49 protein-coding genes, 2 pseudogenes and 1 riboswitch (2 of these 52 only partly in view) are annotated in these 57,671 nt (G+C 47.3%); of the genes and pseudogenes, 11 read left to right on the top strand and 40 right to left on the bottom strand.

All coding sequences use genetic code 11. The annotated features are described in order from the left end of the window. The 5 genes from C0Q44_RS10170 to C0Q44_RS10150 all read right to left on the bottom strand — a co-directional run. Positions 1-3,200 carry the 5' portion of a response regulator gene (locus C0Q44_RS10170; protein WP_105407131.1) on the bottom strand. 526 nt of this gene lie to the left of the window's left edge, so only the first 3,200 of its 3,726 coding nucleotides appear in the window; its start codon is at positions 3,198-3,200; its stop codon lies beyond the left edge, outside the window. Continuing rightward, positions 3,197-4,366, bottom strand: coding sequence for a PP2C family protein-serine/threonine phosphatase (locus tag C0Q44_RS10165; RefSeq protein WP_105407130.1), 1,170 nt, complete (start codon positions 4,364-4,366; stop codon positions 3,197-3,199). The genes C0Q44_RS10170 and C0Q44_RS10165 overlap by 4 nt, the downstream gene beginning before the upstream one ends. A 350-nt stretch (positions 4,367-4,716) precedes the next feature. After that, a complete protein-coding gene (locus C0Q44_RS10160) occupies positions 4,717-5,061 on the bottom strand; it encodes a YflT domain-containing protein (RefSeq protein WP_105407129.1) in 345 nt (114 codons plus the stop codon). Between the two features lie 95 nt (positions 5,062-5,156). Next, a complete protein-coding gene (locus C0Q44_RS10155; RefSeq protein ID WP_105407128.1) occupies positions 5,157-5,693 on the bottom strand; it encodes a hypothetical protein in 537 nt (178 codons plus the stop codon). A 67-nt stretch (positions 5,694-5,760) separates the two neighbouring features. Then, complete coding sequence (locus C0Q44_RS10150; RefSeq protein WP_105407127.1) at positions 5,761-6,270, bottom strand: DUF948 domain-containing protein; 510 nt, start codon at positions 6,268-6,270, stop codon at positions 5,761-5,763. 221 nt (positions 6,271-6,491) lie between these two features. Here C0Q44_RS10150 and C0Q44_RS10145 point away from each other — a divergent pair, with 221 nt between their 5' ends. Both C0Q44_RS10145 and C0Q44_RS10140 read left to right on the top strand, forming a co-directional pair. Then, positions 6,492-6,656 (top strand): DUF1328 domain-containing protein, encoded by a 165-nt coding sequence (locus tag C0Q44_RS10145; RefSeq protein ID WP_105407126.1) that lies wholly within the window; start codon positions 6,492-6,494, stop codon positions 6,654-6,656. A gap of 365 nt (positions 6,657-7,021) precedes the next feature. Next, a complete protein-coding gene (locus C0Q44_RS10140) occupies positions 7,022-7,525 on the top strand; it encodes a hypothetical protein (protein WP_105407125.1) in 504 nt (167 codons plus the stop codon). Positions 7,526-7,616: 91 nt separating this feature from the next. On the opposite strand, the gene C0Q44_RS10135 is transcribed toward C0Q44_RS10140, so the two are convergent. Continuing rightward, the gene (locus tag C0Q44_RS10135) at positions 7,617-8,504 is read right to left on the bottom strand and encodes a cation diffusion facilitator family transporter (protein WP_105407124.1); all 888 of its coding nucleotides are present in this window, start codon (positions 8,502-8,504) and stop codon (positions 7,617-7,619) included. A gap of 292 nt (positions 8,505-8,796) precedes the next feature. Here C0Q44_RS10135 and C0Q44_RS10130 point away from each other — a divergent pair, with 292 nt between their 5' ends. Beyond that, complete coding sequence (locus C0Q44_RS10130; RefSeq protein WP_105407123.1) at positions 8,797-8,985, top strand: hypothetical protein; 189 nt, start codon at positions 8,797-8,799, stop codon at positions 8,983-8,985. Between the two features lie 114 nt (positions 8,986-9,099). Here C0Q44_RS10130 and C0Q44_RS10125 read toward each other — a convergent pair whose 3' ends face one another. The 6 genes from C0Q44_RS10125 to C0Q44_RS10105 all read right to left on the bottom strand — a co-directional run bounded on the left by C0Q44_RS10125 (position 9,100) and on the right by C0Q44_RS10105 (position 17,782). After that, positions 9,100-10,725: an ABC-F family ATP-binding cassette domain-containing protein gene (locus C0Q44_RS10125; RefSeq protein WP_105407122.1), complete on the bottom strand. Its 1,626-nt coding sequence runs from the start codon at positions 10,723-10,725 to the stop codon at positions 9,100-9,102. Between the two features lie 205 nt (positions 10,726-10,930). Beyond that, positions 10,931-11,977, bottom strand: a complete 1,047-nt coding sequence (locus tag C0Q44_RS10120; RefSeq protein WP_105407121.1) for an MBL fold metallo-hydrolase — start codon at positions 11,975-11,977, stop codon at positions 10,931-10,933. Between the two features lie 70 nt (positions 11,978-12,047). Then, positions 12,048-12,203: a hypothetical protein gene (locus C0Q44_RS30120; protein WP_181150988.1), complete on the bottom strand. Its 156-nt coding sequence runs from the start codon at positions 12,201-12,203 to the stop codon at positions 12,048-12,050. An 8-nt stretch (positions 12,204-12,211) separates the two neighbouring features. Beyond that, positions 12,212-13,246 (bottom strand): cytochrome d ubiquinol oxidase subunit II, encoded by a 1,035-nt coding sequence (locus C0Q44_RS10115; RefSeq protein WP_105407120.1) that lies wholly within the window; start codon positions 13,244-13,246, stop codon positions 12,212-12,214. Further along, the gene (locus tag C0Q44_RS10110) at positions 13,243-14,589 is read right to left on the bottom strand and encodes a cytochrome ubiquinol oxidase subunit I (protein WP_105407119.1); all 1,347 of its coding nucleotides are present in this window, start codon (positions 14,587-14,589) and stop codon (positions 13,243-13,245) included. Before C0Q44_RS10110 ends, C0Q44_RS10115 begins: the two co-directional genes overlap by 4 nt. Positions 14,590-14,959: 370 nt before the next feature. Continuing rightward, on the bottom strand, positions 14,960-17,782 hold the full coding sequence (locus tag C0Q44_RS10105; RefSeq protein ID WP_181150923.1) for a PAS domain-containing sensor histidine kinase: 2,823 nt from the start codon (positions 17,780-17,782) through the stop codon (positions 14,960-14,962). Positions 17,783-18,151: 369 nt separating this feature from the next. Here C0Q44_RS10105 and C0Q44_RS10100 point away from each other — a divergent pair. Further along, positions 18,152-18,849 (top strand): annotated as a pseudogene (locus C0Q44_RS10100) (response regulator transcription factor). A 48-nt stretch (positions 18,850-18,897) separates the two neighbouring features. Here the strand turns inward: C0Q44_RS10100 and C0Q44_RS10095 are convergent. Next, positions 18,898-19,314, bottom strand: coding sequence for a hypothetical protein (locus C0Q44_RS10095; protein ID WP_105407117.1), 417 nt, complete (start codon positions 19,312-19,314; stop codon positions 18,898-18,900). A gap of 243 nt (positions 19,315-19,557) precedes the next feature. Here C0Q44_RS10095 and C0Q44_RS10090 point away from each other — a divergent pair, with 243 nt between their 5' ends. Beyond that, positions 19,558-20,700 (top strand): virulence factor, encoded by a 1,143-nt coding sequence (locus C0Q44_RS10090; RefSeq protein WP_105407116.1) that lies wholly within the window; start codon positions 19,558-19,560, stop codon positions 20,698-20,700. 146 nt (positions 20,701-20,846) lie between these two features. Beyond that, positions 20,847-21,062: riboswitch (Lysine riboswitch) on the top strand. A 116-nt stretch (positions 21,063-21,178) separates the two neighbouring features. Further along, on the top strand, positions 21,179-22,663 hold the full coding sequence (locus tag C0Q44_RS10080) for an amino acid permease (RefSeq protein ID WP_105407114.1): 1,485 nt from the start codon (positions 21,179-21,181) through the stop codon (positions 22,661-22,663). 52 nt (positions 22,664-22,715) lie between these two features. Here C0Q44_RS10080 and C0Q44_RS10075 read toward each other — a convergent pair whose 3' ends face one another. The 10 genes from C0Q44_RS10075 to xylA form a co-directional block, all read right to left on the bottom strand. Further along, the gene (locus C0Q44_RS10075) at positions 22,716-22,961 is read right to left on the bottom strand and encodes a hypothetical protein (RefSeq protein ID WP_105407113.1); all 246 of its coding nucleotides are present in this window, start codon (positions 22,959-22,961) and stop codon (positions 22,716-22,718) included. A gap of 82 nt (positions 22,962-23,043) precedes the next feature. Continuing rightward, on the bottom strand, positions 23,044-24,171 hold the full coding sequence (locus C0Q44_RS10070; protein WP_105407112.1) for a transglutaminase domain-containing protein: 1,128 nt from the start codon (positions 24,169-24,171) through the stop codon (positions 23,044-23,046). A gap of 202 nt (positions 24,172-24,373) precedes the next feature. Further along, positions 24,374-26,761, bottom strand: coding sequence for an S-layer homology domain-containing protein (locus C0Q44_RS10065; protein WP_105407111.1), 2,388 nt, complete (start codon positions 26,759-26,761; stop codon positions 24,374-24,376). A gap of 365 nt (positions 26,762-27,126) precedes the next feature. Beyond that, entirely contained in the window at positions 27,127-27,915 is a 789-nt protein-coding gene (locus C0Q44_RS10060; RefSeq protein WP_181150922.1) for an alpha/beta hydrolase, read from the bottom strand. A gap of 156 nt (positions 27,916-28,071) precedes the next feature. Further along, positions 28,072-28,698 carry a bifunctional 4-hydroxy-2-oxoglutarate aldolase/2-dehydro-3-deoxy-phosphogluconate aldolase gene (locus C0Q44_RS10055; protein WP_105407109.1) on the bottom strand — a complete coding sequence of 209 codons (627 nt, stop codon included), beginning with the start codon at positions 28,696-28,698 and terminating at the stop codon, positions 28,072-28,074. A gap of 152 nt (positions 28,699-28,850) precedes the next feature. Then, positions 28,851-30,002 carry an MFS transporter gene (locus tag C0Q44_RS10050; RefSeq protein ID WP_105407108.1) on the bottom strand — a complete coding sequence of 384 codons (1,152 nt, stop codon included), beginning with the start codon at positions 30,000-30,002 and terminating at the stop codon, positions 28,851-28,853. Between the two features lie 374 nt (positions 30,003-30,376). Continuing rightward, the gene (locus tag C0Q44_RS31750) at positions 30,377-31,447 is read right to left on the bottom strand and encodes a glycosyltransferase family 2 protein (RefSeq protein WP_105407671.1); all 1,071 of its coding nucleotides are present in this window, start codon (positions 31,445-31,447) and stop codon (positions 30,377-30,379) included. 1,082 nt (positions 31,448-32,529) lie between these two features. Continuing rightward, entirely contained in the window at positions 32,530-33,246 is a 717-nt protein-coding gene (locus tag C0Q44_RS10040) for a glycosyltransferase family 2 protein (RefSeq protein WP_258166229.1), read from the bottom strand. 240 nt (positions 33,247-33,486) lie between these two features. Beyond that, entirely contained in the window at positions 33,487-34,980 is a 1,494-nt protein-coding gene (gene xylB, locus C0Q44_RS10035) for a xylulokinase (RefSeq protein WP_105407107.1), read from the bottom strand. A gap of 448 nt (positions 34,981-35,428) precedes the next feature. After that, on the bottom strand, positions 35,429-36,745 hold the full coding sequence (xylA, locus tag C0Q44_RS10030) for a xylose isomerase (protein ID WP_105407106.1): 1,317 nt from the start codon (positions 36,743-36,745) through the stop codon (positions 35,429-35,431). 197 nt (positions 36,746-36,942) lie between these two features. On the opposite strand from xylA, the gene C0Q44_RS10025 reads away from it, so the two are divergent. Further along, the gene (locus tag C0Q44_RS10025) at positions 36,943-38,109 is read left to right on the top strand and encodes an ROK family transcriptional regulator (protein WP_105407105.1); all 1,167 of its coding nucleotides are present in this window, start codon (positions 36,943-36,945) and stop codon (positions 38,107-38,109) included. A gap of 145 nt (positions 38,110-38,254) precedes the next feature. Continuing rightward, the gene (locus C0Q44_RS10020) at positions 38,255-38,452 is read left to right on the top strand and encodes a hypothetical protein (RefSeq protein ID WP_017692236.1); all 198 of its coding nucleotides are present in this window, start codon (positions 38,255-38,257) and stop codon (positions 38,450-38,452) included. Between the two features lie 164 nt (positions 38,453-38,616). On the opposite strand, the gene C0Q44_RS10015 is transcribed toward C0Q44_RS10020, so the two are convergent. Beyond that, a complete protein-coding gene (locus tag C0Q44_RS10015; RefSeq protein ID WP_105407104.1) occupies positions 38,617-38,847 on the bottom strand; it encodes a glutaredoxin family protein in 231 nt (76 codons plus the stop codon). Positions 38,848-38,933: 86 nt separating this feature from the next. Continuing rightward, complete coding sequence (gene trxB / locus C0Q44_RS10010; RefSeq protein WP_105407103.1) at positions 38,934-39,875, bottom strand: thioredoxin-disulfide reductase; 942 nt, start codon at positions 39,873-39,875, stop codon at positions 38,934-38,936. 256 nt (positions 39,876-40,131) lie between these two features. On the opposite strand from trxB, the gene C0Q44_RS10005 reads away from it, so the two are divergent. Beyond that, a complete protein-coding gene (locus tag C0Q44_RS10005; protein ID WP_105407102.1) occupies positions 40,132-40,863 on the top strand; it encodes a ZIP family metal transporter in 732 nt (243 codons plus the stop codon). A 179-nt stretch (positions 40,864-41,042) separates the two neighbouring features. Here C0Q44_RS10005 and C0Q44_RS10000 read toward each other — a convergent pair whose 3' ends face one another. Continuing rightward, on the bottom strand, positions 41,043-41,852 hold the full coding sequence (locus tag C0Q44_RS10000) for an alpha/beta fold hydrolase (RefSeq protein WP_105407101.1): 810 nt from the start codon (positions 41,850-41,852) through the stop codon (positions 41,043-41,045). A 156-nt stretch (positions 41,853-42,008) separates the two neighbouring features. After that, the gene (locus C0Q44_RS09995) at positions 42,009-44,039 is read right to left on the bottom strand and encodes a heavy metal translocating P-type ATPase (RefSeq protein WP_105407100.1); all 2,031 of its coding nucleotides are present in this window, start codon (positions 44,037-44,039) and stop codon (positions 42,009-42,011) included. 38 nt (positions 44,040-44,077) lie between these two features. Between C0Q44_RS09995 and C0Q44_RS30860 the strand changes: the two genes are divergently transcribed. After that, entirely contained in the window at positions 44,078-44,206 is a 129-nt protein-coding gene (locus C0Q44_RS30860; protein ID WP_258166227.1) for a hypothetical protein, read from the top strand. Between the two features lie 202 nt (positions 44,207-44,408). Here C0Q44_RS30860 and C0Q44_RS09990 read toward each other — a convergent pair whose 3' ends face one another. The 5 genes from C0Q44_RS09990 to kduI all read right to left on the bottom strand — a co-directional run bounded on the left by C0Q44_RS09990 (position 44,409) and on the right by kduI (position 49,413). Continuing rightward, a complete protein-coding gene (locus tag C0Q44_RS09990; protein WP_105407099.1) occupies positions 44,409-45,716 on the bottom strand; it encodes a homocysteine synthase in 1,308 nt (435 codons plus the stop codon). A gap of 298 nt (positions 45,717-46,014) precedes the next feature. Next, on the bottom strand, positions 46,015-46,860 hold the full coding sequence (locus C0Q44_RS09985) for a sugar phosphate isomerase/epimerase family protein (protein WP_105407098.1): 846 nt from the start codon (positions 46,858-46,860) through the stop codon (positions 46,015-46,017). Between the two features lie 36 nt (positions 46,861-46,896). After that, positions 46,897-47,649, bottom strand: coding sequence for a 2-dehydro-3-deoxy-D-gluconate 5-dehydrogenase KduD (gene kduD, locus C0Q44_RS09980; RefSeq protein ID WP_105407097.1), 753 nt, complete (start codon positions 47,647-47,649; stop codon positions 46,897-46,899). A gap of 78 nt (positions 47,650-47,727) precedes the next feature. Beyond that, on the bottom strand, positions 47,728-48,486 hold the full coding sequence (locus C0Q44_RS09975; RefSeq protein ID WP_105407096.1) for a DeoR/GlpR family DNA-binding transcription regulator: 759 nt from the start codon (positions 48,484-48,486) through the stop codon (positions 47,728-47,730). An 87-nt stretch (positions 48,487-48,573) separates the two neighbouring features. Next, entirely contained in the window at positions 48,574-49,413 is an 840-nt protein-coding gene (gene kduI / locus C0Q44_RS09970) for a 5-dehydro-4-deoxy-D-glucuronate isomerase (RefSeq protein ID WP_105407095.1), read from the bottom strand. A 197-nt stretch (positions 49,414-49,610) separates the two neighbouring features. Between kduI and C0Q44_RS09965 the strand changes: the two genes are divergently transcribed. After that, complete coding sequence (locus C0Q44_RS09965; RefSeq protein ID WP_181150921.1) at positions 49,611-50,504, top strand: MaoC family dehydratase; 894 nt, start codon at positions 49,611-49,613, stop codon at positions 50,502-50,504. Here C0Q44_RS09965 and C0Q44_RS09960 read toward each other — a convergent pair. The 8 genes and pseudogenes from C0Q44_RS09960 to C0Q44_RS09925 form a co-directional block, all read right to left on the bottom strand. Beyond that, positions 50,501-51,669: pseudogene (locus C0Q44_RS09960) on the bottom strand (acyl-CoA dehydrogenase family protein). The gene C0Q44_RS09965 and the pseudogene C0Q44_RS09960 overlap by 4 nt on opposite strands. A 54-nt stretch (positions 51,670-51,723) precedes the next feature. Next, a complete protein-coding gene (locus tag C0Q44_RS09955) occupies positions 51,724-52,209 on the bottom strand; it encodes a hypothetical protein (RefSeq protein ID WP_105407093.1) in 486 nt (161 codons plus the stop codon). Continuing rightward, positions 52,206-52,859 carry a glycosyltransferase family 2 protein gene (locus C0Q44_RS09950; protein WP_181150920.1) on the bottom strand — a complete coding sequence of 218 codons (654 nt, stop codon included), beginning with the start codon at positions 52,857-52,859 and terminating at the stop codon, positions 52,206-52,208. The genes C0Q44_RS09955 and C0Q44_RS09950 overlap by 4 nt, the downstream gene beginning before the upstream one ends. Further along, on the bottom strand, positions 52,849-54,081 hold the full coding sequence (locus tag C0Q44_RS09945; protein ID WP_105407091.1) for a sugar efflux transporter: 1,233 nt from the start codon (positions 54,079-54,081) through the stop codon (positions 52,849-52,851). The genes C0Q44_RS09950 and C0Q44_RS09945 overlap by 11 nt, the downstream gene beginning before the upstream one ends. A gap of 18 nt (positions 54,082-54,099) precedes the next feature. Continuing rightward, complete coding sequence (locus C0Q44_RS09940; protein ID WP_181150919.1) at positions 54,100-55,308, bottom strand: glycosyltransferase; 1,209 nt, start codon at positions 55,306-55,308, stop codon at positions 54,100-54,102. 40 nt (positions 55,309-55,348) lie between these two features. Next, positions 55,349-56,206, bottom strand: coding sequence for an SDR family NAD(P)-dependent oxidoreductase (locus C0Q44_RS09935; RefSeq protein WP_105407089.1), 858 nt, complete (start codon positions 56,204-56,206; stop codon positions 55,349-55,351). A 12-nt stretch (positions 56,207-56,218) separates the two neighbouring features. Then, a complete protein-coding gene (locus C0Q44_RS09930) occupies positions 56,219-57,397 on the bottom strand; it encodes a thiolase family protein (protein ID WP_105407088.1) in 1,179 nt (392 codons plus the stop codon). Continuing rightward, positions 57,394-57,671, bottom strand: the end of a protein-coding gene (locus tag C0Q44_RS09925; RefSeq protein ID WP_181150918.1) for an AMP-binding protein. Its footprint extends 1,201 nt past the window's final position; the window shows 278 of its 1,479 coding nt (coding positions 1,202-1,479); the start codon falls outside the window, past its right edge — the gene reads right to left on this strand; the stop codon is at positions 57,394-57,396. Before C0Q44_RS09925 ends, C0Q44_RS09930 begins: the two co-directional genes overlap by 4 nt.

The raw sequence follows: 57,671 nt of genomic DNA, 5'->3' as shown, positions 1-57,671 counted from the left end.
AGCTTCATCTCTTCCTTGGAATCCAGTTCTTTGCCTGTATAGATTATAATCGGCAGATCGTTCAGATATTCGTCATCCCGAATCTGGTCGAGCAACTCGAACCCGGTCATATCCGTTAACATCAGATCCAATACCATGCAGTCATAACGCTGGCTGTGTAATTCATTCAGCGCCTCACTACCTGTAGATACAGCCGTGATTGCAACATCGTCATGACCAATCAATTCAATGATTGCTTTACGCTGATTCTCATCATCTTCCACAATCAACAATCGTTTCAACTGATTCTCGGTATAGGATTCGATATGTGAGAAAGCTTTATCCAGTGAATCCTTGCTGGAAGGTTTTTTCAGGTAAGCAATGGCGCCCATCATCAAACCTTGCTTCATATCATCAACTACCGAAATCACATGTACAGGGATGTGGCGTGTTACCGAACTGCTCTTCAGCTCGCCCAGAATGGTCCAACCGTCCATAACCGGCAATTGTATATCCAGGATGATGGCATCCGGCAGATATTGACGTGCCATTTCAAGCCCTTTGTCACCTTGAAGGGAAACAAGTGCTTTGAAACCTCTGCTTCTCGCCATATCCATCAGAATATGTGCAAAGTTCACATCATCCTCAATAATGAGAAGGATTTTGTCACCTTCAATAAGGCTCTCCATATCATCTTCGAACTGGGTGACTTGTGGAGAATTTGTAGGTGATATATCCCTCACAAGATTCTGTTCCGGATCAGGCGAGAGTATGGTTTGATGACTCGAAAGCATGGTCCGTGTCTCTGTTGCCTGTTCATAGAGTCCCTCCGAAGATACAGCCGCTTCTCTCGAAGCTTCTTCCTTCGCCAAAGCTTCCTCTCCATGATTATCCGGCAGGAACAACGTGAAGTTGCTGCCTTCCCCTTCGGATGATTCTACCTGTATTGCACCACCAAGCAATCGTGCCAGTTCCCGGCTGATGGATAAGCCCAGACCCGTTCCGCCATATTTTCGACTCGTTGTCCCGTCCACTTGCTGGAACGCTTCAAAGATCAGATCTGTTTTGTCCGATGGAATACCAATGCCTGTATCCTTCACTGTGAATCCGAGATATTCCTGATTGGTATTCATGTATCCCGGCAGTTCTTCCGGTTTCATCCGCCGTCCAATCAGACTAACAGAACCACGATTGGTGAACTTGAATGCATTCGATAACAGATTCCGCAAAATTTGTTTGATGCGATGACTGTCGGTGTATACCCATTCCGGTAAATCACTGTCGAACTCGATGTTCAAGTTAAGCTCTTTTTTATTCGCCATCGGGCCAAAGTTTTGTTTAACAAAGCTAGTCAGTTCTTCCATTCGAACCGTCTCATAATTGATATCCATCTTACCTGCATCCACTTTGGACAGATCCAGAATCTCATCAATCATTTTCAGCAGATCCGCACCCGACATATAGATGGTTTGCGCATATTCCTGCTGCTTGTCACTCAGATTCCCACCTTTGTTCTCCGACAATAACTGGGACAGAATGAGCAGACTGTTCAGCGGTGTACGAAGTTCATGCGACATATTCGCCAAAAATTCAGATTTGTACTTGCTTGTCATCGACAGCTGCATTGCTTGCTGTTCCAACTGTGTCTTCGTTTTCTCAATTTCGTCATTCTTCTCTTCGACTTCGCGTACCTGCTCTTCAAGCGCCCGTGTCTTGGTAATCAATTCGGTGTTGAAATGCTCCAGTTCTTCCTGCTGTCGCTGCAACAATTCCTCGGAACGTTTAAGTGCGTGTGTCTGATCCTCCAAATTCTCATTGGAACGACGAAGTTCTTCTTGCTGTGTCTGTAACTCTTCGGATTGAACCTGAAGCTCCTCTGTCAGTGCCTGGGATTCGCGAAGCAGTTCCTCCACGCGCAAACGGCGTCGAACATTATTAAGAATAACTCCCAGGTTCATGATCAGCTGACTAAACAGTTGTCTATGCAGTTCATTGAAACCTTCAAAGGAAGCTAGCTCCACCACACCAATCAGCTCATCTTCAAACACGACAGGATAGATCATAATACCCGCAGCTCGTGTAGAACCTGAAGCTGAACCAATATGCACGTAATCCTGAGGTGTATTCTCCAGAATAATCGGCGTCATATCCAGTGCAGCCTGACCAATCAAGCCTTCACCGATGCGATACATTTCTTTGCCGACGTCTTCGTTCTCTTCAAAGGCATACGCTCCGTAACGTCTCAGTTCGTCTGGATGTTTCTCCTCATCAATCAGATACACAACGCCTAACTGTGCTCCAAGTACAGGTGTGAACTCACTGATAAACATCTGTGAAATCTGACGAATGGACCCGATTCCTCGAAGCAATTCCGGGACTCTTGCGATATTGGAACTCATCCAGTTCTGATCCTGCTGAGCTTGTACATAAGCCTTCTCGACCTTTAGTTTCTCTTCCAGATCGTTGGACACATCTTTGAACACATTAGCGATCTGCCCAATCTCATCCGTGGACTTGATCTGAATGCGTCGAATGGTCCGGTAACGGCCTTGGCCAAAACTGGTGATCATCATGGATACGGTATTCAGACCACGAGTAATACTTGGTAATACCCACAAGATGACACCCAGTGCAAGTAGCAATCCGGCAATCATAATGCTTATCGTAATCTGCACTGCTCTTGTATATGCTGCGTTAGCATCCTTGATCTCGCTATCAATCTCCTGGTCCTGATAACGGGAAAGGGCATTCAGACTATCCACTGCTTCTTTTTGTACCACGAGTCCGGTTGAATTACGGTAGTTATTCGCATCTTCCACCCGGTTTTGGGACATCAGGCTAATCTGTCTCGTGGCATAAGTGGTATAGGCATTCCACGCCTCATTCACCCGATCTACCAGCTGATGTTCAGGCGCGCTGTCTGCCCGATTTCTCACTTCTTGGAGGTTAAGGTCACCCCGATCCTTCATCGCCTTCAGGTCCCCATCTGCTGCACCAGTAGAATTACCTGGATTCAACAACAAGTTAGCCAGCACTTTGGCGATATCATTCACTTCTCCCCGTGCAGCAGAGGTGAACCTTACTTTGAGATAACGATCCTGATACATCTGATCGATCTGTTGATTGCTGCTGTTCAGCCGCTCATAACTCACAAACGTGAGTACGATCAAAATGGCCATCAACGAGGTAAAGCCAATCAGTAATTTATTCCTGATCTTCATTCAGCTTCCGCCCCTTTATCCAAAGTAATCCAGACCAGGCATTTATCATCATCCCGCTCTTGCTGAATTTCATCGTCAAAAAACAGAGCCTGCATAGCAGCTTCATTCCATTGATGTGAGCCGGTTAATTGGTCTTTGAGGAATCCAAGCTGTTCATCCGGCCCGCCTTGGACAGCTTCCAGCAATCCATCCGTATAGAGCACAATATGTCCGTCACCCTCGTAATGGATCGTTTGAGGCTCAATGTCCATCTTGTCAAACAAACCTACAGGACAGCACACGCTGTCAAATGTAGTCATACTGCCGTCGTTTCGGAAAAATAACGCCGGCGGATGCCCTGCATTAACATAATCAATGCGCTTCATGCGTGTATCGACAACCATATAGATGGCTGTGAAATAGTATTGTACCAGCTGTTTCCCCAGATGTAGCTGATTAAAGCGACGGTTCAGTTCCTGAATAACCTTCTCTGGATCAACATACGTAGTCACCGTATCTTTCAGCACCGAGGCGATAAACATCGTAAACAGGGATGAAGATATACCATGTCCCATCATATCCAGCAACAATACCCCGTAACGTCCTTCACCCAGCGGATACCATGAGTACAGATCACCTGCAAGCTCAAATGAAGGTTTATATATGGCGTGCACTTGAAACAACGGGTCCCGAAGCGCTGGACTTAATACCGCATTCTGAACCATCGCTGCAAGCTTCAGCTCATCTTGAATACGTTGATCGCGTTCCTTATGCCAATCTTTCTCCTGTTTCAAACGAAGCGCGAGTCGAATTCTGGCCATCAATTCGACTTTATTAATGGGTTTGGTTACGTAATCGGATGCACCTGCATCCAATGCTTCGGCAAGTTTCTTGGAATCGCCGATCGCTGTCACCATTATAATCGGAATATCTTTCAGATTTTCGAATTTCTGCACGATACTGCAGGCTTCGATACCATCCATCTCCGGCATCATCATATCTAGCAAAATCAGGTCAATATCCGACGGCTTGGGACGAAGTTCATGGTTTTCCTCTCCGATTCCCAAAACTTCAAACATTTCCATGGCTGAACTTGCCGTTACAATGTCACGATAGTTTTCTTTTTTCAGAATTTCTCGAATGATAATGACATTCGTCGGATTGTCGTCAACAATAAGTATTCTCATTTCTATCTCCTTATCTGTGGCGTCCGGGTTTGTCGATTCTTATCAGGTCATCTAGCAACCTTAATTATACAAATTTTGCATACAAAACGGCAGTAGACATAATAATTCCTAGTATAACTATAATCTCAAAAGTGCAAAACTTCTATCAGTAGATGGCACCATTGCAGGGGAATTGCCCCGCTTTTTACCCTGTTTTTGCAGCGTTCTGATCCCGCTTCCAAACTTGCAAAAACATAGATAAGGAATGGGGCTTTCCCCATTCCTTATCTATGTTTTTGATGAAGCATTTTGCTGGGTAATATAGAGAAGCTTGTCCATGTTCAGCAAGCTTGAGCTTGCAACGATATGAATTAGTCTTTCCTTTTAGCAATAACAAGTACTTTACCTTTATCCAGTTCACTCTCGTAGAACTCGGCTTCGGCTTCGGTAAAGCCCATCGAAACAATTTTGGCCCGGAGTTCGTCACCACGTGAGCGGAACAGATTCGCCATGGAATCAAATATGCCTTCTTCTTTGATACCAATTTCTTTGGCATCTGCCGTCTCAGCAATTCGGTCCGTACGATCCTTCTCATGCGCAAGAACAAAGATATGATCAGCAAGGTATCCGGTAATCTGCAATTCTTTCACCGCTTCTACCGCCTGGACTCCGTTTTCTACCACTTTTGCATAAGCTTGCTCATTGGTTGAATTCATCGTTTCCACTCTCCTCTGATTTATCTTCTATATCGAGCTACATTTAATATATAACCATACTATATGGGTTTGAAACGACTCTCTGCTAACCAATCCTAGGAAACCGTTTCATCAAAAAGATCAATGCCTTCAATCTGACGAGAGCCTGACTTCATATATACCTTCAGCGCATGATCTCCACGAAGAAACACTTCTCCGTCCTCAGCTACATAATAAGGTTCGCCGAGAGCTTGGTGGATCGACTCAATATCCATCTCGATTCTCTCTCCGTTTAATATCAAGTCATTCTCGGATGCATCGATATGCACATAATGTATGGCACCCGTATCCACACACACACCCACCTTCACATCACGAAAATGAAATTCAGGACACCCCAGATAAGGATCTTCCTGTTTATGAACCGGCTGGCCCTTCTTAGTCGACAACTCGCTCATGGTATCATCCAGGGAAATGCCATTCAGAGTCCGAAAATGCTGGAAAGTCTCGGAATGATCAACAGCCAGAGTCACCTCTGACGCCTTCTCTTCCATTGCCGTCCATTGCATATCATGAGCAGCAGGTACCGCTGCCGGTTGAACGGAAAAGGGAGAAATTACGCTAAACATCGTCACTAGCAATAGTTTCATCATGATTCTCACCCTTTCATCAAGTTCATCACCGCTCTGAAGGCTTCTTATGGATTACAAAGCGGTCATGTTATTTGCGCATCCGTTGCCATACATTCGCTGCAACATCAACATACTTCATCCAATTTCCTCCGCCCTTAGCTCCATCCTTATATGTAGCTTCGTAGGATTGTAGGGTACGGTCCGTTGGTGTTGCAGGTGGTGCCGTTACATGAACGCTTTCAGATGGTTTGGTCTGTTCAGCATGGTTTCGTTTGGTCTGAAATTTGGCCATCAGCGTAGTGGATACTTGTTTGGCTGCTGCCGTCACTTCATTCAACACTTCTCCCAGATTCTCAACGGATTCCATCACAGGATCAATTTTTTTCATCTTCTGCTGCACGTCAACGGTAATGTCATTGGCATGCCTTACCGTCTGCTTCACTTCATAACTAAGTTCATCAATCGTCTTCTGGACCTCTTGTAATGTCGTTGAGACATTGTCCAGTGAACTCTGAGCAGATTTCAAGGTACGAATCAAAAAGAAAACAAGTACTGCAAATGCTACTGCAATAAGGGCCACGCTAATTTGATAGATCATAGAAGAACCTCACTTTCCGTATATGCATCAATTTCGTTATGGCTATAGTTACCCGAGCATTTCCCTGACGAAACAATAAAACATATCCCTTCATATATGCCCGCGGTTTGAAAAAAACACCATGTTTCAACACGATAAGCCCCGGTTAAAGTTAGACTACACAGGGCGGTGAGGTGAAAACACTTCACTGCACAATTCAGAAATTGAAAGGATGAATACTCATGTTGAAATGGTCTGTATTATTTCTAATTATTGCACTGGTAGCAGGTATTTTTGGATTCTTCGGTATTGTTGAGGCAGCAGCTTCAATTGCCAAAGTACTCTTCTTCCTCTTCGTTGTACTGTTCGTAATCTCCCTCATTACGGGACGTAGCCGAATGCGATAACTCGCTGTACCGAATAAACATTAACGGATACATACAAAAGCCGATCGTGCTACCAAGCCGATTGGCTTTTGTGCGTTCAGGCACAAGCCAACTTTTCTATATTATGTATTGCACTCCCTCCTGCTTTATTCCAATTCGCTCTCCCACTGAATCCATAAAAACAGGACTTTTTTTAGATAGCCAACCCGATTATATCCCACCGAAGTATGATATTTACAGGCCTGCTATATACCCACATATGCGCCAGTTGACACTGGAGAATGCAAGAAAATATTGTTATAATTTGTGATTCATAAGGTAGCTCGCTTGGTTACTTTTAACACAGGACAACAAATTACATACCTAAAACCGAGGAGGAAATACAAATGAAAAAAATCGTAAGTTTTGCTGCTGCTTTAACGTTGATGGGTTCGATGGCTGCCGCTGCAGGTGCTGAGGAAGCGGTTACTGGAACGGTGACTCCAGAAACAGGAACTGAGGCTACAACGACAACAACTCCAGCTGTTGAAGTGAACAAACCTGTCGTAGAGACTGTAGAAGGTACTGCTGAGACTGTAACAGGTACAACAGTAGACACTACAGGTACAGAAGGCACTTCAACTACGACTGAAACTCCAGCGACTACAGATGACAAAATGTTTGAAGAACCGCTTGTAAAACCAGGTGATGAAGTACTGGTACCGACAATGTTATTGAACCTTCTGGAGCGCACTTGGTTCTATGATGCGCCTAACGGTAAACCAATTGGTGCACTGGGTTCCCAAATTATCGATACAACTGGTGAAGTGGTAGACGGATTCGATGGCGGCGAATGGGTACAGGTATACACTTGGAAAGGCAAAGCGTGGATTCACGTTGCCATTCAATAATATCGTATAATCGTTCTACCGATAAGTAAAGAGGACAGCGCGCATAATCGCGGCTGTCCTCTTTACTTATTCCAACATGTTCACTCCCTGTTCAAGAGTTTCCAGAGACCTCTTCCATCTTCGGTTCCACATGTACATGAACATGCAAGATGTTATGTGATCGCTTTAACCGCTCTTCCACTCTGTCACAGATCTGATGGCCTTCAATCAGGCTCAGCCCTCCGTCCACTTCAATCACCACATCCACAAGTACATGACTGCCATGCACACGTGCCTTTACATCCTTGATCATCTCAACGCCGGGAACCCGAGCCACGGAGGATCTGAGATCCGTCAATTCTTTCTGATCAAATCCATCGGTAAGACGATGTGTAGAATCCCGGAAGATCTCCCAAGCTGTCTTACAGATCAATACACCTACAGCGATAGCAGCTACTTTATCCAGCCAGGGAAGTCCAAATTGCGCACCTATGATTCCAACTGCTGCTCCTATGCTGACCCAAGCATCGGAGCGATTATCTTTTGCCGCAGCCATCAAGGCCTGACTGTTAATTTGTTTCGCCAGACGGAAATTATAGCGGTATACACCCAGCATCACCACAGCACAGACTACAGCAACCGCTGCCGCCCACAGATTAGGTGCAGTAAAGGCTCCTTCATACCATGAACGAACGGCTTCAACCAACACTTGCAACCCAACCATGGCCATAATAAATGAAGCCACCAGAGCTGCTACGGTTTCCGCTCTGAAATGCCCGTAAGCATGATCGGAATCAGGAGGCTTCTGTGAAATTCGAAGTCCAATCAACACAGCAACGGATGCCACAATATCCGTCAGGTTATTAAAACCATCCGCCAGCAACGCGCTGGAAGCAAATACATATCCACAGATGAGCTTAAAGGCAGACAAGACGAGATAGGCTATGATACTAACCCAAGCCCCTCGCTCCCCTTTTCGTATTTCTTCATAAGCGTTCAAACCGGGCGACACTCCTTTTTACGTTTCGTATTACGGTTTTTCCATGTTACCAAATGCGGAGCGTGTGGGTCTACAGAAACAGTGTTGCCAGGCTGCATTGCTGTAGGCAAGCCGAAACAAAGTTGCCAGAAGGCAGGGCTGTGGGTAATGAGAAAGAATGTTGGCCCGGGTAAAACTCCATGGATTTGAGCATTTTATCAGGTTGCCCTTGTGGGGCTTTTGTAAAACGTATAAAATGAATACATCCCGTCCAATCTGGACGGCTTACTGTAAGACCGGGAGGGAAATAACGATGAGCGAAAATAACGAACCGAAAAAGGTCAGTTTGCAGGATGCTATACGCGAGAAGCTGGCGCAAAAGAAAGAACAAGCAAATTCCGGTAACCAATCCAGCGCCTACTTTGAAGGCGGACCTAAAGCAATGAAGAGTCAAAACAACAAGAAGCCTAACAACCAACGTCGCCGTACTGGCGGATCTTAGGTTCAAGGTAGCAGAGACACCTAATGGAACACCAAAAGAACCGCAAGCCCTGTGAAGAAGGCTTGCGGTTCTTTTGTGTCTATATCCATAACGTGCCCGTAGATGATGCTTGGTTTAAGCCTCTACCGGATACATTTTATTGCGCAGTTCTTTAATTTCATCACTTTCCAGATATTCGTCATAGCTCATTTGGCGATCGATGATGCCTGTTGGCGTAATTTCGATAATCCGGTTAGCAATCGTTTGGATGAACTGATGGTCATGGGATGTAAACAGCATTGTGCCGTCAAAGTCAATCATACCGTTGTTCAGTGCTGTGATGGATTCAAGATCCAAGTGGTTCGTTGGCTCATCCAGAATCAGTGCGTTTGCACCTGTCTGCATCATTTTTGCGAGCATACAACGAACCTTCTCTCCCCCGGAGAGTACGCTAGCCTTCTTCTGGGACTCCTCACCGGAGAACAGCATACGGCCCAAGAATCCACGCAGATACGTTTCATCCTGATCTTTCGAATATTGACGGAGCCAATCCACGAGAGTCATGTCTACACCCTCAAAATACTGAGAGTTGTCTTTCGGGAAATAAGCCTGAGTCGTCGTTACGCCCCAAGTATATTCGCCGCTGTCTGCTTCGGTTTCACCCATAAGAATATCAAATAACAGTGATTTGGCATTTCCGTTCGGACCAACAAATGCAATTTTGTCACCTTTGTTCACCACAAAGTTCACATCATTTAACATTTTCACACCATCGATGGATTTGTCAATACGATCTACCGTCAGCAATTGTTTACCTGCTTCACGTTCAGGCTTGAAGTTGATAAACGGGTATTTACGGTTGGATGGACGAAGGTCATCCAATGTGATTTTGTCGAGTGTTTTCTTCCGGGAAGTCGCCTGTTTGGACTTCGAAGCGTTCGCAGAGAAACGTTGAATAAAGGCTTGCAGCTCTTTAATCTTCTCTTCTTTTTTCTTGTTGGCATCCCGCTGCAGAGCAAGTGCCAATTGGCTGGACTCATACCAGAAGTCATAGTTACCTACGTACATCTGGATTTTACCGAAGTCAATATCTGCGATATGCGTACATACCTTGTTCAGGAAGTGACGGTCATGGGATACGACAATAACGGTACCTTCATAATCCATCAGGAAGTTCTCCAGCCATTGAATGGATTCGAGATCCAAGTGGTTGGTAGGCTCATCGAGCAACAGGTTGTTTGGACGGCCAAACAACGCTTGTGCCAGCAATACACGGACTTTTTCGTTTCCGCTCAGCTCTATCATTTTTTTGTCATGCATGTCACGAACAATGCCAAGACCGATCAGGAGCGCCGCTGCATCTGGTTCAGCATCCCAGCCGTTCTGCTCAGCGAATTCCCCTTCAAGCTCACCTGCACGCAAACCGTCTTCTTCTGTAAAGTCTGCCTTCGCATACAAAGCATCCTTCTCTTTCATGATGGAATACAGACGAGCGTGACCCATAATGACCGTTTCGAGAACCGGATACTCATCATATTCAAAGTGGTTTTGCTTCAAAACGGCCATACGTTCGCCCGGGGTGATGTGCACCTCTCCCGAGTTGGCTTCAATCTCACCAGACAAAATTTTCAAGAATGTTGATTTGCCGGCTCCGTTGGCGCCGATCAGGCCGTAACAGTTCCCTGGCGTAAATTTGATATTTACATCTTCAAAAAGTGCACGTTTTCCGTAGCGGAGCGTGATGCCGCTTGTACTAATCATTAAGCATACCATCCTTTATTGGTTAATCTGCATACAGCATGAACTAAAATCATGGATTCAATATCCCGATGCCTATTCTGGCACCATATTATAACACAAAAAAACGGCAAATTCGAAAATTGGCCGCTTTTTACTTATTAACAATTTGATAAATGTACTGTTCATGCAGGCATATCCCTACATTAACATATTTGACTTGGTTTTGTTAGTCCTGTTTACCTTTCTCGTGCCGGATACGAAGCGTTTCGCCATGACCAAGCACCCGAATCCGCTCTTTGCCAATGCCTAAACGTTCACGTTCGACTTCCAGCCGATCCAGTGCTTCCTTGGGTGTATCATCCGCCAGCTTGAATGTGCCGTAATGCATGGGCACCATGAGCTGGGAACCGGATTCAACGAATCCCTGCAGCGCTTCTTCAGGTGTCACATGCTGGGAAGTCATGAACCACTCCGGGTCGTAGGCACCGATGGGCATCAAGGTCACCCCGATGTCAAAGCGCTCTCCAATGGTTTTGAACCCCTGGAAGTATCCTGTATCCCCCACAAAATACAACACAGGCGGACCGCTTGATGACTCGGATGCTTCATTCTTCCGGGATTCCGTGGATGATCCATCCTTATCGCTCGTGGTTGCAGCACTTTCTGCTGCCGAAGTCGTCACCGAATGATTCGTTTCCAGCACGTAACCGCCCCAATGGGACGTATTGGTATCGAACAACGTTCGGCGCGTCCAGTGCTGCGCAGGGACAAAGGTTATTTTGACGCCACCCAGTGTCATATGATCCCACCACTTCATCTCTTGGCATCGATGGAATCCTTTACGAATCATCTTGCGCTTCAGACCATCGGGTACAATCAGCAACGTCTTGGCGGTAATCAGCTTACGCAAGGAAGCCAAATGTAGATGGTCGTAGTGGGAATGGGATATCAGAATGATATCCAAAGGTGGAATATCCTGAATCGGAATGCCGGGGGCACCGAGCCTTCGTTGAAATCCCATTTTTTCGGCCCACACCGGGTCAGTCACGATGTTCAAACCATAGTATTGAATGAAAAACGTGGAGTGACCGATCCAGGTAATACTGGTATCATCCCGATTGGCATGCAGATAGTCCAGTTCAGGCGGGTGTTTGGGCACGGTGTAGGAATAGTCCTTCACTTTGCTGCGCCGCTGTTCCCTCCATTGCTTGAATTCCTTCAGCGTTTTGTCCGTACTTACATTATCAATATTGTTATAACGGATTTTCGGCATGAAAGGGCCCTCCTCCCTTCCTATTTCTTAACAACAGATTACCCCAAATGGGAATAGACGTACCAGCGAATCAATCCTTAGGATTTTTGCACACCGCCAGATATACAAACAGAAACGCTATGGCAGCCATAATAATCAGGGGTGGGGCGTACATGATGGTAAATGTCTCAAAAAAACTCAATCCGGTTATACCGGGTATTCCCGTGACTCCCTCAGTAGGGACCATGAACGGACTCATCCTTTCTTTTTACCAGAATTACCGCGCACATAGTTGGCATCAAACAGGAACAGCTTCATAATCAGCACCAGTGAAGGAATGAGCACAAGCAACCCCAGACTGAACGCCGTAATAAGCGCGATTCCCATCGTGCGATTCGTAAAGCTGTCGTAAATATTAATATAGGGATACAGGATATACGGAAGATGGGAACGCCCATAACCGTACCAGGCAAAGGCAAACTGAAGCATGACAGCAATAAAGCACCAGCCCAGATATCTACGTTTCCACACCAGTGATAGCGCAATAACAAAAAAAACAAATGAAGCAATGAACATCCATGAGATATTCACCATCTGCTCAAAGTGTGCGGGATTCTGTTTGTTAATCTGCAGAAAGGCCAGAAAACTCGCAAAAATGGTGGGCAAGCTCCAGAGCAGCGCATACTCCCGGAGCACTTCAAATGCCGGCTCATCCCCTGCTCGCTTGGCATAGTAGGATAGAAACATCGCGGAGATATATAGCACACTGACCAGTGCAAGCAACACAACCGACCAGGTATAGGGATTCGTCAAAAATTCACGCCAGCGAAAGAACACCTGATCGCCCACCTGCTCAATAATCCCGCCTTCGGATATCGCCAAAATGGTGGAGAACACTGCGGGAATCAGCAATCCCGTCGCTCCATACAGTGCCATGTAGATCCGGCTGTTCTGCCCATGATTTCCATAGGTATTATAGGCATAGTACACGCCCCTGATTGCCAGCAGCACAATCGCCAGAGAACCCGGAACCAACAAAGCCGTCCCATAATAAAAGGCGCTGTCCGGATAAAATCCGACCAGCCCGACCACAAAAAAGATCAGGAACACATTGGTCACTTCCCATACGGGGGACAGGTAACGCTGAATGATGTTATGAATCTTGTTCTCGTGTCCGGTCAATATGCTGTAAAAGCTGAAAAAACCAGCGCCAAAATCAATCGAAGCGACGATCAGATATCCGAACAAAAACGTCCACAATATCGCAATACCTACAATTTCGAAACTCAATGCACGATCCCTCCTTCAAGCCCCAGGGAGTCCAGTTCCTTCTCCGCTTCCTTGTTACGGAACAGCTTGCTGAGTACCCGAATACACGAGAAACACAGGATTAGATACAGCAAGATGAACAACACCAGCATCCAGCCCACCGAGGTTGAGGTTGTTGCAGCTTCCGATACCTTCATGTATCCACGCAAGATCCAGGGTTGCCTGCCCACCTCGGCGAACATCCAGCCCAGCTCGATCGCAATCATGGCGAGCGGGCCGAGGAAAACAATGCCGAGCAGTAACCATTTCGGATAAGGTATGCGTCCCGGCAACCAGCGCCGGAATACATATAGCACAGGGATCAGCAAGATGATAACTCCGGTTGTGACCTTCAGATCGAACATGTAATGAATGGACAACGGTGGCCTCAGATCGGCCGGAAATTCTTCGAGCCCCTTCACTTCGGTATCTGGACGATTCCCCGCCAAAATGCTAAGGGCATATGGAATCTCAATGGCGTATTTCACCTCATTGTTCTCATCCAGAATACCGCCATAGACGAGTGGTGCTTCCTTCATCGTTTTGAAGTGCCATTCAGCGGCTGCCAGCTTCTCCGGCTGGTACTTCGCCAGAAATTTACCGGAGGAGTCGCCGATCATGACGGTACTGATCGCAAATACAAGCGCAGACACCGTCGTAAGTTTGAGTGCTTTTTTGTAATACACATGGTCCCGTCCCCGGAGCAAACTAAATGCGGCTATACCCGCGAGGATACCTGCACTCAGGGTATATGATGAGGCGAGTACATGTGACACCTTGGTTGGCGTCGCCGGATTCAGCATGGCAGCAAGCGGATGAATGTCCTTCATGATGCCATTAATCAGGGTGAATCCCTGCGGCTGGTTCATGAAAGAATTCACCGTCGTAATGAAGATCGCGGAGGCGGATGATCCCAGCGCTACTGGAATCAGCAGCAGCATATGCGTATATTTCTTTTTGAAACGATCCCACGTGTAGAGGTAAATTCCCAGAAAGATCGCTTCTATGAAAAAGGCGAACGTCTCCATAAACAGTGGCAAGGCAATCGCCTGACCCGCTACGCGCATAAACATCGGCCACAGCAGACTGAGCTGTAATCCGATCGACGTGCCTGTAACGACGCCAACCGCAACGGTGATGACAAAACCTCGCGCCCACCTGCGTGCAAGCAGGGTGTAATGAATATCATTGGTTCGTAGCCCTCGCCACTCGGCCAAGGCAATCATGAGTGGAACACCTACACCAATAGAAGCAAAAATGATATGCACAAACAAGGTAAGACCGGTCAGTATCCGACTGAGCAGAACAGGGTCCAGGGATGACATGGTTACACTCCTCTTTCACATAATCGTTATGTACGACAGCAGACTACTCTGCTTGAACGTGTGTCTTAATAACTCATGATCCGGATGATACTTTTCACAACGGCATACAGCACAACCACTGCTGCGACCAGACAGACGATGATGAGCGTTTTCTCTTGTTTACGGAACATATACTGGCCGTCCTCCTTTTGCATGGGATGCAAATTATGGCTCTATATACAGTGTGCAAAAGAATAGGGTTTTTTATCCGAAATCATGAAAAACAAAAAAAGCCTTTACCTCTATGACGCTTGCGCGGCGAAAGGTAAAAGCTCTGTCTACATTCATAACCATAAATCATACGAAGTGAAATGAATACCTGAATCATTGTCTACAGTAATACATCCTGTTTTGGCAGTCGAACCTTGAATGTGCTCCCTTTGTCCGTTGCAGATATGAAGGTCAGCGTACCCTTGTGATCCTCCACAATTTTGCGGGAAATGTACAAGCCGAGTCCCGTGCCACCAATCTGCCGATGACCCGAATTATCCACACGATAGAATTTGTTGAACAACCTTTCCTTCTCTTGCTCCGCGATACCGATTCCGTAATCACGCACATCGATACATAACCATTCCTCTTCTTCCCATAATGTAACATCAATTCGATCTGCCCCCGGAGAGTATTTCACCGCATTACCCACCAGATTATGCAGAACCTGAACCATTCTGTTCTGATCCGCATAAGCGAAGAAGTCTCCATTAAAGGTATGAACATAGATGCGCTGGACAGACTTCATATTCCACTGATCGGCGACCCCTTCTACCAATTCAACCAGCGGTACATACGTCATATGGTAAGTCATGCCTTCGTTGTCGAGGCGCTGAATATCGAGTACATCGTCCAGCAGACTACTCAGCCGCATGCCCTCTGAGGAGATGGTCTGCATAAATTCCTGGCGTTGGGTTGCGGGAAGATCATACATCATCATTAACTCCACATACCCCATGATCGTAGCCACAGGTGTTCGAAGCTCATGGGATACCACGCTGATCAGCTCATTCTTCATGCGATCCAGCCGTTCTTCCCCTGTACGGTCACGGAATACCAGTAGAAACCCATGGTTTTTACCTGGGACATCCATCTGTTTCATGTAAAGGGAAAATAAACTTTTCTCCACATTATTAAAAATGAATTCTGTCTCAATAAAAGCGGTTTCCCCATCCAGAAATGCTCTCGTCTGATCCAGCAGATTGAAGTTCTCGGTCAATACCATGGTGTCAATTGCCTGAGCCAAGTCTTTAATGGATCTGCCCAGGAAATCACCCAGACCAAACATCTCTTCTACCCTCTGGTTGACAATGGTTATCGTGCCTGATCGATCTGACATGACGAGCCCTTCCCGCACGGATTCTATAAATTGCTCACTGATGTCCCGCTGTTCCTGAATGGCGATCTTTTCATTAAACAACTCCGAGTTTAGCTTCTCCAGTGCAAGGGCATGACGTACACGATCTTCTTCTGCTCTTGTTCGCTCCGTAATATCTTTAATAAACAGATTATATAATGTTTCGTTCTTGCCCAACTGGATTTCCACAATCTTGTACTCAATCGGAAAGACGGAACCGTCCCGGTGAATACCTGAGATTTCTTCAACTGTGGTATGCCTTTTGCCTTCAAAAAATTCAAATTGCTGCAGCATTTTCTTGATCTCCACGCAACTGGTTCCTTGAAAAAGAGACGGCGCGTTCTTGTAGAGAACCACTTCTTCCCGCTGCAATCCAAACATTCTCTCAGCCTCCGGATTAAACTCAATAATCACTCCATTGGAGTCTACAGCGATAATGGCATCAATGGATGATTCAATAATTGCACGTTTCACCTCCTCACTATTCTTGAGTTCCTTGGTACGTGCTATAACCCTGTCCTCCAGCGTTAACTTGTCCTGACGAATCTGTTCGAATTGTTCCAGCAGCACATCGGCCATCTTCCGAAGATTACCAATCAGGATCTGCACTTCGGTTACATGACTGGTGGGCCACTCCATCTTTCCATTCCGAAACAGCAATCTCGGAAGAGAACCTGTCATCCGCGTTAACCTTAACAATGGGCTGACTACCTTGCTGCTGAGCGGAGCCGCCACGATCATGGAAGCAACGATAATGATAAACAGGGATTGCAACGTAGTGAGGTATATCGACTCTATACGAGAATAATAATTAGCCGAGTTAGTCTCAACCAATACCCGGTAAGGTGTTATAACTGACATATCCGCTTCATAGATGAAAGAGACCTTCTCCCAGTGAGCCAGAACATCGCTGTAATGAGCACTTCGGGAATTTAACAGGATGAGGCTGCCTACGGAGTTGAGCAGGCGATAATGGTTCATGTCCATGTAGTCACCCGCCTGGAGTGTGTACAATCCCGAAGCGACAACTACATCATTCCGATTCAGCAGAATCACATTCACACCCAGAAGATGGTGATAACGCTTCATATTTTGAACCATATTCTTCGAGGTCACATACTGTTCATCCAGATCCTGAACAACTGCACTCGCAGCATGTTTCATATCACGTATTATTGCTTCATGCATCTGGTTCAACTGTCTGCGGCTATCCGCTGATAACAACATAAGAGAAGCAAATACCACGAAGGCCACCACATATTTAAATGCAATTCTGGTCAGTGGAATAGTAGCTGTTCGCTTCGATTTGTCTTCACCCATCGTGATCCAGAAATCGACCACAATTCCCGCAATCAGTGCATTAACCATACTGATTACAGCAATATACATATACTCATACTTCACATCTTCCATACTTAGGCCCAGCATAAAACGTCCGTAAAAAATAACCGGTAACAACATAACCACCCAAAAGACAGCGTTGGCTTTGATCAAACTACCGTTCTTCCAACGAATCTGCCATCCGATCATCCAGATCAGTTCAATGTAGTGCGCAATCATCAGATTTACGTTATTAGGGTCCAACCCTTCTACGATGATATACATCAGATGGATGGCTGTAATGGTGATGAATCCGTAGATGGCCCCATGCAAACGAAGCGAAACAAGTGCAGCAGCACTGCCGACCATTAACTGTACACCATAAAATAAAGTGATCGGATACATCGTTCCCAGGAACCCAAGAGAGATTAGAACCAAGGTCCCTAGCCATGGAATCCTTAACTTCAATACTATCCAATTCAGCATTCGCCTTGCCCTTATAAGTTCCATAAGCAACTGCCCTCACAGCTGGATTTCCGTTCTTTATTCAACAACAACGTAGGTTCCTCCTATAAAAATCAGCGGATACAATCCACTTTTTTCCCCTCAAATCGTTCTGATCCATTATACTGTAATTAGTACCTGATGAATCTCTGGGAAATTCTGATTGATCGTAAAATAATCTGCATTCATGTTAAAATATTGAAGTTCATCAAAAAGCCAACTTCCCGTCTACATATACTTCCTATATTCTGGGATAGAAACATTAAAAAATTTGCAGTATTTATTAACAAATCACAATATTTTTTTAGTATTTTCTTAACAAAACATTATTTTCACCAGGAGTGTGACTTTATGACTATCAAAGTACTTCTTATAGAAGATGAGAAAAATCTAGCCGACATGATTGCTTTTTTTCTTGAGGAGGAAGGATACATAACGGAACGGGTCCATCATGCCCGCGAGGCGCTTCAATTGTTCCCCCAATTCCAGCCGGATATTGTTGTAACGGACCTGATGCTACCCGAAACGGATGGGAATGGTCTCGTAGATGCATTTCGCCAGCACTCCACAGTACCCATTCTGATGATCTCGGCCAGCACAATGCTAAATGATCGTCTTCGGGCATTGCATAATGGTGCGGATGATTTTCTCTGCAAGCCATTCAGCCTGAAAGAACTGGATGCCAGAATCAAGGCATTATTGCGCAGATCGACTATTTCCTATCCTGATAAGCCGGTGAAGGAAGACAAACAGACAGAAGTTATAGGACATGTGAATGTCAATGAGTACAGAAGGACTCTGTTTGTGGATGGGGTTGAAATTGAGGTCACTCATATTGAGTTTGAAATTATGAAGGAATTGTACCGGAATCCGGGCAAAGTATTCACCCGCAATGAGCTTATGGATCGCATCAAAGGTTCCGAACGAGCTTATCTGGATCGTACCATTGATGTACATATCTCCAGCCTGCGCAAAAAAATTGAGCCTGATCCCAAGAACCCCGTTATATCAAAACGGTTTGGGGAACAGGCTATAAATATGTGATCTAGTCTCATACAATGATTGAAGTTAGAATATTACAGGCCACATCTCCGATCTTATCGCATGGATAAGATCGGAGATGTGGCTATTTGTGTTGGGTACAGCGAGGAATGCAGATACTGCTCCATGTCCTTAATCAGATGATCCGGATCTTGTTCGTTCCAGAGAATCATCTTCATCTCCCCTGTACCTGTAATCTGTTGCAGGTGCCGTTTGCGAATGAGCGATTTGAAATCGGTAATGACCAGTAACGGAATCTGGGGCATAAACGCCCGAATGGCATTGGCTGCTGACACGGCTTCTTCAGCAACCTGATAATCAACAATACAAAAGCGGGAGTTTTCCCAACCTCCCCGATCTGTCTCCGACGACAAACCTGCAGGAGCTTCAGCGATCCATTCCCTGAGCAGTTGAATCATATTTTCATATGCAATACGACGTTTTCCATCCGAAAGCACGGTAATGGGTTCCATAGGTATAACCTCCAGTTGGTTCTTCCCCTTATTGTGTCAACTTTCGTTTAAAAATGTTTGTGCGTGAACATGAAAGAAGTGTTAACAATTTTCGCACTTCTTCACATGAAAGGTTTTGTTACATCTGCGTGGCCCCAGGATGATTTCGCAGTTTCACCACATTCATGTAAAATAGAGGAATACCTGCGTGATTTAATATACGGGAAATCACGGATGAATATGGTATCTTAGGAGGTTACACCAATGAATATTGTTTCCATTGAACCAACACCGAGTCCAAATACGATGATGCTGCATCTCGATGAACGTCTGGAGGACGGGATTCGTAGAACATATACACTGGACAACGAACGATCCGCCCCCGCGTTCATTCGCCAGATGCTTCACATCCCCGGAGTAAAGAGTGTATTCCACACGACAGACTTCGTGGCGCTCGACCGTAAAGGTAATGCAGAGTGGTCCGTCATTCTGGGCGAAGTCCAGAACCGCCTTGGACAACAAGGCATAGACCTGGACTGGATCGAATCCGAAGATGGCTCAGGCGAGCACTTCGGAGAAGCGCAGGTATTCGTTCAGTTCTTCAGAGGCGTTCCCATGCAAATCAGGGTCAAAGCCGGTGCCAAGGAAGAACGAATTTCGCTGTCGGACCGTTTTGTCAAAGCCGTTACTGAAGTTGCCAGTGCAACGATGATCAAAGAACGCAAGCTAAGTGATTACGGCGTTCGATATGGCGAATTACCGGACATCGCCCGTGAAGTGGAACAGGAATTGGAAGCTGCCTACCCTCCGGAACGACTGGAGCAGGTCATCCAACAGGCGATTGAACATGGCACCAAATCAGAAGAGTTCGTAGAGCGCCGTCGCCAATTGCATGGAGCCGAGCTTGAAGAGGCTTTGCGGAGCGAGGACTGGAATGTACGCTACGCGGCATTTGACGGCATGGAGCCAACGGCAGAAAGACTGTCCCTCGTAGCCCATGCCCTGCAAGACAACAAAATGCAAATTCGCCGCTTGGCGGTGGTATATCTGGGCGACATTCGTACACCGGAAGCGATGGAACTGCTGTATGCAGCGCTCCAAGACAGTTCTCCTGCGGTACGCCGTACTGCCGGGGATACGTTGTCAGATATCGGTGACCCTGCCGCCACTCCAGCCATGACAGCAACATTATCCGATAAAAGTAAACTTGTACGCTGGCGTGCTGCACGTTTTCTATATGAGGTCGGAACGGAAGAAGCTGAGCAAGCATTACGAGTTGCTGCAGATGATCCCGAATTTGAAGTCAGTCTACAGGCCAAGATGGCTCTGGAGCGGATCGAATCGGGTGAACAGGCTGCTGGAACCGTATGGCAGCAGATGGCTGGGCGTAACAAGAAAGAGGAGTAGTCGTTCTTCAGACTTCACACCCAACAATTGGCATTGCACTGGAAAAGCATGAGCGTTATACTGATTGTCTGTTTACTAAACAGGACACACTGTGTTAAGTTGTGTTGTCATAATTTCATAGACAATAGATACACCTCATCCATTAATGGTGAGGTAGAGGTCGCGGGTGCGATCAGTACGCTGATGGAGGCGCTAAGGAGCCGTCTACGATATCAGCCGAAAGGTGTACCCGCCGAAGCACACTGGACGTTCCTCTATACGGTCCGGTGGGCTGGGGCTGCTGTCGAAAGGCGCAGAACTGTCACGGAAGTACATATTCTTTGATGAAGGTATGATTTCTTCTGTGTTGAGCTATCTTAATCATCTGGGACATGGTGCGGACATTGAATATAGAGACCGCAGGCTGATGCCTGCGGTCTTTTTTGTTTATGAATCAAGGTATCGCAAACATCAGTATATCGAATGAAGGAGTGTTTCCATGCAAGACCGCAGTAACCCGTCAACCTCAACCGAACCTACCCTGAAAAAAGGATTACGCGCACGCCACATGACGATGATTGCCCTTGGTGGTTCAATCGGTACCGGGCTATTCCTCGCAAGTGGTACTGCCATCTCCACCGCAGGACCTGGCGGAGCATTAATTGCCTATGTGGCCGTTGGCATCATGGTCTATTTCCTGATGACCAGTCTTGGTGAACTTGCTACCTTTATGCCGGACTCCGGTTCATTTAATACGTATGCCGCACGTTTTGTTGATCCCGCGCTTGGATTCGCCATGGGCTGGAACTTCTGGTACAACTGGGCCGTGACCATTGCTGCCGAGCTTGCCGCCGCCACGGTACTTATCAAATACTGGTTCCCTGACAGCTCATCCATGTTATGGAGCTTGCTGTTCCTCGTGCTGATCTTTTCCTTGAACGTCCTGTCTGTCAAAGGGTACGGAGAATCCGAATACTGGTTCGCCATTATCAAGGTAGCTACCGTTATCATCTTCCTGGCCGTTGGCGTGCTTATGATCTTCGGTATTATGGGTGGAGAAGCAGTGGGTTTCAGTAACTTCACCATAGGTGATGCGCCGATCCATGGCGGATTCTTCGCTGTATTGGGTGTGTTCATGGCTGCCGGATTCTCATTCCAGGGCACCGAGCTTATTGGTGTAGCTGCCGGTGAAAGTGAGAACCCGCGTGAAAATGTCCCGCGTGCGATTCGTCAAGTATTCTGGCGTATTTTGATTTTTTACATTTTGGCGATTACCGTGATCAGTCTGATCATTCCGTACACTCATCCGAATCTGCTCAAGGGTGATCTGCAAAATATCGGCGTCAGCCCGTTTACACTGGTCTTTGAGAAAGCTGGACTCGCCATTGCGGCTTCCGTCATGAATGCCGTAATTCTGACCTCTGTACTCTCTGCCGGCAACTCAGGCATGTATGCTTCAAGCCGGGTTCTCTATGCTCTTGCCCGTGACGGTAAAGCCCCTCGCTTCCTGGGCAAGTTGAACAAAAAAGGCATTCCGATGAATGCCCTGTTGCTCACGACAGCCGTTGGCATGTTGGCATTCCTTGCCTCCCTGTTCGGCGATGGCATTGTGTATACCTGGTTGCTGAACGCATCCGGTATGTGTGGTTTTATCACTTGGCTTGGTATCGCCATAAGTCATTATCGCTTCCGCCGTGCATACGTTGCCCAAGGCAGGGACCTGAGCGATCTGCCTTACCGCGCACGCTGGTTCCCATTTGGGCCCATTTTCGCCTTTGTCCTGTGTATTATCGTGATCATCGGACAGAACTACCAGGCATTCACTGGTGATCAGATTGATTGGAGCGGAGCAATCGTCGCTTACCTGAGCGTACCGTTGTTCCTGGTATTGTGGCTCGGTTATAAATGGATCAAGAAGACCAAAGTGGTGCCGCTGCAGGAATGTGATTTCACACCTACGGATTCACCAACCGACAAGCACTAAGAGGAAATATTTGAAATGAAGACGAAGCTTATGCTTACAATACAACTTTCTTTCAGAAAGCTTCTATATAAGTTGATACGATCTGACTCCATCTAAGAAAACACCCCCTGTCGTTGCAGTCTTCCTTCTGTAGCGCCACGGGGATGTTTTTGTCTAGACCCAATGCAGCCATAGCTACTTCTTCTTCTTCTTCTGATGCTGTATCGCTCATCTGCGTAGTGTTCGCATACGCCAAAGAATAGAATAGCAAAGCGACATATACCAAAAATAGACAATGATCCAACGCCTTCCATTGCATACAAAAAGAACGCTCCTCAAGCGGAGCGTCCTGTTCCAAAACAATGATGTGTCACATGATTCGCTCCTGTGTCCAAGCAGGTTTAGAGCGTCCAGTTAATCTTGACTCGCAGATCCGTGGTTCCTTCCATTTTGGACACATAATAAGATATCGATTTCATACCAAGCTGGTACAAATCCTGCAAATCTTCAATCAATCCAGTCTCCGTACCCTTGTACCTGAACGTAAGCGAGGTTCCGCCTTCCTTCAGCGTACTCTGAACCTTAGTCTTGAGCGCAGCATGGCCTTTCACGGCATCCTGTTCATCATACAGCGAGTAGTCCAGAGCATAGTACAGCTTCTGATATGCGGCCTTGTTGCGATCTCCGCCCTTCACCAGCTTCAATAACGCCTCCCGATACGGAGCTGGTGCAGCAGGGTATTTGCCTTTGCCTGTCCAAATATGGTCACGCGCCATCTCATCATCGCTCAGCAAATAATAGCTATGGCTGACCTTCCCTTTACGGTCAGGGGTAGGGTCATCCCAGGTCGTATCCATGTGGTACCACTTTCCGCCCAGGTTCACAAGATTCCAGGCATGAAGTTGCCCACCCGCTGTGCCTTCCACAATCCGGTTATCGATGCCCACTCGCTCCAGCATCCGGTAAGCCAGTAGTGAATATCCCTGACACACGGTACTGCCCGTAACAAGCCCATCGTAGGCTGTGTACTTCTTCAAAGAGGTATCATAAGAAAGGTTAAGCACAATCCAATCATGAATGACTTTAACTTTCTCATGATCCGTCATGCCTGGTTTGATCATTTCTTTCAACACATTCGTCACTTTACGATTCACATAATCGGTCTGTTCCTTCGTCTCCCGGTACGAGAGAGTCACATGGACTTCGGCCGACACATTGGAACCTTTATAATTAAATGCATAACTTTTAACGGTATATTGAATATAGGGGTCACTCTTCATTGCCTCATCGATGGAGGTCTGCAATTGTTTTTTGAGCCCTTTCACATTGCCTTTGTATGTAAAAACAAGTTCCTCCGTTCGCTGCGACATTGCGGTAAGCAAGGTCTGGCGCAAATCCGTGGTCGAGGATATATCTGATGTTCCCGATGCAGCATACAGCTGATCCAGATCAACCGTACGTGGTAACGCAACAGCAATCAGACAGCCTGCCAGCAATATGGTGAACATTCTTTTCCCGTTCTTGCCCATGAAAGGAACCCACCCCTCTTCGCAAAGTTCTCACGCCCTATTGTATCACAAAAGGTTCTGTCATCATTCTTCTAGTTTTGTAAAAATTAAATCAAAAGAGACCTTCTATGGAAGGTCTCCCTGATCTTCAGTCACATGAAATCACGATTACCCGTTATCATAATCCTATGATTCACATGGGCATCTATTCGCAATTCCTAATCTAATACAGACGATTACCACTCATAAATGTATCTGTTTTGCCTTGAAGCTTGGCAAGCCGTTCCAATACCTGTGACGCTTCAGCTACTGTCACTTTGCGTGTTGGCATGAACCGACCTTCAATGGAAGGAAGCAAGCCCATTTTCAGACTCAGGGAAACAGCTCCCTTATTCGTAACGGCACTGGCATCCGCGACATTGGGAAGATCCGATGGTAACGTGTAGAATCCGGCCAGCTTCTCATAGCGTAATATACGTACGAGCAGCACTGCCAATTCTTCACGAGTCATCTCTTCTTGCGGATTCAGATTCTGTTCAGGGTCCGCTCCGACAAGCCAGCGCTGATCCATTAATGCACGGACAGCCTTATAATAGGGACTGTCTGGCGTAACGTCGGCATACAGCTTGTCAGCACCATCTCCACTATAGTACATATCCATATTGGGATTAAGTGCTCTTGCCAGATAGTTAAACCAGTCTCCTCTAGTGATGACACGATCCGGGAATACCCTTCCCTGCTCATCAGCAAGCAACACGCCATGTTGTGTCATATTAAGGACAGCTGCTTCCGCCACATGACCCGCAATATCCGTAAGATCAGCCTTTGTTGCAGAGCTTGGGCTACCGTATAACGGCGTCCATTCTCCCGAGTTGGCATCGAGTACCTCAACGTTTCCATCGAGCGAATTCTCACCTCGCGAGGGAATGTAAGCAAGGTTAATCCCAAGAGGTATTGCCTGCCCACTCACGCTATATCCACCATGACGAGAGTAAGCCAGGTTCAGCTTGAAGTCTTTCAGATAGATTGCCTTGGCTTCCTCATGACTGAGGGCAGGCTTAACATCTGTTGGCAGTTGTTCTGGCGTTGCAGCCATGTGCGTATAGAATTCGTTAATCGTCCCGTTGTTCAGCACCTGTACTTGTGCCGAATCACCATTGACCGGAATCCCGTTCAGGTATCGCTGGAACATAAACGTACGAGCATCATCTACCTCGGTGACGTTAGACAACCGTAGCTGCTTCGTAGCATCCGGAATAAGTGCAATGACCGTATTGATCGCCAGTTTCTCGGCTTGCGTCCGAGTCATGGTCTTGCCCTGTTTTTCCTCAGACGGCTTCTCCTGCTCGGCGTCTGGCCCTATCCGATCATACATGCTATAGCTGTAGATCTGTCCGGTAGTCGCATCCACCTGTGCTGAAATGTCCCGCATAAACATATAAGATGCGCTCGCACTCCGGTTACTCCAGCTCAGACTCCAGACCTGATTATTCGGACTGGTATACTGCCCTTTATTTAACTGACTGTGCTCCAGCTTGTAGCCCTTTGGAAGTTCAAAGTTCTTTTTGACCAGATTCTCGGCCTGTTGTGCATTTAATCTCTGACCGTTTGCCGGGACAAAAGAGGCTACACTGCCTTTCAGCGGTTTATCGTGCCCGAAAGACTCTTCATCAACAGCTTTTCCAGTACTCGGGTCAATTCGATCCAATGTATTCGCTTCAAGCGAAACCATACTGTGATTCTTCGGCACATACCCGAGATAATACGGTTGAACCAGCTTTGAAGAAAGTCCATTTTTAGAGATATAGGCTAATTCCACATCAAACTGTTTCTCAAACTGCTGTCTGGCCTTCTCTTCCGAGATTGCCGGTTTCGATGAAGGATATTTAGCTGCGGTAGTACTCCGTGAATAACCTGTTACCAGGCCACTTTCATCCACATTTATGTAGACTGTATCCGCGTCAGACAACAACCCGTCATGTTTTAACTGGTAACCATACCGATACTCCGTTCTGCCGAACAATGATTGTTGTTCGATCGATGAATAGAGATCTCCAAGAGAAGCATACTCCTTGTCCTTCAGACCGGGAATGGCTTGGTACAGAAATGTCACGGCTTTCTCTTCAGCTTCAGCCTTAGTCAGCTTCACATCGGATGCCGAGATATGCTTATCCATGATATCCGATGGTAAATGTACACTTAACACTTCCCCTGTGTCTGCATGTACGGTTGCACCGAATCCCATCGTATGATTGCCCTGAGTAATCTGGAACCCGATCTCCCACGCTTTGTAATCTGGTCGTGGATAGGAATTAGGTGAATCGAATCGTGCAGATGAGATCGTTGCTTTTTTTAATAATGGAAATAATTTAAATATATTTTCACTGGCTTGCCTGGATGAGATTTTCGCTCCCTCGGGCACGTCATTGCTCGTTGCGTCTAGTTGTTCATGATCCCCCGTTGTTTCGGTCACCTGTTCTGCTTGCGCGGCTGCTGCACTCCCCGCATAACCCGGTGTTTGCGAAGCAAGCAACAATGTTGCCATGGCTGCCGTTGCCGCTTTGGCTGTGAACATTTTGAAACGTACATTTATCTTCCAATTCAAACTCAAATCTGGACCTCTCCCTTCAATTTCATACAAGGATGCATACCAAATAACCTCGCATGAATATTGCCAGTCTATCCTATGATACCATAAGCTTCCTTTTTAATGGTCATTTTCGGGGCAATTTTACAAATGTGAATTTCTGCATATTGCTTCAAAATAGCAAAAAAACGCCATCCACGTTGGCGTTTCCTCTGTTAGCCTGCTTCTTTATGTAGGCCTGATTCTCCCCTATTAACCGCTATTGATAGTTGAATCGATGCACTTCGTCCGGCCTTGGACATGGGTTTTCAAGAACGGAATAACGGTATCCCAGAATGCGGGATCTTCCTCGGAACAACTGTGTCCTCCGCTGTTGACCCATAGATGTTCTACAGGCGGATCGGCTTTGGACATAAAATATTCAAGCTCACTCGGGGAATGAAGTTGTCTCCCTTGGAATGCACCATAAGCATCGGCAGTTGCATTCCTCTGCGCCGTTCATTCAGCATTATCACCGGATCACGCTGACGATAGGAACTCAGAGATTCGCCAAGTCTCCAGAACCAGATTCTCGGAATCAACTGAGCGAGTGGAAACAGAGGCAGACGCCGGCGTCTCAGCTCCGAACTGACGATGACCTCAAATTGCGATGGCATGGAGTCGGTAATAACCGCTGATACGGGAATACCCTCTGTCACCGCAAGAATCGTACCCAGTCCACCTAGAGAATGTCCAAGTACACCAATAGCATCCGGATCAATCTCCGGTCGTGCAGTCGTGTACTTCAATGCCGCCAGCAGATCATCCCGGAACAAATAGGCGGATGCAGCACGAACCGGATCACTGGCCCCGTGACTTCGGACATCATACATAAACAGGGCATATCCCGCTTCCCAGATCGGTCGTGCATAACGAAGAACACGTGAGCGATTGGAGCCCCAGCCATGTGCAATAATAACGAGCGGCCATGGCTTAGGCATATCGGCTCTGGCCGGTATGAACCAACCGTGCACCCGACCTCCACCACTATCAAAGGTCACATCCTCAAATGGCATTGGTGGTGTCATTGTGATCGGAATCTTTCGGGGTGTCTGGCTCTTCACCGCTGCCTGCCATAATCCACCTGCCGTCACTGCAGCAACAGCCAGCATACCGCCAATCATTGTTCTAGCTTTCACAGGGCATCTATCCTCTCCGGCTTCTGGCATATATCCATCATAAGACAATAGGATGAACTGCACGTTAAACTTCATCGGTTTTTATGATAACGATTAATCTAAAGAAGCCTTCATATATATACCCAATTTCACATAATCCTCATGTGCAGATGAAACCTAGACCTTAGCCAATTCCACAAATGTACGTGCACAGGCTGCAATCTGCTCATGATCTCCTGCTGCAAGGGCTTCTCGTGGTAGAAGTGCACTTCCCAGGCCCACGGCAGCCGCGCCTGCTGCATAATAATCAGCAATGTTCTCTAGTGTGGCACCACCTGTTGCCAGCAGTGGAATGTGATCCAGTGGAGCTTTGATCTCTCTCAGATACGGAATGCCCAGACTCGCCATCGGAAACAGCTTCACGACACGTGCTCCCGCTTCATGTGCAGCTATAATCTCCGTTGGTGTCATGGCTCCAGGCCAGATCTCCACTCCATGTTCTACAGCATATTCAATCACGGACAGATCGACATTGGGAGACACCAAAAATTGTGCCCCTGCCGCCACTGCTTCCTTGGCCATCTGCACGTTCAGTACCGTGCCCGCTCCAACATAAGCTTTTCCTTCATGCCGCTCACGCCAGTCTGCAATAATATGATGTGCTCCGGGTGTGTTAAGTGTTACTTCCATCAGGCGAATCCCCCCGCCCGTCATGCCTTGTCCTGCGGTTACCGCCGCTTCACGGCTAATGCCGCGCACGATGGCGACCAGCCTTGATTCCAATAGTACTTGCGTCAAATTCATATCCAATTCCCCTTGTTTTTAAAGATTCGGCAGCCGAAGACAAGCAATCATGTTCACTGCTTTTCCGTTAGTTATTATTGTAAAGCATATCCTCCCCTGGATGAAATATATTAATCCAATATTCACTTCTTCCTTATATAAAGACATTGAATTTAACTTGGCTTTGTAGTCAACCTGAAGGAAACAAGGGCAATCGCCAGCGCCAGCAGCAGGACCATACCACCGATCCACCCCAAATTCTGAACGGAATTGTATTTCACAACCACACCTCCCAATCCGGCACCGAGAGTCATACCTATGTTCATTACTGCCGTATTGTAACTCAGGACTGTTTCAGAAGACTGTGGTCTCAATGTTATCAAATAGAACTGATTCGCGGGCGTTGTTATCCAGGCAGCTGTGCCCCAAATCATGATGGTCAGAAGAATACCTATTGTGGAACCTGCTGTGATTGGCAAAATAAAGAGGGCTCCAGCATGAATAATCAAACTGATTGGAATCGTGCGAACAGGTCCCCATCGATCTACCGCATAGCCACCAAGACGAGAACCTATAAATGCAAATACACCCAATACAAGTAACGCCGTGCTAATCATTTCTATTGAAAAATCAGCTACTATACTTAAAAGTGGAGCGATATATGCAAATACCATGGTGTACCCCAGAATCCAGAATACAGTCGTTAATAATCCAGTAATAACCTTTTTATCTTTGATAATCAACAATTGTTGCTTCAGGGAGAGAGACGGGTTACCTTCCATTCGAGGAATAAATCTGTACAACAGCATAAAATTAATAAATGCAATGATTGCAATCATAATATAAACATAGTGCCAATCCATGTAGGCAGCAATGAAGGTACCAATCGGCACTCCTAATACCAACGAAACGGTGAATCCTGTGATGACAGTTGCAATGGCGCTACCCTGTTTGCCAGCAGGAGCTAGTCTTGCAGCATAGTTCGTGGCAAGGACAAAATACAGACCACCACTCATGGCCAATACAATGCGGGAGAACATAAGCATGCCAAAGTTCAAACTGAAGAATGCAATGATATTTCCCAAGATAAAAATAAGCATGGAATACAAAAGTACTTTTTTACGTTGTAACTTGGAAGTCAGCATGACCAGAGCCCAGGCTCCCAATGCATGAGATAGTGCATATACGGTGACCAATTGTCCCGCTAATGAGATGGAAACCTGTAAATCGCGGGCAATGATATCTAGAACGCCAGATACGACAAATTCGGCTGTTCCTACAACGAAGGCACCTAAAGCCAATAAATAGATGATAAATGAATTCATTTCAATCTCCTTTGTTCAAAAAAATAGTGTATGAAATCTTCTGGATATATTCGTTTGTTGAAATTTATAATAGATATAAAAGACAAATTATATCTATAATAAGTACAAAAAATACTTACTGCATCATTGATTTTTTACTGGCAATCGAAAGATAATTTGGCGTAATTGGCAGCTTTGGAATACTTCAAAATCTAATTCCTCCTCAATAAAAGACTTAATATGTCTACAATAACTCCTTTGATGCAAATACGTCAACAACCCCCTCTCATTAAAGTGGCACCTTGCGTCCACTCCTTCATCAGAGGAGGCGCTTGTCACAAACAACTGCTCTAGCAATATCTATACCTACAGTTCCATTCTATATGCATGGTGCTTTAGGCATTTTCCAATACATTATCCTTCTCCAAATCTTTAAAGTAACGATCGTTATATAACATGCTCGGATGTGTTGGGTGATAGGCAAGTGCGATATCATTATGTTCCCGGGCCTTGGCACGGTTACCCATCCGGTCATAACAGACACAGAGTTGCAGATGCGGCATCCAGGTCCAGGCTGCTTCATTCAGCACCACCATAGGATCATCAGGACGTACAGCACGAGTCGCCTGTTCGTACCAGAACAGGGCTTTGCGATAATCTTCACGGTCGGCAAAATAACCACCTAATCGGCAGCAGATCTCGGCTCTCGGCAAATCATAAGCAAACGATCGCAGCAGCGCCGACACTTCCTGTTCCGGACGTTTACGTGCGGCCTCACAATCCGCAATTTTCTGGCAAGCAGCAATCTGATCTTCCAGCCAGCCAAGACCGGTATCCAGAAACTTTCCATAGTACTTCACCGCATCCTCGTGCTGCCCGTGATCCTTCAATTCGTTGCCAAAATAGTACAAGTCGCGCGGCGCGAATTCCTCTCCGGCCTGCTCCCTTTTGCGATAGATCCGCAGATTGCGATCGGTATATTCCTTATCTTTCTTGTGGGTAACCGCGATATCACTATGCAACAGATTGCCCGCTACAGCCAGATATTCATGCACTGCACCAATCCAGCGGAATTGCCGATCCCGACGCACCAGACGATTCCGGCGCAGGCTGTAAGCTACCAGTCCTTCTGCCGTGAATGAAAGATGATAATCCATCGTAACACTATCGACAGCCGGGTCCAGCGAACGTTTCAAAGCAATTAGCTTGGCGCGGTCTTCCGCTTCGAACACATCATCGGCATCCAGCCACAGAATATATTCACTCGTCGCCTGATCAAAGGCAAAGTTACGCGCTGCTGCAAAATCATCCACCCATTCAAAATCAAAGATACAATCCGTGTATCGCGCTGCGATCTGGCGGGTACGATCGGTTGAACCGGTATCAACGATTACAATCTCATCCGTAATACCGTTGACCGAGTCCAGACATCTGGTAAGGGAAGCTTCTTCATTTTTGACAATCATGCACAAGGTAATACTGATCGTCTCTTCGCCTCGTCTGGCCCTGCGGTTAAAAGCAGATACCCCCGGCAGTTCGGACAGGCGATAGATGTGATAGGCAGGAAGATGCGTATCAACGAATAAACGAAAACCAAGTGCCTGAGCACGGATGCAAAAATGTCGATCTTCACCCCAGAAAGATACATTCGGAATCTGGTCATACGAAACCCCGGCTGCCAATACATTTTGGCGAATGAGGGTACAAGCCCCGAGTCCTCCAACTTCGTAACAACCGGGAATCCGCAACTGGTTCAGAAAAGCAGTCGTTTGCGTACCTTCGTCTTCCGCCTCCGTCCCGGCTGATGTTTTGCCACCTCGACGATATAAGGCATACTCATCCTGAAGCCATACCTGCGGCATTTCCCTTGCGCCAGGCTGCCATCGCGTCCAGAAAATAGTGGATATAATATCTTTGCCGCTCGATACAAGTTGCTCCAGCGTCCGCGGGTGCAGAACCAGATCGGAATCAATCAGGAAGACCGCATCGTACTTATGGTCGCGCGCATATTGCAAAATGTTATTTTTCAAACCGGCTACACGCCAAATCTGCTCATCTTGCCAATAATGGCCTCCCTCATCCTTGGTGTATACTCCCTTTTGGTTAACGGGGTCCCCGGATTGCTCATCCGCATGAATCACAGTACCTTTATGCTGAAGCACGTATTCACGGAGCATATTCGACGCGGCTTCTTCTTCGTTATCGTCTACAAAAAGATAATCCGTCTTCACTGTGGTTCGTTCCAGCGCATTCAGGGAATTCAGAAATTCACGAAGCACCGCTGCGGTCTGCCGAACAGGGCTGGCAATCAGGATTCTTTCCAGGATAGACTCCTGAAGATCTGCACCCTCAGGGGTTTCTTCGAATATCGAATGTTCAGTGGACAACCGATTGTCTTCCTTTTCGGATTCCGAATGATTCCGAGATGGCTGTTTTTTTTCAACTTTAGACTTCAGTTCTGCTTGAGACTTCAGTTCTGCTTGAGGATTGGATTCTCCTTCAGATTTGCGTATCTGGTCTTTCCTCAACGTTGTTCACTCCCCTCTCCCTAATCGGACCATGACAACAGACGTGGCTCTGCATCCAATATCGATTCATACTGTTCTTTCCAACCGTATCTTGCGTCAGGGTCCAGTGCCTGATATCTCACGTATTTGCGGATACGGTCTTCTTCTCTAGCCCAACCGTAGTGCTTCACCCGGGGAGCATGACAACCATAGGACATATGTTGAATCGTTAACGGGAAACGGCCGCAATGCTGGGGGATCTCCTTCCACTCATAGCTCATCTCCGGGTTGTATCGAATCAAAAAGGGTCGATAATAGGCATGAGCTTGCCAGAATTCATCTTCCCGGTACTGTGTCTCACTCCACATATCATACAATCTGAAATAGATTGCATCTTCCTGTCCTTGAAGCAACTGATCCCGCGCAGAACCAAAATCAGAGGTCAGAATCTCATCCGCGTCCAGATTCAAAATCCACTCTGGTCCCGTTGCTACCGTTTCCTCCCATTGCTGTTTTCTCAGGCTTACCTCGTCAGCAAAACGTGATGCAGTATTCTGCACCAATACGAGTGGAATACCGTCCAGAAGTTCCCGGCACATCGCAACCGTACCGTCCGTACTTCCGTCATCAATAATTACAGCACGATCAATCCATGGACGATGCGTCTCCAGAGCCTGCCTGAGATATCGGCTCTCCTCATTGCGAACGATCATCGACAAGGTGATCTGTGGTCTTCCTGACTCCTTAGGTTCATCCAAAGCTTCACCCCCAGCTAAACATTAATCAGCTGAACCACTGAATCTGTCACATACTGAACATAGGTCTGACCGGATCAAGACCCTCTATATCCAATGTATGCAAGCCCGGATTATGGTTATGTCAGACGTTCGAACCCTTTGACGATGTTCATCCCGTTTTCTTTGGGGCATCTTGAGAACTTAATTGCAGACAACAAAAAAGCACCCGCTTTCGCGGATGCTCTGACTCTGAATATTAGATTAACGATATGCTGCCAACCGATCATTCAGGCTGCGTGTCTGTCCGTAGACATCCTGATAGATTGCAAACAGATCATCGTACACCGCGACCGTTTCCGGGTTAGGTGCATAGGATTTAGCTGGGCGAATGAACGCCGTTGCACATTCCTGCAAGGTTGGGAACCAGCCACAGCCATAAGCAGCCAGCATCGCCGCACCCATCGCAGGCCCCTGTTCACTCTCCAGCTTCACAATGGTGGCATTGAATACATCCGCCTGCATTTGCAACCAGGCTTCATTTTTGGCACCGCCGCCAATGGAAATGACTTCATTGACCGTTTTACCTGCGCCGCGCAGAATATCAATGGACTCACGCAGGGAGAACGTAATGCCCTCCATCACCGCACGTCCAAAGTGCTCCAGCTTGTGCCCGGCATCCATGCCGATAAAGCTGCCACGAATATTCGCATCCGGGTGAGGCGTACGCTCCCCAACGATATAAGGTGTAAATAGTAACCCGTTGCTGCCCACCGGAACCTGATCAATGCCCTGCAAAAGTACATCAAATGATTTGTCCGCTGCAAACGTATCCTTGAACCAGGACAGGCTGTATCCTGCCGCAAGAGTTACCCCCATAATATAGAAAGCATCTTTCTCCCCATGGTTAAAAAAGTGAACTTTGCCTTCGAAATCGAGGTCCTTGCGTTCTTCGTAAGAAAGGACAACCCCGGACGTTCCGATGCTGCACATCGTCTGCCCTTCACTCAGAATGCCTGCACCAATGGCTCCGCAGGCATTATCCGCACCGCCGGCGAATACTTTGGTTGCAGCGGCAAGACCCGTTTGATCCGCAATCTCAGGCAGCAGTGTGCCTACTTCTTCAAATGACTCCACTAGACGTGGGCAGAGTGAAGTTGGCAGTTCGAATGCCTCCGCAATCTCCGTACTCCACTGTTTGCCTGCAACGTCCAGCAGTAAGGTACCCGCTGCATCCGAATAATCCATGGCATAATCCCCTGTCAGGCGATAACGCACATAGTCCTTAGGTAACAGGAACAAAGCTGATTGTTGCAATAGTTCTGGTTCATTCTCCTGTACCCACAGAATCTTAGGCAAGGTAAACCCTTCAAGAGCACGGTTACGGGCAATACTTAACAGCTTGCCATCTAGCACTTTCTCGATACGACGGCACTGAGCTGTTGTGCGTGTATCATTCCACAAGATTGCATTCCGCAGCGGTTTACCTTCGGCATCTACCAAGACCAGTCCGTGCATCTGGCCGGAGAAGCTCAACCCTTCGATTTCCGAAGGTTGCACGCCAGACACTTCCAGCAATTTGCGAAGGGACACAATCGTCTGCTCTACCCAATCCTCTGGATTTTGTTCACTGTAGCCAGCCTTGGGTTGGTAGAGCGGATATGACTCCGATGCTTCAAACGCCACTTTTCCTTCACGGTTAACCAGCACGGTTTTGACTGCGCTTGTTCCTAGATCGACACCAATTACGTAACTCATAGGTTAACTCCTCTCGTTTGTAACAGGATTGTATAAATGAAACTCTTGATGCTCATATGGTCACTCCGTGATCAGAAAACCCTTGGATCGCCGTTACCCCCGGATTTCCTTTAATCCCTTGAGAAGGGAGAAATCCTTTAATGAAACCTCTCAATTGAACATGTAACCACTCCGTGATCAGAGAACATTCAGGTCTTTCTGCTCACTTCGTTCAGCATGCAAATTAGTCATTTATATCAAAAATTTAAAAACCGCGTTATTTGTTTAACCAAAAAACCGTCCCGTCTTCCCAAGGGAAAGTCGGGGACGGTCCGAATGTCATGCTTGTTCAGGCGTTCCATGGTACAAGCTGGTCTTGCATAGTGCAGGCCGAAGATTTATTTCAGCCACACCCGAGTAATCTCAGGTAGGCTGGTATCCCTTCATCCTGGACTTTGCTTAACTTCTATTAGTCAGCCAGAATGTACTGGTTGAGTTTGGCTCTAAGCAATTCCTGACGTCCGGATTGGTTTTTGCGTGGGCTTTCGTTGTTCAGCGCATACTCGGCAAGGGAAGCGAGTGTTGCTTTACCTGCAACCACATCTGCACCGATACCTTCGCTGAAGCTGCTGTAACGTTGCTCGATGAATTCATCGAATACACGATCTTCGATCAATTTTGAAGCTACTTTCAGACCTTTAGCATACGTGTCCATACCTGCAATGTGTGCGAGGAACAGATCGTCTGCTTCGAAGGAACCACGACGTACTTTTGCGTCAAAGTTCACACCACCACGGCCGATCCCGCCGTTTTTCAATACTTCATACATCGTTAATGTAGCATCGTACATATCAACCGGGAACTCATCCGTATCCCAACCGATTAGCATATCGCCTTGGTTCGCATCGAGGGAACCGAGCATACCGTTTGTGCGAGCAACGCGGATTTCGTGATCGAATGTGTGACCAGCCAGTGTAGCATGGTTCGCTTCCAGGTTAAGTTTGAAGTGTTTGTCCAAACCGTATTTTTGCAAGAAAGCAATGGACGTTGCTGCATCATAGTCATATTGGTGTTTCGTTGGCTCTTTCGGTTTAGGCTCGATCAGGAATTGTGCATCGAAGCCAATTTCCTTCGCGTAGTCTACAGCCATGTGGAACATGCGAGCAATATTGTCTTGCTCCAGTTGCATGTCCGTGTTCAACAATGTGTCGTAACCTTCACGACCACCCCAGAAGACATAGTTTTCAGCGCCCAGGCGTTTACCCACTTCCAGACCTTTCTTGATCTGTGCTGCAGCATGAGCATACACGTCTGCGTTACACGTGGAAGCTGCACCAAACATGAAGCGTGGGTTCGAGAACATGTTCGCCGTGTTCCAGAGCAGTTTTTTACCGCTGGATTTCATATGATCTTCAATAAGACCAACGATGGTGTCGATGTTGCTGTAGAATTCACGCAAGTTGTTGCCTTCTGGTGCGATGTCCACATCGTGGAAACAGAAGTATGGAAGATTCATTTTTTCCAAAAATTCAAATGCCGCTTCCACGCGTACTTTCGCAAGGTCCAGACCGGAGTATTTATCCCAAGAACGAACAGCTGTCTCTGCACCGAACGGGTCACTGCCGCCTGCAGTTAATGTATGCCAGTAAGCCATGCCGAAACGGAAATGTTCTTCCATTGATTTGCCGTCTACCAGTTCTTCCGGATTATAATGTTTAAAAGCAAATGGATTCTTGGAATCTTTTCCTTCGAATGCAATTTTATTAACGGATTCAAAATAGGCCATGTAAAATGCCTCCTCAATAGTTTTAAGAAATCGTTTACAACGTTATCCTAACACATCAATTTTACTTTGTCTATTGGTTAAACAAAGTTAAAAATAAATTTTTTTTGTTCGTTTGTTTACGCTATAATAGTCCAATAGCTTGCGTACGGATTCGGGTCAGAACCCTTTTAACAGAAGAATAGGAGTGCCTTAATGATATGAAAATTACCGGAGACCAGATGCTGGTCAAGAAAATAAACAAGTCAATTGTGCTTGATACGATTCGCCGTCATGCCCCCCTCTCTCGCGCGCGGGTATCTGAGGTCACGGGACTTAACAAAGCAACCGTATCGAATCTGGTTGCTGATCTGATCAATGATGAACTGGTGCAGGAGATTGGCCCTGGAGAATCCAGCGGCGGACGCAAACCTCTTATGTTGCTGTTTCGAGGCACATCGGGATATGCAGTAGGGTTGGAGCTTAGTGTGACACACTTAAAGGGTGTCCTTACCGATCTGGAAGGTCATATCGTCACCGAGTATGCCGTTAAGCTGGAACATCATGACGTGCCCTCTGTACTTGAACAGTTAAAACTGGCCGCAGACCATCTCATTCATGCAGCCCCTCCCTCCCCTCATGGAGTCATCGGTATAGGGATCGGGGTGCCTGGCATGGTCGATGAGGAAGGAACGGTCCTCTTTGCACCCAATCTGGGGTGGGAGAAGGTCGCGCTGCGCTCGATGCTTGAAGAAGAGTTTGAGCTACCTGTAACCATTGATAATGAAGCCAATGCCGGTGCCCATGGAGAGTTGAATTTTGGAGCAGGCATCGATGTTCGACATATGATCTATATCAGTGCGGGCATGGGTATTGGTTCAGGCATCATGGTAGATGGTGAATTATATAAAGGAGCGTGGGGTTACGCCGGAGAAACAGGCCACATGTCCATTGAAGCGGAAGGTCTGCCTTGCTCCTGCGGTAACCGTGGCTGCTGGGAGTTATATGCATCCGAAAAAGCATATGAACATCCGGAGCATCAGCTGCACTTACCGGCACATACAACCCGAGAGTTGATTCCTTATGCGGAGCAAGGCCACGAAGCCGTTCGGGGATTATATGAGACGATCGGGCGCAAACTGGGGATTGGCATCACCAATATTGTAAACAGTTTCAACCCGGAACGCATTATCATCGGTGGGCCACTCTCCGAAGCTGGTCCCTGGATTGAAGCAGCGTTAAAACAAGTTGTCGAGGAACGTACATTGCCCTACCATCGCCGGAGTCTGCAGATTGAATGGGCGGCTCTGGGGAGCCGTTCCACCCGAGTGGGTGCTGCTTACACCGCAATTTCCCAGTTTCTAGGAAAAATAAGGGTTTCCGTCTAATAACAGAAGAAAATTGACATCAATTCGCCCCATTTCCTCCCTTTTTGTTAAAGAAATCCAGATGTATAATGGGGTTATGTGATTTTTATCATGGCTGCGTGAATGCTGCCGTGTTATTCCGAACACGAAACGGAGTGAAAACTCGTTGACCTACGTAGATACTTCAGATATCTCGGCGCAAATGTTTGTCACCGTACTCCTGTTCCTGATCGTGCTTGCGCCCCTGTTCAGCCTTGGCATACTCCGACTGTTCCAGAGCAAAAAGAAGGCTGGTTTCATGTACATGCTGTCAGGTTTGCTGGTGTATGTTGTATTTCAGACCTTTATGAGTATTTTTTTCTAGCCTCTCATAGCTCTCTAATGCAGACTCAATGATGCACAAAAAACCGTACCCGATCGGGTACGGTTCTTTCTATATCCTAACGGCTCGCGAAAACCGGAATTGCATATGAATCGAATCTTTCATTCCTACATTCATCATATGATGCTCCAGATAATCAGCCTAATTTACGCGTCTAAAGCTTTGGCGAATTGCGTTTTGTTCATACCCAGAATGCGGTGTTCACCAATCACTGTCAAAGGCACGGCACGTACACCCATGTCCCATACTTGTTGTGCGAATTCATCGCTAGTTTCGATGTTGCGCTCTTCATAAGCGATGCCTTTGTCAGCCAAGAAAGTTTTTACCGATTTGCAGTTCGGGCAGTTGGTTGATGTGTACAGAATTACGTTTTCCATGTTGTATTCACCTCATATTTAGTATAGTTCATCGTAATTATCTATTATTTATCGAAGCGTTGGATGAAGGATAGCCGTTCATTCCATTACAGAACGACTGCGCTATGCTCCAGACTCTCGATATATTTCTCTGTATCCATTGCAGCCATACATCCGCTACCTGCAGCTGTAATCGCTTGTTTGTAACGTGTATCCTGAACGTCGCCACATGCGAATACGCCTGGGATGTTCGTTTCAGATGTACCTGGTGTCGTCAAAATATAACCATGCTCATCCGTTGTAACTTGTCCGCCGAGGAATCCAGTGTTCGGTGTGTGACCGATCGCTACGAATACGCCACTTGCCGAAATCACTTCTTCTTCGCCTGTTTCATTGTTCAACACTTTCAATCCTGTCACGCCGTTGTCGCCAGCGAGAACTTCGAGTGGAGTGCGGTTCAAAGCCATCTCTACTTTTTCGTTGCTACGTGCACGATCTTGCATGATTTTGGAGCCGCGCAATTCTTCACGACGGTGAACCAGCGTTACTTTGGAACCGAAACGGGACAGGAAGCTTGCTTCTTCAAGAGCAGAGTCGCCACCGCCAATAACAATAATTTCTTTGTTACGGAAGAAGAATCCATCACATGTTGCACATGTGCTGACACCACGGCCCACATTGCTCTCTTCACCAGGAATACCGAGGTATTTAGCAGTTGCACCTGTAGACAGGATCAAGGTTTCTGCTACGAGTTCCCCCATGCCTTCAACCTGAATTTTGAAAGGACGCTCGCTCATGTCGATGTTATTCACCCAGCCTGTGCGGAATTCAGCACCGAAACGCTCTGCTTGTTTACGCATGTTGTCCATCAGTTCAGGACCCATAATGCCATCAGGGAAACCTGGGAAGTTCTCCACTTCCGTAGTTGTTGTCAGTTGACCACCAGGTTGTGGGCCTTCAATAACGAGTGGGCTCAAGTTGGCACGTGCCAGATAGATTGCTGCTGTCAGCCCTGCAGGGCCTGTTCCAATAATAATTGATTTATACATGTATAGTTCCTCCCCCGGCTTCTGCAAAAAGGTTGGGCCCTCCGGCATCAAAAGCTTATGCTTTTGCATACACTAGAACGAAAAGCCTACATCATGTCCACAAAACCTGCCTGTGAAATGACAATAGCCCTATGCAGAAACGGAATTCTAATTTATAATCATTCTAATCTGTTGTTCATTATGATCTCTTTTATGTACGGTGTCAATGCTCGGCAGCGATTATGAAGAAGTCTTCATCAGGAGGGAAAATGGAAGCATGAACGATGCACTCATTGGCAGTTTTATATCAGCCATGTCTACTGGCCTGGGGGCCATACCGATTCTATTTATGCGCAAAATATCGCACCGTCTGCGTGATATCTTGCTGGCATACGCCGCGGGTATTATGACCTCAGCCTCCGTGTATAATCTTATCCCGGAGGCGCTGGGGCAATCGAACCTTTTTGTACTCGCATTCGGCATTATGCTTGGCAGCCTGGTTCTACTGGTGCTGGAGATGAAGATTCCACACGTCGATCTGGAGAATCCCGAGAAGATGCCTTTCAAAATTGAAGCCAAAGCCTTCATGATTATTGCAGCCATCACCATGCATAACCTGCCAGAAGGGTTATCGGTGGGAGTCAGCTACGCAAGTTCGGATGAGAATCTGGGCAATCTCATTGCCTTCTCCATCGGATTGCAGAATGCACCGGAAGGATTCCTCGTGGCCCTTTTCCTGGTGAATCAGAACATCGGTCGCTTTAAGGCACTCGGAATTGCCACCCTGACTGGAGCCGTAGAGATTATTACAGCTATGATCGGTTATACATTAAGTAGTCTGGTAGCTGGCCTTGTCCCTTATGGTCTTGCTTTTGCAGCGGGTGCAATGATGTTCATCGTCTATAAGGAATTGATTCCCGAGAGTCACGGCGACGGCAATGCACGTGTGGCGACCATGTCCTTTTTACTCGGTCTCATTACAATGATTGGTCTGACGGAGCTGTTCTGACCACAGAAAGCATACTTACAAAGCATTACATTACCTTTTCTTCAGTACTACTCATAGTACAACATTAAGAACCCGAGCGAACAGCCAATAGCTGCCGAGCGGGTTCTTTGTTTCGACATAAATGAAGATTCCATGAAATCAGTGAAATTGCATGTAAAGAGCGTTGTACCCCTACATGATCAGGATTGAATGAATCGAATCAGTTCCGCGTTGAATTTCTCCAATTCATCATAGAATGCCCCGTGACCACTCTCTTCAAAAGCGATCAATTTCGAGCCAGCGATGCCTGCATGCATCTGCTCGGCGAATTCGAACGGACAGATCTCATCCTTTTTCCCGTGTAAAATGGCGGTTGGCACCTGGATCGCACTCAGGTCCCCTCGCAAGTCCTCATCCCGCAGAGCAATCGCACTGCGAATGGTACCATAGGATGAAGCCTCCATGCCCAGCGCATGGAACCAATCCATGAATGGCTGGCTGTGCTTCTTGGCGAAGAACATGCCGCCAAATGTCTCCAGTAACTTCGGACGATCTGCGAAGATCGGCTCGATAATCTGCTCGTTCAGCTGATCCGGAGTCAATCCGTATGGATATCCTTCACGCTGTGTGAATACAGGTGCTGCCGCAGACAGCAATGCCAGCTTCGATATCCCATGACCTTTGTGGCGAGCCATATAATGGACTGCAATTGCTCCACCCATGGAGAATCCTGCGAGCACTGCGTCACTCAGTTCGAGATCATCAATAACGGCGCGAACATCATCAGCCATACGATCATAATCATATCCGGTGGAAGGCTTATCCGATAAGCCGTATCCTCTGAAATCAATTGCAATAGCACGAATACCATGGTTCGGCAATACATTTAATTGATATTCAAACATTTTATAATTAACAGGCCAGCCGTGCAAAAAGATGACCGGTGTTCCCTCACCCATATCTTCAACATATACTTTCACATTTGGTTCCACTTGTACGAAACGTCCCATCGTTCACAGCTCCCTTATCATCAGAGTTCATTAAGTTATTCATCAATACGCTCTTGAAGAATCATCTCTTCGAATCATTACCCTCTGACCCAGGGTCCAAACGTTGCATCCCATCGGGTTCCTGCCACAATCGAGACATTCCTTCATCCATTCTAATTAACGTAGTAGCCTGAGCCCATTCAGAATAACCAGAATCGTACTACCTTCATGACCTACCACACCCAGAGGCAACGCTACGTCCTGGAGAAAGTTCCCTGCAATTAGGGCCAGAATAACCGTAATCGCAAAACACATATTCTGCTTCACGGTACGCTGTGCTCGTCGAGCCTGACCAATCACCCATGCAATCTCTTCAATGTTATCATTCATCAGCACCGCATCGGCAACCTCCAGTGCAGTCCCGCTTCCCGACAAGCCCATGCCCATACCCACCGTGGCTGCTGCAAGTGCAGGTGCATCATTGACGCCATCCCCTACCATCAACACGTGACCATACTTTTTCCGGAGCGCTTGTACCTGTTTCACTTTATCTTCAGGCAGCAAGTCCGCATAGACCAAGCTTACGCCTGTTTCACGCGCGATCACAGCAGCTGATCTGGCTCGATCACCTGTTAACATCGCTACTTTTACACCCATGGCTTCTAGCTGTTTCACTGCCGCTGCCGCCTGTGGCCGAACCGTGTCTCGCATGGCAATCAGTCCAACGATTTCACCATCCGCCATAACAACGGATACCGTTTTGCCTTCCCCCTCCAGACTTGAGCGCACATCCTTCCACACAGACAGAGGGGATTCCATAAAATCAGGGGCACTCGGTCCATCCAGATTCTCGTTTCCGTTTCCGTGAACGGGTTTATCGTTATCCAGCTGCACCGGTTCCATTACAGTTGTTTTGCCAATACTCCAGACTACGCCGCTAACCATTCCTTCAATGCCCCATCCTGTCAGTGCCTGCACTTGCTCCGCTTCTTGAAGTGTAATGTTTTCCTTATTGGCCTGATCTACGATGGCCCGAGCCAGCGGATGCATCGACAGGTTCTCAATCGCCGCTATCGCTGATAATAACGGGGTCCGATCCATATGTTCAGCTGTTATAATATCCGTCACTTGCGGTGTGCCCATGGTCAGTGTACCTGTTTTATCAAAAGCAACAACTCGCGTCTGGGCAATGTTCTCCATGTGAGCACCACCCTTAAAGAGAATACCTCGGCGGGCACTGCTCGACATCGCGGACAACATCACAGGCATGATGGATGAGACTAATGCACAAGGCGAAGCAACGACCAGGAATACCATAGCTTTATAGAAAGCCTCATTCCATGTCCAGCCGAGTAGTAACGGTGTCCCTACGATAACAAGTACTGTCACACCCACAACAATCCGTGCGTAAATCCCTTCGAATCGCTCCATAAATCGTTGTGAATTCGGTACTTCTGCCTGCGCCTCCTCCACTAGCTTAATGATTTTGCCAAACAGGGACCCTTCCGCAGATTTCGTGACCTCCACGTACAGTGCACCCTCTCCATTTACCGTACCCGCGTAGACTTCATCCCCCGCAACTTTATCCACTGGCAGGGATTCCCCGGTGATGGACGCCTGATTGATAAAAGAATTACCCCGGTATACCACACCATCGGCAGGGATCAGTTCTCCCGGTTTGACCAACAACAGATCACCCGGCTTCAGATCATCGATAGCTACAAGATTCATCTGTCCATCCTCAATACGCAGTGCAGTCTCCGGCTTGAGTGCCAGCAGTGATGAGATATCCTTATGACTGCGCTCTGTCGCATAACTTTCCAACGCACCACTGAGTGCAAAAATGAAGATCAGCATCGCACCTTCATTCCAGTAACCAATCGTTGCTGCACCAAGGGATGCGGCAACCATCAGCAAATTCACATCCAGATCGCGGTCTTTGACCAATGTATGGATGCCTTCCTTTGCTTTGGTCCAACCGCCCACGGCATAAGCAACAATATAGAGCATGATAGACAATGTAGCATAATAGGGTGCAGTTCCCCATGCAGTCAGCATTAGAAATCCACTGCCCAAGGCAGCTTGCATTTCTTTATTCTGCATCATAGCGCGATAATGGGGCTTGCGTCCCCGATTTGGGCCTGGTGTATGGGATGACCGCTGTTCCGCCTTTTTCTGTCTGTGTAGAGGTTGATGTATCGCTTGCATATGAATCACGATCCTTTCGAATTGCAGGATGACGGATTGTGAGACTGCTCAATTCCGATCCTGTTAGTGAAGTTGTATTGAGAATGAGAGCCATTGTTAGTGCCCTAAAAATGACACATGCTGCTGCGGGATTCCCGCAGCAGCATGGTTTGTTCATGATTTTCTAATGATTTCGAATGAGAATGATAATCATTTTTGTGCTTGTGCAATTATTTTTACCCAATACAACATTTAATTTATTATATGCCCGCTCTTCTCGTTTGTACATGGGTATTTTCTTAAATGAACAGCCAAAGGATAAACGTTAATTCCATATAAAATCAAAAGCCGCCAGTCCCTTGGGACGGCGGCTTCCTGAATACTTATTTTCTAAACACTTACACTCGCTTGCTGACTTGCTTTGATGGCCTGCTCCAGATCATAGAGGATGTCCTGAATATTCTCTGTACCAATGGACAGTCGAATCAATTCCGGATTCACCCCTGCGGCCGTTCGCTCCTCGTCAGACAACTGCGCGTGTGTAGTGCTGGCTGGATGAATAATCAGTGACTTGGAATCACCTACGTTGGCAAGGTGAGAGAACAATTGTACGCTCTCAATCAGTTTGCGTCCTGCATCTACGCCACCCTTAATACCAAACGTTAGAATTGCACCTTGTCCTCTTGGCAGATACTTCTGCGCCAGCTCATAAGATGGATGACTTGGAAGACCAGCATAACTCACCCACAGCACATCCTCCTGCTTCTCCAAGTACTCCGCAACCGCAAGAGCATTGGTGCTATGACGTTCCACGCGAAGGTGCAATGTCTCCAGACCTTGCAGCAACAGCCATGAGTTAAATGGTGAGATCGCCGCGCCCAGATCACGCAGCAGTTGTACCCGAGCTTTGATAATATAAGCAATGGGTCCAACCGCTTCCGTATATACAACACCGTTATAACTGGAATCCGGCTCTGTCAATCCAGGGAACTTGCCACTTGCTTTCCAGTCAAATTTTCCGCTATCCACGATAACCCCGCCAATGGATGTACCGTGACCACCGATGAATTTTGTTGCAGAATGAACCACGATATCTGCTCCATGTTCAATCGGGCGAAGCAAGTAAGGGCTCGGGAATGTATTATCCACAATCAGAGGAATCCCGTGTTCATGGGCAATTGCTGCCACTGCTTCGATATCAAGCACGTTACCTTGCGGGTTACCGATTGTTTCGGCGTACAATGCTTTTGTTTTGTCCGTAATCGCAGCCCGAAAATTTTCAGGATCACTGGAATCTACAAACTTCACATCCAGACCCAGTTTCGGCAGCGTTGTCGAGAATAGATTGTACGTACCCCCGTATATACTCGCCGCAGACACAATTTCATCTCCTGCACCGGCAATGTTCAGAAGAGAGAACGTAATGGCAGCCTGACCTGAAGCCGTTGCCAGTGCTCCTGCTCCACCTTCCAGAGCCGCAACCCGCTGCTCAAACACATCGGTCGTCGGATTCATCAGACGGGTATAGATGTTGCCAAACTCTTTCAAACCAAACAGATTAGCGGCATGCTCCGTATCCCGGAATCCATAGGACGTTGTCTGGTACAAGGGCACAGCCCTTGCGTGTGTTGTTGGGTCGATCTCCTGGCCTGCATGAATTGCTAATGTCTCAAATGAAAGCTCACGTTCGTTTGACATAAATCTGAATCCTCCCTTGATATATGCATTCTCGATATCATTCCTGGCGTTCCTGATGTCTTTTCTTGGTGGCGTATGTTTTCCATATTCTCTCACAAGATGTCGCTTTTGAAAAGAGTTATTTCCGATTTTTCCGATAAGAAATATTAAATATGTACATTTCAGCGTTTCTGTACCAAAAAAACCTTTGCCCCCGCAAAGGTTTTTTGGTATCGCATAGCGTACCGCTTTTAATATCATCCTGATTATCAGCCTAAGTACCAGATTGATTACGTGACAGACATTGATTCAGCTCACTTTAGACGCGTACAGCATCCCATACCTCTCGCAGATGCTTGGCGGCAGGCACAGCTTCCTCCGCTGTTACGCCTTCCAGAGAAATGTCAATGTGTGGTTTATACGTCTTGAGCAATTCGAAAAACAGCGGATAATCCAGAATACCTGCTCCAGGCACAGGATTAAATTTCTCTCCTTGCGCATTGAAGGCCACATCCTTCGCATGAATGACGATGATCCGCTGATAGAGCTTCTCCATCACCTCGCGCAGAAATGCACCTTGATCTGCGATATGCGGATGCTTGATCAGATTACACGGATCGAACAGCATGCCCAGGTTGGATGACGGAATCTCTTCAAACAGACGTGTCATATGTTCATGCGTATGAAGGGTATGGGTCGATACCGGTTCAATTGCCGCATGTACGCCCCATTTTTCGGCTTCCTCTGTCAGCTCTTCAAGCGTCTCTTTCAGGACGCTCCAAGATTTCTCTTCATAAGCGTCTGGATGGGTATCCCGATACGTAGTCCGCTCCCCGGTTTCCGTTGCAACCATGCTACAGCCGAAATCCCGGGCATACCGCAGATGTTCCTTGAAACGATTAATGTCCGCACGTCGGCTCACAGGATCAGGATCAATCGGATTAATGTAACAGCCAAGCACCGCAATCTTCACCCCACGCTGTGCAAATTGATCGCCAATCTCATTCGCCAGGCCCGGGCTCAGTTTGCCGTTCGCCGAATCTACATCCGACAACGCTTTGGCAAGGGCCAACTGTACGGAATTAAATCCGTTATCCGCAATCGTCTGCGCCAGTTGCGCCGTAGGCTGTTGGCCAAACGTATGTGCCAGAACTCCAAGTTTCATGTCACTGCCTCCTTCTGCATATCTGATCCCGAATGGTTATCGTGCCATCCATCCGCCATCGACATTAAGTACGTGACCGTTCAGATAATCCGAAGCCGACGAGGCGAGGAAGACAACTGGGCCTTTCAAATCTTCCGGCGTTCCCCAACGTCCGGCAGGAATACGCGCTGTAATATCCCGATAACGGTTCTCGTCCGCGCGAATTTGAGTTGTATTATCCGTCTCCATGTAACCTGGCGCAATTCCGTTAATCTGAATGCCCTTGCCTGCCCATTCATTGGCAAGTGCCTTCGTCAACCCGGCAACGGCATGTTTACTGGCAGTGTAGCCTGGTACATTAATGCCACCCTGATAAGACAGCATCGATGCAATATTAATGATTTTACCGCTTCCGCGTTCGATCATATGTCTGCCAGCCAGTTGGCTCAGGAAAAATACAGTGTTGAGATTAAGGCCGATGACATCATGCCAATCCTGATGTCCATGGTCAGCCGCCGGGGTACGGCGAATGATACCTGCATTGTTGACTAGTATATCAATTCTGCCCTGATATGCCAGTGCCTTTTCAAACACAGCCGGCAATTCGTCTTCACGGCTCAGATCTGCTTCAATGATATAAGCCTTGCGCCCCAGCGCTTCAATAGCACTTGCTGTTTCCGCTGGTTTAGAATAAGAGACCAGTACAACATCAGCACCCGCCTCCGCGAGACCAATCGCCATTCCTTGTCCGAGTCCTCCCGAAGTCCCTGTAACCATTGCAACTTGTCCGCTTAAATCAAATGAGTTCATGAATAATTCCTCCGCATGGTTTGATATGCAAACAACTTCATCCGTTCATTTCTTTAATCCCGTTAATGATTAATGAAATTAACTTTGGTAATCCACTGTCACACCGCTTTGCTTGTACAAGGCAGCCGTCTCTGCATCCAGACGGCTGTCACTGATAATGTAATCCAGTTCAGAGCACTGTGCGAATGTACGCAGGGCAAATTGCCCGAATTTGTAGTGATCCACCACACCGAATACCTGCTGCGTGGCAGAGATCATCGCTCTCTTCAACGGAACCAGGTCTCCTGTGTAGATCGACAGTCCGAATTCCGGATGAAGCGCCGTCGTTGATATGAAAGCCTTATGAATGTTAAGCCCAGCGATGAACGCTGCCGTATCCTCACCCACAAGCATATTCCGCACACGGGCTCCACCGGGCACAACCAGTCGCACCTGCTCCTTCTTGGTCAGCTCTGCAATGATAAACAAGTCGTTGGTTACCACCGTTAATGGCTGATTCTCCAATCGTTTCGCCATCTCCAGCGTGGTGCTTCCACCGTCAAGTGCAACGATTTCTCCAGGCCGAATATAGGCAAGCGCCCGTTCCGCAATCTCTATCTTCTCCGACTGACGCTTCTCCATAACACCACGGCTATTCAAGATGCCATACTGGTCATTCTGCGCCAGCATGGCTCCACCATGGACACGTACGAGCAATCCCATGCTTTCAAGCTTATCGAGATCCTCTCGTACGGTTTTGCCTGTCACCTGCAACAGCTCACTCAGATCACTCACAGTGACTTCTTGACGCTCCAGCAGAGCCTCCATAATTTTTTCATGTCGTTTCAATGGATTCATCTAATCAACTTCCTATACATCTGAATGAGATTGAATATATTCTCGTTTCACCGTGCATTCACTTCAATATCAGATGACTGTAATATATTATTTCAGGTCTTTCATCGCTACGCCGTCCATATCCTCGAACGTTTGGTTCTCTCCCGCCATTGCCCAGCAGAACGTGTAATTGCTTGTTCCTACACCACTGTGAATGGACCAGCTCGGAGAAATGATCGCCTGACGATCACGTACCACCAGATGGCGTGTTTCGTTCGGTTCACCCATCATATGGAATACTACGCTGTCTTCAGGCATGTTCCAGTACAAGTATACTTCCGAACGGCGGTTATGTGTATGTGCAGGCATCGTGTTCCACATGTTACCCTTGTTCAGCTCCGTAATCCCCATCACAAGTTGACAGCTCTTAATGCCACCTTCACCTTGGTGAATGTACCGGTAGATTGTACGCTCGTTCGAGCTTTCAATGCTGCCGAGGTGATTCGGCTGAGCTTGTTCTTGGGTTGCTTTTACCGTCGGATAAGTATGATGTGCAGGTGTGGATACAAAGTAGAACTGCGCAGGCTCATCCGTGCCATTGCTCTTGAATACAACTTCCTTGACCCCTTTACCAATGTAGAGGCATTCCTTCGCCCCAATCTCGAACCCTTGTCCATCCGCTGTCACCGTACCCTGACCACCAACGTTAATGATACCGATTTCACGGCGCTCCAGGAAAAAGTCCGTTCCGATATCTTTCAGATTCACTTCAAGTGCAATGTCCTTGCTTTGAGTAACAGCTGTTCCAACGATATAACGATCCACATGAGAGTAGACCGTCACCAATTCATCCTTGGCAAACAATTGCTCCATGAGAAACTCCTCACGCAAACGAGCTGTATCGTAAGTTTTCACTTCATTAGGGTGTGCTGCATAACGGTTTTCCATCTTTAATCCATTCCTTTCGTCTTTTGAATTGAGTTTGGATTGCGTTTAAACATGTTCATATAAGTTCATTTTAGTTCATTATGTACCATTTGTGTACCTTTATTTTTGAAAAAGAAATTTCTGTGATAAAACGTTTATGATTCTAACTGCCTTCGATATAATACAAGACGTAGCCAGTCAAAGGAGAGATGCAAGCTATGGATTTCCAATCGTGGATCGGAGAATCTACTCCCCTCCAGAAGAGGATTATCACGACAGATCAGATTGTCCTGTTCGCGCAAGGCTTTCCAGAAGAATTTCGTCCCGACGCAAGATCCATTCCTCTCACCTTCCCGATGATATGGTGGCAACAGGTACACTTACCCTGGATGGACCTGCCTGGAAGAATTATGATTCATGGCCAACAATCTTTTACATATGAACGTAAACTGAAGTACGATGCAGAATTATTTTACCGGATTGAACTTGCGAACGTACGCGAAACAACTGGATCTCTGGGGAACATACATCTGCTTGATTGTACAATGACGGTTACGGACGTCCTGAAACAACCCGTACTCGTTGCTAACACCACATTAATACTTCTGGAACCGCCAGCGGTGCAGCCTTTGTTCTCCGAACTCGAACCTGTGTATCCGCAATATCCCTCGGAGATCTATTATCAATGGGATGGGAAGCACCGTCCCTCACCCGGTGAACCCCTGTTCAACGCTAGTCTTGGAACCGTAACCAGCCCTATGCTAGTTGCCTATGCAGCCGCATCGAGCGATAACAACGCAATTCATCTGGACGTTCTCAAAGCACATGAAGCAGGTGCACCTCGCCGAATTGCACAAGGTATGCTTATCGGTGGCATGATTGGAAACCGACTACAAGTGCTGGCGTTGGACAACTGGATTCTATGTGATATAAGATACCGATTTCGCTCACCCGTGATGGAGGGGGACGTCGTCCGTGTCCTCGTGAGTGTCATAAACACGGATAACCTCTCCCATCTGGAATGCAGTATCACAGTCTATGTTGAACATCGAGCGGGCGTTCCGTCTGACTTGCTGGCCTATGAAGGATCCGTTCGTTACATAGCCCGTTAATCCCACTCTCCAATTCGGACGTGACCCTTGAGCAGGTTGCGGGAAATAATCATGCGTTGAATCTCGTCTGTGCCCTCGAAGATTCTCCATACTCGCATTTCCCGATACCAGCGCTCAATCGGCAAGTCCTTCGAATATCCGATTCCGCCAAAAATCTGAAGGACCCGATCCACAATATCGTTTGCTCTACCCGCACCGTACAACTTGGACATCGTCGCATGATGCCTTGCATCCAACCCCTTTTCTACCCTCCAAGCGGTATATAATACCAGCCATTTCAAAGCCTCCAGCTCAACCGCAGAGTCGGCGATCATCCATTGGATGCTCTGCCGGCTTGCCAACTGCTCCCCAAATGTCGATCGTTCTTTAACGTAGTCAATGGCCATATGGATCAGTCTGCCAGATGCACCCACAGCAATAGCCGGAATCACCCAACGCCCTCGGCTGATCCACTGCATCGCTGTCGTTAATCCCTGTCCCTCTTCACCGAGCACATTCCCGTTGGGAACGAACACTTGGTTAAACGTAAGTACAGAAGGACTTTTATCCCCACCCATCGTAGGAATCGGCTCTGACGTCCACCCCATGTCCCGGTCCACCAGAAAACAAGTGATGCCTTTACCCGGCTCTGCCTGGACATCAGTCACTGCAAAAACAATCGCAAAATCCGCCTCGTTCCCGTTTGTGATAAATACTTTCTCTCCATCGAGTACCCAACCATCCGCCACACGCTCAGCCCTCATCTGAATTCGACTCGCATCGGAACCTGCTGAACGCTCCGTTATTGCAAAACAGGATTGTCTCTCGCCCGCAATAACGGGGAGCAAATACTTACTCTGCTGTGCCTTGTTGCAAAGGTATAGGATATTATCCGCTTCCCCCCGAAGACAAACGGAATACACGTGCGTCCTAGCTCCATTTTCAGGAGTGCACTAGTGACCGTTCCAAGATTTGCTCCCCCATACTGTTCTGGAGTCTCAATACCCCATAGACCCTGTTCTTTCGCCTTTTGTTGAAGCTCTCTAATCTGTCTAAGTTCGATCCCCGGTCTTCCCTCACGCTCGTTACGCAATAATTCAGGTTCCAACGGAATCAGCAGCTCATCGACAAAATGGCGTGCGGCGGATTGAATCTGCTTCTGTTGCTCTGTCAATTCAAAATTCATGTCAACCTCCCGTATAGAATGTCATCATTCTGGGCCACAACAGCTAATCCATGATCACTTGAAAATTTCATGTTTCACAATTCCCCTGAGCGCATACTGATGATACAACTCGATTAACTGATCTTCCGAAAGATGCTTGTAATACAAAACATCAAACTTTTCGTTAATACATTGGCACAAGATATCCAGGTCCGATGATGGTGTCTTATCTATAACCAACACTTCTCTATGCGCAGCTCCTGCCGAAATCGCCGGGAACAGTTCTGGACCCTCAGCATAGACAACAATGATGCTAACAGGTAATCGATCCCCTTCGTAACCTTGATGTGCTCTTACAACCTTCTCAAAGCGAATGTAACAATCCCACCATGATTTTCTAATCTCTGGATCAAAAAATTCCTTCAAGATGTTTTGCGCCTGTACTTCAAACATCGGATGGCATTCGAGGAAATAATCCAGATTGGTTTTCCAACCATCATAACGATGCTCATCAAACTCGGAAGGGTGAAAGATATGGAAGGTTAACGCTTTTTTGTTCAATACGAAACTTCCTCCATCTTGCTGTAGACGATAGCCAAGTTCACTGTCTTCCAGCCCCACCCTCGGAACCCTTCGTCAAACATGCCTGATCGGATCACTGCTTCTCTGTTTGCCGAGAAATTGCAACTGAAAGACAGATGCCACGCAGTGCGGAAGACGCTCCCATTCTCCGAAAAATGTTCCATGAGCTGAAATCGTTCATCTGCTTCTGACGATGCTACGGCAGCATGCTCCCATCCCGGATTGAACTGCGTCATCTCCATACTTTCTTCAGCTAAATATCTTCGAAACCCTACGACAAGTTTCCCTTCGGCCAGCTTGTGCACTCTCAGATGCTCATAAATAAATTCCGGTCCGGCGAGTTGATCTCCGTCAAGGAACACGACCACGTCTCCATTCGTAGTAGTAATCCCCTTGTTTCGTGCCGCTGCCCGACTTAATTGCGCTGTAGCAGGAATGTATTTATACCGTATAGGAAAATCATACATAAGTCCGCTAATCATCTCTCCCGTGCCGTCTATAGAGCCGTTATCAATAACGACCACTTCGAATTGATCGCCCTCATCCAAACGCTGTCGAGATAAGGAAGACAAACAGGCCTGCATCATTTCTTTCTGATTATGCGATAGAATAATTACACTAGCTTTCATACGTATCTCCTCCCACATGCCGGACCACCTTTTTATTTGCGCTCGGCACTAATAATAATACAAATCCCAGGAAGGCAAGTGCTGCCGAACAGGCAATCACGATCTTAAAACCGAAATAATTGCCGACTGCTCCAGCCAGTAATCCACCACCCATTGAACCAATGATGTTTGCATTGTTGTACAGCGTCGTTGCCGTGCCCGTCATCTTCGGAACCAGATCCTGAAAAAAAGTCATTCCAACTCCAAGCACAATCGCAATAAAAATAGCACTGAACATCTGGATTGCAATGATCTGCCATCCTGATTGGGTGAACCAAAATAGTGAAAAATAGGCGACTCCAAATAATCCTGCACATTTCATAACGGTGATACTACCGAACCTGTTGGCCAGTATTCCCAAAATGATCATGCAGGGGACCTGCAAGGCAGCGTTAACACCCGAGATCATGCCAACGTCCAGCTTCCCGCCTTGTAACTCCTGCGTAACATATAAGGGAGTTACAATAGCCCCCATCGTATTAGCCAACTCAAATGCCATAAAGGCAAGCAGTGAAAATACAATCTGCGGCGCCATCAGCAGGCGCTTGAAACTACGTGCCGATTCAGCTGATGATTCCGTCCCGACACCCGGTTCCCGACTCTCGTGTGCTCGAACCATCAGTACAAACATAGCGACGAGCATGTACATCAACGAAACGACCAGAAACAGGCCTGTGTACGAAAATCGGAAGATTATAAAAGACGCCATTACAGGACCAAGAACCCAGGCCAGAGACACTAGGGCTCGCAAGACAGCCATAACAACGGTGACATCTTCACTCGCCTCCCTCTCGACCACTTCTCTCGCAAGAGCAAACAACTGCGGAAAGGCCGAGAATGACAAGGCCATGAAAGTACAAGAAACCAGCATTAACACCATGTAACTGTCCGTATTTGCATAGAATACATAACCTACAGAGGCCGATCCACATGATCCAACAATGATCCACTTGCGCACAGGCATCTTATCGGACAATCGACTAAACAGCGTACTAATGATAATGCCGCTTAACGATCCACACGCCATAAAGATCCCTAATGATAAGGGGCTCATTCCTGCCTGTTCTACTCCGAATAAAGGCATGAACGGTAGCGTTAATCCGTATCCCAAACCAATTAAAAAAATGCACACGGATAATAAAAGCAAAGCCGGGCTTCTCATGACAACCAAAAGACTTTTCAATGGAACCTTGCCCCCTCTTTACAGCAACCGACGAATGAGTTCAGCAGCACGCTCGGCTCCTCCGTAATGTGAAGCACAGACGTTTTCCTTCAACGCCGCAGCCTTATCCATGTCTCCATTAGTCATCATTGCATGAACGGTTTCAGCTAAAGCAGATCCCGTAACCTCATCCGGGGACATTACTCGGCCACCGCCAACGTCCTGTAACCGCTTGGCATTGAACTCACGTTCTGCCCAAGTCGGAATGACCAACGACGGCGTGCCTGTTAAGATCGTCGTCATGCAACTCCCATGTCCGCCATGGTGAATCATGACATCGCTATGCTCGGCTGCCATGACTCCCGAGACATATGAGGTGAAGTGTACATTAGGGGGAACATCCACGCTGTCCCCTTCTAATGGATTAAAACCAGTAGCAATCAAAAGCTCCGTCGAAGTGTTACCGAGTGCTCTAACGGCTTCCCTGAAAATATGACCGCCACTCTCCACACCCCATTCCACCAGACGACTTGTATACACAAATACACGAGGCCGCCTGCCGTTGTTTGACTTCATCAACCAGTTCGCAGGCATTCCTGTTTCATTCGCATCTCTCCATACCACGGGACCGATATATTCAATTGGAATGGGCGACACTCCAAGCTGTACCGGATCAAAATTCGGTATGCTGGGAAGAAGGGCAAGGTCACCCGCCAGAAATGTGAGAATATCGTCCGTCTCAGGCAGCCCGTATTCAGCCAGCACTCCATTCAGCACCTTGGTGACATCCGGTATATCTCCATATGATCCAAAATTGAATGTAAAAGGAAGCCCCCCTGGAAGTGTGCTGGACTGATTCACAGAAACGAGGGGAATGTCCAGCTTACAGGCGATGAACGCTGCCGGGACACTTGAATCGGAAATAACAAGATCCGGTTTAAAGCCGATGGTTACCCGCAGACGGGCTTCAAGCTCATCTCGCATGTAATTAGAATCGGCGTACCCCATCATGGACAAAAAGTGATTCATATCCTTGAAGTTTGGATGGAACACTTGTCCCTTGGGAGCAGGAATATCTGGAATCGGAATACAGGTAAAGCCCATCTGTTCCATCGCAACCCCGGCATTTCCCCAGATTGTAAATGCCACCTCATGTCCCATCTCTCGTAACTTTAGCGCTATAGGAAGACAACGATTCACTCTCCCCATCCCAGCCATCATCCCGATAAAAATTCGTTTTTTCTTCAACAAAATTTCCTCCATCAATTCGTATATTTCGGAAATAGTTCTACGTTTTCACGTAGGCTGTTAACACCTGCTCAAAAAGTTCAGCTGCTTCCCAGCCGTGCTCCCTGTTGAGTTGGACGGTTGCTATACGGTGCTCAGGAGGGGACCACACACCGATCTTCCCACCATTAACGGAGAAGATCTGACCGGTAACCCTGCGGCTACGTGGCAGACATAAGGAGAGTGTCAATTCAGCCACATCTTCCGGCGAACCTACCTTCCAGTACTCGGGAAACGACTCTCCATTCATTTCGGAGGTCTGCTTCGCTCGTTCAATATAGGGCCTTGTCATGTCAGTAAGCGCTGCGGGGGCAACTGCATTCACATTAATGCCATAAGATTCAAGTTCCAGCGAAAGTGTCCGAGTCATGCCTATCATTCCGGCCTTGGCAGCGCTGTAATTTAATTGCCCAATCATTCCGGTCAAGCCCGCCACGGAGACCATATTAACAATGCTGCCTTCCCTTCGCTCCCTCATGCCGGACAGGACGGACCGGATGCAAGCAAAGGCTCCCTTGAGATGCGAATTCAATACAAGATCCCACTCTGTTTCACTCATCTTATGGGCCATCTTATCGTGAACAACTCCGGCGTTGTTCACCAGGATATCAATCTTGCCGAACTCGCGAAGACCCTCCGATATGATGCGCTCTCCACCGACCATGCTTGCAACCGATTCAACGACCCCGATAGCTGTTCCGCCTTGATCCCGGATCAACTGAACAACGTCCCATACCCCACCTTCTTGTACACCGTTGATAACGACCCTGGCTCCCTCTTGTGCCATACGCATTGCGGTTGCACGGCCAATTCCGCGGCTGGAACCCGTAATGACTGCTACCTGTCCCTCTAACAACAAGGCTTTTTCCTCCTATTCGCACTTCTCCCACAACGATGCAAGCCCGATCCCGCCACCAATACCCAGTGTTGCAATCCCCCGAGATCCCTTTGCGTGCCTCATCTCGTTAAATAGGCGTGTAACCAGGATAGCTCCCGATGCTCCGAACGGGTGTCCCAGCGCCAGCGCTCCGCCCCCCACATTGACAATGTGATTTGGAATTTGCAGTTTTCTTAAAGAGGCCAGTACTTGTGATGCAAACGCTTCATTGAATTCCACGAGATCAATGTCATCCATTGCGAACCGATTTCGGCTAAGCAACTTGGTAACGGCGGGAACCGGACCGATGCCCAAGTAGTTCGGGTCAACTCCAACTGCCACACTGTCGATAAATTTCATTAGGGGTGTGAGTCCCAACGATAATGCTTTTCCCATCGACATAATTAAAACGATAGCAGCCCCATCATTCAAAGGACATGCATTACCAGCCGTCACTGTACCCTCCGGTTCGAAAACAGGAGGCAATGCTGCAAGCTTCGCCAGAGTAGTATCCGCCCGAGGACATTCGTCTGTCTGAATGATCTTCCATTGCTTCCCCTCCAGGATAGACAACGGAACTATTTCGTTGTCGAAACGCCCGCTTTGCATTGAAGCAATCGCTTTCCTATGACTGGAAAGCGCATATTCGTCCTGGTCCATTCGGGTCACACCGTACTTCTTAGCAACGTTGTTAGCCGCCTTCCCCATATCCGGATCTCCGATCCATTCCGGAGAGAATCTTGTACGAGAGATCACTTGAGGTATTGCACTCCCGTACAAAGACAAGGGTTTTTCCAATTTCCAGGGTGCGCGACTTGTGCTTTCGACTCCACCCGCCAGATACACATCCCCGGCACCGGATTGAATCAGCCTCGCTGCTAAATGAATGGCTTCAAGACCCGATCCACATTGACGATCAATTGTCACGCCAGGGACCTCTACTGGTAGTTTGGCTTGTAACGCGGATAACCTGGCGATGTTGCCTCCCGCACCTACTGCATTCCCCAATAGAACATCATCAATGTCACCCGGAGGGATGGGAATTTCGCTTAAAATGGCCTGAATGACTTCTGCAGCCAGTATCTCCGGCGGTGTCTCCTTAAACACCCCGCCGTATTTGCCGATTGCAGTCCGCTTCGCCGAGAGAATAACAGGAATCAACGTACTGTTCATATCTTTATCTTCAGTAACTCGTACAGTTTGGTTCGCGATATCTTTCCACTCGTTGTATAGGGAAAAGCATCTACCCGTATAATTTCCTTTGGACACTTGTAGGTAGCAAGCTCATGACGGCACAATGATACCATCTCATCATCACTAACCTCGCTACCCATTCTGAGCTTTATAAGTGCGGTTACCTTTTGTCCCCAGTACACATCTGGTACACCTACAACGATGACCTCCTCGATGGCATCCAATGTTAACAACAGCTTCTCAATTTCCTCCG

It is taken from the genome of Paenibacillus sp. PCH8 (genome assembly GCF_002968835.1).
Taxonomy (GTDB): Bacteria; Bacillota; Bacilli; order Paenibacillales; family Paenibacillaceae; genus Paenibacillus.
Note: the sequence above shows the minus strand (reverse complement) of the source record. Positions and strands in the feature narration are given on the sequence as shown.

What these genes read in the sequence shown, in the direction of transcription:
- C0Q44_RS09950 (WP_181150920.1), bottom strand. Translation starts at nt 52,859, where the DNA reads ATGAAAGCTAGTGTAATTATTCTATCGCATAATCAGAAAGAAATGATG.
- C0Q44_RS10120 (WP_105407121.1), bottom strand. Translation starts at nt 11,977, where the DNA reads ATGCCGAAAATCCGTTATAACAATATTGATAATGTAAGTACGGACAAA.
- C0Q44_RS10000 (WP_105407101.1), bottom strand. Translation starts at nt 41,852, where the DNA reads ATGGGACGTTTCGTACAAGTGGAACCAAATGTGAAAGTATATGTTGAA.
- C0Q44_RS10155 (WP_105407128.1), bottom strand. Translation starts at nt 5,693, where the DNA reads ATGATGAAACTATTGCTAGTGACGATGTTTAGCGTAATTTCTCCCTTT.
- trxB (WP_105407103.1), bottom strand. Translation starts at nt 39,875, where the DNA reads ATGTATAAATCAATTATTATTGGAACAGGCCCTGCAGGGCTGACAGCA.
- xylA (WP_105407106.1), bottom strand. Translation starts at nt 36,745, where the DNA reads ATGGCCTATTTTGAATCCGTTAATAAAATTGCATTCGAAGGAAAAGAT.
- C0Q44_RS10080 (WP_105407114.1), top strand. Translation starts at nt 21,179, where the DNA reads ATGCAAGACCGCAGTAACCCGTCAACCTCAACCGAACCTACCCTGAAA.
- C0Q44_RS10015 (WP_105407104.1), bottom strand. Translation starts at nt 38,847, where the DNA reads ATGGAAAACGTAATTCTGTACACATCAACCAACTGCCCGAACTGCAAA.
- C0Q44_RS10150 (WP_105407127.1), bottom strand. Translation starts at nt 6,270, where the DNA reads ATGATCTATCAAATTAGCGTGGCCCTTATTGCAGTAGCATTTGCAGTA.
- C0Q44_RS09995 (WP_105407100.1), bottom strand. Translation starts at nt 44,039, where the DNA reads ATGCAAGCGATACATCAACCTCTACACAGACAGAAAAAGGCGGAACAG.
- C0Q44_RS09965 (WP_181150921.1), top strand. Translation starts at nt 49,611, where the DNA reads ATGGATTTCCAATCGTGGATCGGAGAATCTACTCCCCTCCAGAAGAGG.
- C0Q44_RS31750 (WP_105407671.1), bottom strand. Translation starts at nt 31,447, where the DNA reads ATGATTGTCAAAAATGAAGAAGCTTCCCTTACCAGATGTCTGGACTCG.
- kduD (WP_105407097.1), bottom strand. Translation starts at nt 47,649, where the DNA reads ATGAACTCATTTGATTTAAGCGGACAAGTTGCAATGGTTACAGGGACT.
- C0Q44_RS09990 (WP_105407099.1), bottom strand. Translation starts at nt 45,716, where the DNA reads ATGTCAAACGAACGTGAGCTTTCATTTGAGACATTAGCAATTCATGCA.
- C0Q44_RS10070 (WP_105407112.1), bottom strand. Translation starts at nt 24,171, where the DNA reads ATGGGCAAGAACGGGAAAAGAATGTTCACCATATTGCTGGCAGGCTGT.
- C0Q44_RS10145 (WP_105407126.1), top strand. Translation starts at nt 6,492, where the DNA reads ATGTTGAAATGGTCTGTATTATTTCTAATTATTGCACTGGTAGCAGGT.
- C0Q44_RS10160 (WP_105407129.1), bottom strand. Translation starts at nt 5,061, where the DNA reads ATGAATTCAACCAATGAGCAAGCTTATGCAAAAGTGGTAGAAAACGGA.
- C0Q44_RS10130 (WP_105407123.1), top strand. Translation starts at nt 8,797, where the DNA reads ATGAGCGAAAATAACGAACCGAAAAAGGTCAGTTTGCAGGATGCTATA.
- C0Q44_RS10075 (WP_105407113.1), bottom strand. Translation starts at nt 22,961, where the DNA reads ATGCAATGGAAGGCGTTGGATCATTGTCTATTTTTGGTATATGTCGCT.
- C0Q44_RS09985 (WP_105407098.1), bottom strand. Translation starts at nt 46,860, where the DNA reads ATGAAACTTGGAGTTCTGGCACATACGTTTGGCCAACAGCCTACGGCG.
- C0Q44_RS10025 (WP_105407105.1), top strand. Translation starts at nt 36,943, where the DNA reads ATGAAAATTACCGGAGACCAGATGCTGGTCAAGAAAATAAACAAGTCA.
- C0Q44_RS10125 (WP_105407122.1), bottom strand. Translation starts at nt 10,725, where the DNA reads ATGATTAGTACAAGCGGCATCACGCTCCGCTACGGAAAACGTGCACTT.
- C0Q44_RS10090 (WP_105407116.1), top strand. Translation starts at nt 19,558, where the DNA reads ATGAATATTGTTTCCATTGAACCAACACCGAGTCCAAATACGATGATG.
- C0Q44_RS10140 (WP_105407125.1), top strand. Translation starts at nt 7,022, where the DNA reads ATGAAAAAAATCGTAAGTTTTGCTGCTGCTTTAACGTTGATGGGTTCG.
- C0Q44_RS10095 (WP_105407117.1), bottom strand. Translation starts at nt 19,314, where the DNA reads ATGGAACCCATTACCGTGCTTTCGGATGGAAAACGTCGTATTGCATAT.
- C0Q44_RS10165 (WP_105407130.1), bottom strand. Translation starts at nt 4,366, where the DNA reads ATGAGAATACTTATTGTTGACGACAATCCGACGAATGTCATTATCATT.
- C0Q44_RS09975 (WP_105407096.1), bottom strand. Translation starts at nt 48,486, where the DNA reads ATGAATCCATTGAAACGACATGAAAAAATTATGGAGGCTCTGCTGGAG.
- C0Q44_RS09930 (WP_105407088.1), bottom strand. Translation starts at nt 57,397, where the DNA reads ATGAACAGTACGTTGATTCCTGTTATTCTCTCGGCGAAGCGGACTGCA.
- C0Q44_RS10005 (WP_105407102.1), top strand. Translation starts at nt 40,132, where the DNA reads ATGAACGATGCACTCATTGGCAGTTTTATATCAGCCATGTCTACTGGC.
- C0Q44_RS10050 (WP_105407108.1), bottom strand. Translation starts at nt 30,002, where the DNA reads ATGAATTCATTTATCATCTATTTATTGGCTTTAGGTGCCTTCGTTGTA.
- xylB (WP_105407107.1), bottom strand. Translation starts at nt 34,980, where the DNA reads ATGAGTTACGTAATTGGTGTCGATCTAGGAACAAGCGCAGTCAAAACC.
- C0Q44_RS30120 (WP_181150988.1), bottom strand. Translation starts at nt 12,203, where the DNA reads ATGGTCCCTACTGAGGGAGTCACGGGAATACCCGGTATAACCGGATTG.
- kduI (WP_105407095.1), bottom strand. Translation starts at nt 49,413, where the DNA reads ATGGAAAACCGTTATGCAGCACACCCTAATGAAGTGAAAACTTACGAT.
- C0Q44_RS10110 (WP_105407119.1), bottom strand. Translation starts at nt 14,589, where the DNA reads ATGTCATCCCTGGACCCTGTTCTGCTCAGTCGGATACTGACCGGTCTT.
- C0Q44_RS10105 (WP_181150923.1), bottom strand. Translation starts at nt 17,782, where the DNA reads ATGCTGAATTGGATAGTATTGAAGTTAAGGATTCCATGGCTAGGGACC.
- C0Q44_RS10055 (WP_105407109.1), bottom strand. Translation starts at nt 28,698, where the DNA reads ATGAATTTGACGCAAGTACTATTGGAATCAAGGCTGGTCGCCATCGTG.